Annotated in this window: 45 protein-coding genes and 3 rRNA genes (2 of these 48 cut by a window edge); 14 read left to right on the forward strand and 34 right to left on the reverse strand. The window is 69.4% G+C overall.

The features are described 5' to 3' along the window. From HDA30_RS04955 to HDA30_RS04965, 3 genes are all read right to left on the reverse strand, one after another. Nucleotides 1-682: the 5' portion of a ParA family protein gene (locus tag HDA30_RS04955; RefSeq protein ID WP_158496198.1), read on the reverse strand. 179 nt of this gene lie to the left of the window's left edge; only the first 682 of its 861 coding nucleotides appear in the window; its start codon is at nt 680-682; its stop codon lies off the left edge, out of view. Between the two features lie 194 nt (nt 683-876). Beyond that, entirely contained in the window at nt 877-1,527 is a 651-nt protein-coding gene (locus HDA30_RS04960; protein ID WP_184241257.1) for a hypothetical protein, read from the reverse strand. 319 nt (nt 1,528-1,846) lie between these two features. Next, nucleotides 1,847-3,820 carry an AMP-binding protein gene (locus HDA30_RS04965; protein ID WP_158496095.1) on the reverse strand — a complete coding sequence of 658 codons (1,974 nt, stop codon included), beginning with the start codon at nt 3,818-3,820 and terminating at the stop codon, nt 1,847-1,849. A 120-nt stretch (nt 3,821-3,940) separates the two neighbouring features. Here HDA30_RS04965 and HDA30_RS04970 point away from each other — a divergent pair, with 120 nt between their 5' ends. Genes HDA30_RS04970 through HDA30_RS04985 form a run of 4 tightly spaced genes read left to right on the forward strand, consistent with a single transcriptional unit; the run spans nt 3,941 to nt 8,281 of the window. Further along, on the forward strand, nt 3,941-4,630 hold the full coding sequence (locus HDA30_RS04970; RefSeq protein WP_158496096.1) for a GntR family transcriptional regulator: 690 nt from the start codon (nt 3,941-3,943) through the stop codon (nt 4,628-4,630). Beyond that, on the forward strand, nt 4,627-6,153 hold the full coding sequence (locus HDA30_RS04975; protein ID WP_184241258.1) for an MmgE/PrpD family protein: 1,527 nt from the start codon (nt 4,627-4,629) through the stop codon (nt 6,151-6,153). Before HDA30_RS04970 ends, HDA30_RS04975 begins: the two co-directional genes overlap by 4 nt. Further along, nucleotides 6,153-7,091: a methylisocitrate lyase gene (gene prpB / locus HDA30_RS04980; RefSeq protein ID WP_184241259.1), complete on the forward strand. Its 939-nt coding sequence runs from the start codon at nt 6,153-6,155 to the stop codon at nt 7,089-7,091. The genes HDA30_RS04975 and prpB overlap by 1 nt, the downstream gene beginning before the upstream one ends. A 44-nt stretch (nt 7,092-7,135) precedes the next feature. After that, entirely contained in the window at nt 7,136-8,281 is a 1,146-nt protein-coding gene (locus HDA30_RS04985; RefSeq protein WP_184241260.1) for a bifunctional 2-methylcitrate synthase/citrate synthase, read from the forward strand. 583 nt (nt 8,282-8,864) lie between these two features. On the opposite strand, the gene xerD is transcribed toward HDA30_RS04985, so the two are convergent. The 14 genes from xerD to HDA30_RS05055 form a co-directional block, all read right to left on the reverse strand. Next, complete coding sequence (xerD, locus tag HDA30_RS04990; RefSeq protein ID WP_184241261.1) at nt 8,865-9,905, reverse strand: site-specific tyrosine recombinase XerD; 1,041 nt, start codon at nt 9,903-9,905, stop codon at nt 8,865-8,867. Next, the gene (locus HDA30_RS04995) at nt 9,892-10,629 is read right to left on the reverse strand and encodes an NUDIX domain-containing protein (protein ID WP_158496101.1); all 738 of its coding nucleotides are present in this window, start codon (nt 10,627-10,629) and stop codon (nt 9,892-9,894) included. Before HDA30_RS04995 ends, xerD begins: the two co-directional genes overlap by 14 nt. After that, a complete protein-coding gene (recN, locus tag HDA30_RS05000; protein WP_184241262.1) occupies nt 10,626-12,434 on the reverse strand; it encodes a DNA repair protein RecN in 1,809 nt (602 codons plus the stop codon). Before recN ends, HDA30_RS04995 begins: the two co-directional genes overlap by 4 nt. Beyond that, on the reverse strand, nt 12,431-13,534 hold the full coding sequence (locus tag HDA30_RS05005; protein ID WP_158496103.1) for an NAD kinase: 1,104 nt from the start codon (nt 13,532-13,534) through the stop codon (nt 12,431-12,433). Before HDA30_RS05005 ends, recN begins: the two co-directional genes overlap by 4 nt. A 153-nt stretch (nt 13,535-13,687) precedes the next feature. Then, the gene (locus tag HDA30_RS05010) at nt 13,688-14,527 is read right to left on the reverse strand and encodes a TlyA family RNA methyltransferase (RefSeq protein WP_343059364.1); all 840 of its coding nucleotides are present in this window, start codon (nt 14,525-14,527) and stop codon (nt 13,688-13,690) included. A 41-nt stretch (nt 14,528-14,568) separates the two neighbouring features. Further along, on the reverse strand, nt 14,569-15,366 hold the full coding sequence (locus tag HDA30_RS05015; protein ID WP_184241263.1) for an HAD-IIA family hydrolase: 798 nt from the start codon (nt 15,364-15,366) through the stop codon (nt 14,569-14,571). After that, nucleotides 15,353-16,102 carry a hypothetical protein gene (locus tag HDA30_RS05020; RefSeq protein WP_184241264.1) on the reverse strand — a complete coding sequence of 250 codons (750 nt, stop codon included), beginning with the start codon at nt 16,100-16,102 and terminating at the stop codon, nt 15,353-15,355. The genes HDA30_RS05015 and HDA30_RS05020 overlap by 14 nt, the downstream gene beginning before the upstream one ends. Before the next feature lie 391 nt (nt 16,103-16,493). Beyond that, a 5S ribosomal RNA gene (gene rrf / locus HDA30_RS05025) occupies nt 16,494-16,610 on the reverse strand. Nucleotides 16,611-16,788: 178 nt separating this feature from the next. Next, nucleotides 16,789-19,877, reverse strand: a 23S ribosomal RNA gene (locus HDA30_RS05030). A gap of 436 nt (nt 19,878-20,313) precedes the next feature. Continuing rightward, nucleotides 20,314-21,837, reverse strand: a 16S ribosomal RNA gene (locus HDA30_RS05035). The 16S, 23S and 5S rRNA genes sit together here, the layout of an rRNA operon. A gap of 668 nt (nt 21,838-22,505) precedes the next feature. Continuing rightward, the gene (gene tyrS / locus HDA30_RS05040; RefSeq protein WP_288818539.1) at nt 22,506-23,864 is read right to left on the reverse strand and encodes a tyrosine--tRNA ligase; all 1,359 of its coding nucleotides are present in this window, start codon (nt 23,862-23,864) and stop codon (nt 22,506-22,508) included. Between the two features lie 61 nt (nt 23,865-23,925). Further along, nucleotides 23,926-26,232 carry a HelD family protein gene (locus HDA30_RS05045; protein ID WP_184241266.1) on the reverse strand — a complete coding sequence of 769 codons (2,307 nt, stop codon included), beginning with the start codon at nt 26,230-26,232 and terminating at the stop codon, nt 23,926-23,928. Between the two features lie 112 nt (nt 26,233-26,344). Continuing rightward, the gene (argH, locus tag HDA30_RS05050; protein WP_158496863.1) at nt 26,345-27,814 is read right to left on the reverse strand and encodes an argininosuccinate lyase; all 1,470 of its coding nucleotides are present in this window, start codon (nt 27,812-27,814) and stop codon (nt 26,345-26,347) included. Nucleotides 27,815-27,855: 41 nt separating this feature from the next. Further along, on the reverse strand, nt 27,856-29,097 hold the full coding sequence (locus HDA30_RS05055; RefSeq protein ID WP_158496787.1) for an argininosuccinate synthase: 1,242 nt from the start codon (nt 29,095-29,097) through the stop codon (nt 27,856-27,858). A gap of 650 nt (nt 29,098-29,747) precedes the next feature. Here HDA30_RS05055 and rpf point away from each other — a divergent pair. Beyond that, nucleotides 29,748-30,476: a resuscitation-promoting factor Rpf gene (rpf, locus tag HDA30_RS05060; RefSeq protein WP_184241267.1), complete on the forward strand. Its 729-nt coding sequence runs from the start codon at nt 29,748-29,750 to the stop codon at nt 30,474-30,476. Between the two features lie 343 nt (nt 30,477-30,819). Further along, nucleotides 30,820-31,383 carry a hypothetical protein gene (locus tag HDA30_RS05065; protein WP_184241268.1) on the forward strand — a complete coding sequence of 188 codons (564 nt, stop codon included), beginning with the start codon at nt 30,820-30,822 and terminating at the stop codon, nt 31,381-31,383. Between the two features lie 28 nt (nt 31,384-31,411). On the opposite strand, the gene argR is transcribed toward HDA30_RS05065, so the two are convergent. From argR to argC, 6 genes are read right to left on the reverse strand one after another with little or no spacing between them, the layout of a single operon-like run. After that, the gene (gene argR / locus HDA30_RS05070) at nt 31,412-31,900 is read right to left on the reverse strand and encodes an arginine repressor (RefSeq protein ID WP_158496784.1); all 489 of its coding nucleotides are present in this window, start codon (nt 31,898-31,900) and stop codon (nt 31,412-31,414) included. 5 nt (nt 31,901-31,905) lie between these two features. Further along, nucleotides 31,906-32,868, reverse strand: a complete 963-nt coding sequence (gene argF, locus HDA30_RS05075; protein ID WP_158496783.1) for an ornithine carbamoyltransferase — start codon at nt 32,866-32,868, stop codon at nt 31,906-31,908. After that, nucleotides 32,865-34,136: an acetylornithine transaminase gene (locus HDA30_RS05080; protein WP_184241269.1), complete on the reverse strand. Its 1,272-nt coding sequence runs from the start codon at nt 34,134-34,136 to the stop codon at nt 32,865-32,867. Before HDA30_RS05080 ends, argF begins: the two co-directional genes overlap by 4 nt. Further along, nucleotides 34,133-35,095, reverse strand: a complete 963-nt coding sequence (gene argB, locus HDA30_RS05085; protein ID WP_184241270.1) for an acetylglutamate kinase — start codon at nt 35,093-35,095, stop codon at nt 34,133-34,135. The genes HDA30_RS05080 and argB overlap by 4 nt, the downstream gene beginning before the upstream one ends. 29 nt (nt 35,096-35,124) lie before the next feature. Then, nucleotides 35,125-36,285, reverse strand: coding sequence for a bifunctional glutamate N-acetyltransferase/amino-acid acetyltransferase ArgJ (gene argJ, locus HDA30_RS05090; protein ID WP_184241271.1), 1,161 nt, complete (start codon nt 36,283-36,285; stop codon nt 35,125-35,127). Then, nucleotides 36,282-37,322, reverse strand: coding sequence for an N-acetyl-gamma-glutamyl-phosphate reductase (gene argC, locus HDA30_RS05095; protein WP_184241272.1), 1,041 nt, complete (start codon nt 37,320-37,322; stop codon nt 36,282-36,284). The genes argJ and argC overlap by 4 nt, the downstream gene beginning before the upstream one ends. Nucleotides 37,323-37,437: 115 nt before the next feature. Here argC and HDA30_RS05100 point away from each other — a divergent pair, with 115 nt between their 5' ends. From HDA30_RS05100 to HDA30_RS05110, 3 genes are all read left to right on the forward strand, one after another. Further along, nucleotides 37,438-38,457 (forward strand): quinone oxidoreductase family protein, encoded by a 1,020-nt coding sequence (locus HDA30_RS05100; RefSeq protein WP_184241273.1) that lies wholly within the window; start codon nt 37,438-37,440, stop codon nt 38,455-38,457. Nucleotides 38,458-38,746: 289 nt separating this feature from the next. Next, entirely contained in the window at nt 38,747-42,733 is a 3,987-nt protein-coding gene (locus HDA30_RS05105; RefSeq protein ID WP_343059301.1) for a Pls/PosA family non-ribosomal peptide synthetase, read from the forward strand. Beyond that, complete coding sequence (locus HDA30_RS05110) at nt 42,730-44,070, forward strand: M1 family metallopeptidase (RefSeq protein ID WP_158496776.1); 1,341 nt, start codon at nt 42,730-42,732, stop codon at nt 44,068-44,070. Before HDA30_RS05105 ends, HDA30_RS05110 begins: the two co-directional genes overlap by 4 nt. 4 nt (nt 44,071-44,074) lie before the next feature. On the opposite strand, the gene HDA30_RS05115 is transcribed toward HDA30_RS05110, so the two are convergent. From HDA30_RS05115 to HDA30_RS05130, 4 genes are read right to left on the reverse strand one after another with little or no spacing between them, the layout of a single operon-like run. After that, nucleotides 44,075-44,464, reverse strand: coding sequence for an SdpI family protein (locus HDA30_RS05115; RefSeq protein ID WP_184241275.1), 390 nt, complete (start codon nt 44,462-44,464; stop codon nt 44,075-44,077). 11 nt (nt 44,465-44,475) lie between these two features. After that, a complete protein-coding gene (locus tag HDA30_RS05120; RefSeq protein WP_184241276.1) occupies nt 44,476-45,285 on the reverse strand; it encodes a 4'-phosphopantetheinyl transferase family protein in 810 nt (269 codons plus the stop codon). Nucleotides 45,286-45,313: 28 nt separating this feature from the next. Continuing rightward, nucleotides 45,314-47,896 carry a phenylalanine--tRNA ligase subunit beta gene (pheT, locus tag HDA30_RS05125; protein ID WP_158496773.1) on the reverse strand — a complete coding sequence of 861 codons (2,583 nt, stop codon included), beginning with the start codon at nt 47,894-47,896 and terminating at the stop codon, nt 45,314-45,316. Nucleotides 47,897-47,900: 4 nt separating this feature from the next. After that, a complete protein-coding gene (locus HDA30_RS05130; protein WP_158496772.1) occupies nt 47,901-48,977 on the reverse strand; it encodes a phenylalanine--tRNA ligase subunit alpha in 1,077 nt (358 codons plus the stop codon). A gap of 97 nt (nt 48,978-49,074) precedes the next feature. Between HDA30_RS05130 and HDA30_RS05135 the strand changes: the two genes are divergently transcribed. Next, on the forward strand, nt 49,075-49,476 hold the full coding sequence (locus HDA30_RS05135; RefSeq protein ID WP_158496771.1) for a CHY zinc finger protein: 402 nt from the start codon (nt 49,075-49,077) through the stop codon (nt 49,474-49,476). A 49-nt stretch (nt 49,477-49,525) separates the two neighbouring features. On the opposite strand, the gene HDA30_RS05140 is transcribed toward HDA30_RS05135, so the two are convergent. Next, nucleotides 49,526-50,242 (reverse strand): pyroglutamyl-peptidase I, encoded by a 717-nt coding sequence (locus HDA30_RS05140; RefSeq protein WP_246418705.1) that lies wholly within the window; start codon nt 50,240-50,242, stop codon nt 49,526-49,528. A 128-nt stretch (nt 50,243-50,370) separates the two neighbouring features. On the opposite strand from HDA30_RS05140, the gene HDA30_RS05145 reads away from it, so the two are divergent. Continuing rightward, nucleotides 50,371-51,519 (forward strand): Rv2578c family radical SAM protein, encoded by a 1,149-nt coding sequence (locus tag HDA30_RS05145; protein ID WP_158496770.1) that lies wholly within the window; start codon nt 50,371-50,373, stop codon nt 51,517-51,519. Between the two features lie 46 nt (nt 51,520-51,565). Here the strand turns inward: HDA30_RS05145 and HDA30_RS05150 are convergent, their stop codons facing one another. Next, entirely contained in the window at nt 51,566-52,084 is a 519-nt protein-coding gene (locus HDA30_RS05150) for a (deoxy)nucleoside triphosphate pyrophosphohydrolase (RefSeq protein ID WP_158496769.1), read from the reverse strand. Nucleotides 52,085-52,144: 60 nt separating this feature from the next. On the opposite strand from HDA30_RS05150, the gene HDA30_RS05155 reads away from it, so the two are divergent. Both HDA30_RS05155 and HDA30_RS05160 read left to right on the forward strand, forming a co-directional pair. Beyond that, entirely contained in the window at nt 52,145-53,407 is a 1,263-nt protein-coding gene (locus tag HDA30_RS05155) for an MFS transporter (RefSeq protein ID WP_262337794.1), read from the forward strand. A 96-nt stretch (nt 53,408-53,503) separates the two neighbouring features. Beyond that, a complete protein-coding gene (locus HDA30_RS05160; RefSeq protein WP_145493459.1) occupies nt 53,504-53,773 on the forward strand; it encodes a GlsB/YeaQ/YmgE family stress response membrane protein in 270 nt (89 codons plus the stop codon). Between the two features lie 118 nt (nt 53,774-53,891). On the opposite strand, the gene HDA30_RS05165 is transcribed toward HDA30_RS05160, so the two are convergent. The 4 genes from HDA30_RS05165 to infC all read right to left on the reverse strand — a co-directional run bounded on the left by HDA30_RS05165 (nt 53,892) and on the right by infC (nt 56,566). After that, the gene (locus HDA30_RS05165) at nt 53,892-54,821 is read right to left on the reverse strand and encodes a TrmH family RNA methyltransferase (protein ID WP_425488386.1); all 930 of its coding nucleotides are present in this window, start codon (nt 54,819-54,821) and stop codon (nt 53,892-53,894) included. Between the two features lie 14 nt (nt 54,822-54,835). Further along, entirely contained in the window at nt 54,836-55,222 is a 387-nt protein-coding gene (gene rplT / locus HDA30_RS05170; protein WP_158496768.1) for a 50S ribosomal protein L20, read from the reverse strand. A 100-nt stretch (nt 55,223-55,322) separates the two neighbouring features. Then, nucleotides 55,323-55,517, reverse strand: a complete 195-nt coding sequence (gene rpmI / locus HDA30_RS05175; RefSeq protein ID WP_158496767.1) for a 50S ribosomal protein L35 — start codon at nt 55,515-55,517, stop codon at nt 55,323-55,325. A gap of 137 nt (nt 55,518-55,654) precedes the next feature. Then, the gene (gene infC / locus HDA30_RS05180) at nt 55,655-56,566 is read right to left on the reverse strand and encodes a translation initiation factor IF-3 (protein WP_158496766.1); all 912 of its coding nucleotides are present in this window, start codon (nt 56,564-56,566) and stop codon (nt 55,655-55,657) included. A 320-nt stretch (nt 56,567-56,886) separates the two neighbouring features. On the opposite strand from infC, the gene HDA30_RS05185 reads away from it, so the two are divergent. Then, nucleotides 56,887-57,258, forward strand: coding sequence for a DUF1844 domain-containing protein (locus HDA30_RS05185; protein WP_184241277.1), 372 nt, complete (start codon nt 56,887-56,889; stop codon nt 57,256-57,258). Nucleotides 57,259-57,272: 14 nt separating this feature from the next. Here HDA30_RS05185 and HDA30_RS05190 read toward each other — a convergent pair whose 3' ends face one another. Further along, nucleotides 57,273-57,671, reverse strand: the 3' portion of a protein-coding gene (locus HDA30_RS05190; RefSeq protein WP_184241278.1) for a hypothetical protein. It continues 36 nt past the right edge of the window; 399 of the gene's 435 nt are visible here — the last part of the coding sequence; its start codon lies beyond the right edge, outside the window; it ends in the stop codon at nt 57,273-57,275.

Raw genomic sequence — 57,671 nt, forward strand, 5'->3', positions numbered from 1 at the left:
CGACGACCTCCTTGGAGTGCAGGGTGCGCTGGTCGAACATCGTGGCGAGCACGCCGTCGATCTCCAGCTCCGGGTTGAGCCGGTCCTGGACCTTCTCGATGGTCTCGACCAGCAGGGCGACGGCCCGCAGGGCGAAGAACTCGGCGGTCAGCGGAATGATCACGCCGTGCGAGGCCGTCAGCGCGTTGACGGTGAGCAGGCCGAGCGAGGGCTGGCAGTCGATCAGCACGACGTCGTAGTCGTCACGCACCTGCCGCAGGGCGCGTTCCAACACCTGCTCGCGGGCGACCTCATTGACGAGCTGCACCTCGGCGGCCGAGAGGTCGATGTTCGCCGGCAGCAAGTCCATGTTCTCAACGTTCGTCGGCAGGATCGCGTCGCGGGCGGTCGTCTTGCGTTCCATGAGCACGTTGTAGACCGTGACGTCGAGTTCGTGCGGGCTCGTGCCCAGCCCCGCGGACAGCGCACCCTGCGGGTCGAAGTCCACCATCAGCACGCGGCGGCCGTATCCGGCGAGCGCGGCGCCGAGGTTGATCGTGGAGGTGGTCTTCCCGACCCCGCCCTTCTGGTTCACCATCGAGATGATCCGGGCGGGGCCGTGGCCGTCCAGCGGCGGTGGCTCAGGGAAGTCGTGCTTGGGCCGGCCCGTGGGCCCCAGCACCGGCTCGCCCTTGATGGTCATCACGGGGATGGGCTCGTACGAGGTCACGGTGTGCCGGCTCCTCTGTTGGTTCGGGAAAGGGTCGCTCTCGGCCCCGGGACGCCGGGGCATGTCGGATCTACCCTAGACCCTCCGCCGGTCCCGTCACGGCGGACCGGGCCGCTCCCGGCGAGGTGCCGCCGGGCTCGGGCCCGTCCACGCCGGATCGCGCCGGTTCAGGACGTGTAGAAGCCGGTGTCCTTCACGAGGTCGCCCTCGGTCGTCGGAACCGTCAGGACATAGCGGCCGAGGCGACCGTAGGCGTCCAGGAACGCCTGGGTGATCTGATACGAGTCGGCGAAGCAGTCCGAGTAGAAGCTCATCGCCGCGCCGGCAGCCGACATGTCGAGGGTGATGCCCCCCTGGCCGTCGGAGAGCATGAACATGCGGGCTTCCTCGAGGGACAGCGTCGTCTGGTACTCGTACATTCGATAGGCCGCGAAGGTGCCGGAGAACGGCTGCACCGGCGGGGTTGAGGTGCGCACCGGCACGCTCCACGCGCCCGAGTCGTTCCGTCCCGGGTACCAGTCGCGGATGTTGTCGTCCCATTCCGGGTGCTCCGGCCGCCAGAAGGTGAGGGTGATCGGGCCCGTGAGCTGCTCCGCGGTCAGGTTGGTGACGCTGATCCACGACTCGCGCGTGCAGGACCCCTGGTCCGAGGTGATCACATCGTCCGTGCCGTACATCTGAAATCGCGTGCGCCACGGGTAGTCGCTCGTGGGAGCACCGCAGGCGCCCTGGGTTCCGCGCATGTCGGGGACAGAGCAGGTCGACGTGTAGGGGTCGGCGACGCCACGCCCGGAGAACCAGAGCTGAGAGGAGAGCACGGGCGGTTCGGTCGGGGTCGGGACGGAACCGGCGAGAGCAGGGGCGGCCGCGGCCGCGGCAACCGCAGGGGCGGCCCAAGCGACGCCGGCGGCGACTCGACGGCGACTGATGGTGCGATGAACGGTGGACTCGCTGACGTGCATGGGAGGGACGGCCTTCCTTGTCGAGGTTCGCGACACATCCGAGGGATGCGGTCGCGACGGCGGCCCGGATACCTGGAACACTCGTATCGAAACACTATGCACACAGTATTCGCTCAGGCAATTGAAAAATCATGAGCCACTATGAGTCACAGTCAGAAAACAGTATAAACACGGATCATGATTCTGCGCCGACGCTTCCATGGCGCACGCTCGCCCCGATCCGCGCCCTCAGCGACTCGAGCGCGGCGGCATCCTCGATCGTCGAGGGCACCGTCACCTCGTCGCCGTCGGCCATCTGACGCATGGTTTTGCGCAGGATCTTGCCGGAGCGGGTCTTCGGCAGCGCCTCGACGATGACGACGTCCTTGAAGTCCGCCACCGGGCCGACGGTCTTCCGCACGATCAGCCGCAGCTCGTCGAGCAGGGCCGACTCGTCCTCACCTCCCACGGCGGGTGCGGCCTGGTCGGACGTGAGCACGACGTAGCCGGCGGGACGCTGGCCCTTCATCTCGTCAGAGACTCCGATCACCGCACACTCCGCCACACGGGGATGCGCGGCCAGGGCGGCCTCGAGCGTGCCGGTGGACAGACGATGCCCGGAGACGTTGATGACGTCGTCCGTGCGCCCGAGCACGAACACGTAGCCGTCCTCGTCGATCAGGCCGGAGTCGCCCGTGGCGTAGTGGCCCTCGAACGCCGAGAGGTAGGAGTCGATGTAGCGCTGGTCGTCGCCCCACAGCGTCGTCAGGGCCCCCGGGGGCAGCGGGAGCCGGACGGCGATGTTGCCCTCCTCCCCCGCGGGCACGGGCTCACCCGTGCCGTCGAGCACGACGACCTCGTAACCGGGCGACGGCACGCAGCTGGATCCCGTCTTCACCGGCAGTGGCTCAAGGCCCACGGGGTTGGCCGCGATGGCCCAGCCGGTCTCGGTCTGCCACCAGTGGTCGATGACGTCCATGCCGAGGAGGGATTCGGCCCACTTCTGCGTCTCGGGCTCGAGGCGCTCGCCAGCGGCGTAGAAGTGCTTCAAGCACGAGAGGTCATGGCCCCGCATGAGCTCGCCGTCCGGGTCGGCCTTGCGGATCGCGCGCAGCGCGGTCGGCGCCGTGAAGAACGAGCGCACCCCGTGTTCGGCGACGAGCCGCCAGAACGCTCCCGCATCGGGGGTTCCGACGGGCTTGCCCTCGTAGAGGACGGTCGTGGCGCCGGCCAGCAGGGGCCCGTAGACGATGTACGAGTGCCCGACCACCCAGCCGACGTCGGAGGCCGTGCACATGACCTGCCCCGGGCCGACGTCGTAGATGTTCTCCATGGTCCACGTCAACGCGACGGCGTGGCCTCCGTTGTCCCGCACGACTCCCTTGGGCCTGCCCGTCGTGCCGGAGGTATAGAGCACGTACAGCGGATCGGTCGCGGACACGTCCACGCACCCGGCCGGCTCAGCGGCCTCGACGGTCTCGGCCCAGTCGACCCAGTCCGCGCTGCCGCGATCGGCCACGTCGGCCAGCGCACTCTCGAACCCCTCGCGGTGGTGCACGAACACGGTGCGCACCGGGTGCTCGGCCGTCTCGAGGGCCTCGGCGACGGCAGGCAGGTACTCCACGCGACGCTTGGGCTCGATCCCACCGCTGGCGGTGAGGACGACGTCGGGTGTGGCGTCGTCGATGCGGGCGGCCAGCTCCTTCGGGGCGAAGCCGCCGAAGACGACCGAGTGGACGGCGCCGAGCCGGGCGCACGCGAGCATCGCGATCGGCGCCTGCGGGATCATCGGCAGGTAGATCAGCACCCGGTCGCCCTTGCCCACACCGGCACCCGCGAGGGCCCCGGCGAGCGCGGCGACCTCGGCAGTGAGCTCGTCATAGGTGTAGCCCGTGACGGTCCCGGTGACGGCGGAGTCGTGAATCAGGGCGAGCCGATCGCCGCGGCCGGCCACCACATGGCGGTCGAGGCAGTTGTGCGCCGTGTTCAGCACTCCGTCGGGGAACCAACGGTACAGCGGCGCATCGGAGTCGTCGACGGCCCGGGTCGGTGCGACGGACCAGTCGACGGCCCGGGCGGCGTCGAGCCAGAAGCGGTCTCGGTCCTGGAGGGAGGCGCGGTGGGCCTCGACGTAGGAGGTGGAGGCGTCGGTGCGGGATGTCGTGTCCATGACCCTAAAATAGTGTTCCAGCTCACCAACAGCAAGGGATATGTATACATTCGATGCTCCAATGAGCCGAAGACTCCTTGGGGGCGGCACCCCTCGCCGACCTGTGTATACACTGGTGGCATGCGTGCAAGTGATCGGGCCTACACGAGCCTCAAAGCCGAGATCCTCGACTGGACTCTGCTCCCGGGCACCGTCCTGGGCGAGGTGGAGCAGGCCGAGCGCCTCGGCACCTCCCGCACGCCCGTGCGCGAGGCCCTCTCTCGGCTGGTCGCCGACGGCCTGGCCGAGCAGAACGCCGGCCGCGGCGTCGTGGTCGCGGACCTCTCCCTCGAGCAGGCCGACCAGCTGTTCGACCTGCGCATCGCCCTCGAGTCGCTGCTCGCCCGCCGCGCCGCCGAGCGGGCTACGGCCGAGGACGCCAGTCGGCTCGGCGACCTGGCGACGCGCTTCGCCGAGGCCGCGACCCCGCTGGGCGAGGGCGCTGACCCGCACGAGTACTACGAGCTGACCTCGACGCTGGACGCGAGCCTCGACGCGGCGGCGGACAACCCGTACCTCGTCTCGACACTGCGCACCCTGCGCCTGCACCTGGCGCGACTTCGGCGCCTCGCCGCGAACGACCGACGCCGGCTGGCGGCCTCGGCCCTCGAGCACGCCGACATCGCGCAGGCCGTGGCCGACGGGGCGGCCGAGCTGGCCGAGGCCACGACGCGCGTCCACCTGCACCACGCGTTCCACCATCTGACCCGGCACACCACCGACGCCGGCGGCGCCGCGCTGCTGAGCCCGACCGAAGGAGAGTCCGCATGAAGAACCACCACGTCCGCGTCCACCGCTCGGAGGAGAACCTCGAGCGCAAGGACCAGCTCGCCTGGAAGCTCGCCGAGGTCGCCGTCGACGAGGTCGAGGTGCTGCCCGAGGTCGAGGAGATGATCATCAACCGGATCATCGACAACGCCGCCGTCGCCGTCGCCTCCCTCACGCGCGAGCCCATCGTGGCCGCCCGCGCCCAGGCCCTGAGCCACCCGGTCTCTCGCCACGGCTCCGGCGCCACCGTGTTCGGCATCGCCGAGAAGGTCTCCCCCGAATGGGCGGCCTGGGCCAACGGCGTGGCGGTGCGCGAGCTGGACTACCACGACACCTTCCTGGCCGCCGAGTACTCCCACCCCGGCGACAACATCCCGCCGATCCTCGCGGTCGCCCAGCACGCAGGCCGCTCCGGCCGGGACCTGATCCGCGGCATCGCCACCGGCTACGAGGTGCAGGTCGACCTCGTGAAGTCGATCTGCCTGCACAAACACAAGATCGACCACGTCGCCCACATCGGCCCGTCCGCGTCCGCGGGCATCGGCACCCTGCTCGGCCTGGATACCGAGACCGTGTTCCAGGCCATCGGTCAGGGTCTGCACACCACGACGGCGACCCGCCAGTCCCGCAAGGGCGAGATCTCCACGTGGAAGGCTCACGCCCCCGCGTTCGCCGGGAAGATGGCGGTCGAGGCCGCCGACCGCGCGATGCGCGGCCAGACCTCCCCCGTGCCGATCTACGAGGGCGAGGACGGCGTGATCGCTTGGATGCTCGACGGCAAGGACGCCCGCTACGAGGTGCCGCTGCCCGAGAAGGGCGAGGCCAAGCGCGGCATCCTGGACACCTACACGAAGGAGCACTCCGCCGAGTACCAGGCTCAGGCCTGGATCGACCTGGCCCGCAAGCTCCACACCGAGCACCCCGAGACCACGGACCCGGCCAACGTGGAGAAGGTCCTCATCAAGACCTCCCACCACACCCACTACGTGATCGGCTCCGGCGCGAACGACCCGCAGAAGTATGACCCCACGGCCTCCCGCGAGACCCTCGACCACTCGATCCCGTACATCTTCACCGTCGCCCTGCAGGACGGCACCTGGCACCACGTGGACTCCTACGCCCCCGAGCGGGCCGGCCGCGAGGACACCGTTGCCCTGTGGCACAAGGTGACCACCGTGGAGGACCCGGAGTGGACCCGCCGATACCACTCCAACGACCTCACCCAGAAGGCCTTCGGCGGCGCCGTCGAGATCACCCTGACGGACGGCACCGTGATCACCGACGAGATCGCCGTGGCCGACGCCCACCCGCTCGGGGCGCGCCCGTTCGCCCGCGAGCAGTACATCGCCAAGTTCCGCACGCTCGCCGAGGGCATCGTGACCCCGCAGGAGCAGGACCGTTTCCTGGACGCCGTCCAGCGCCTGGCAGAGCTCGGCCCAGGCGAGCTGGACCAGCTCAACGTGGTCGCCGACCAGTCCGTCCTCTCCCCGGCCGACCTCGAGAACGCACCGAAGGGACTGTTCTGATGCTGTACTCGACGCTCACCCCCGAACAGAAGCGCGCGAACCTGCGCGAGCTGCTGCAGCCCGGCGCGGCGGTGCCGTTCCCCGGAGCGTTCACCCCGCTCAGCGCGAAGATCATCCAGGACAAGGGATTCTCCGGCGTCTACATCTCAGGCGGCGTCCTGGCCAATGAGCTCGGCCTGCCCGACGTCGGGCTGACCACCCTGACGGAAGTCGCCCAGCGCGGCGGACAGATCGCCCGACTGACGGACCTGCCATGCCTGCTCGACGCGGACACAGGATTCGGTGAACCCATGAACGTGGCCCGCACGGTGCAGGAACTCGAGAACGCCGGACTGGCCGGCTGCCACATCGAGGACCAGTTCAATCCGAAACGCTGCGGCCACCTCGACGGCAAGAACATGGTGGACCTTGAGACCGCCGTCAAGCGCATCCGGGCCGCTGTCGACGCCCGCCGGGACCGGAACTTCCTGATCATGGCCCGCACCGACCTGCGTGCCGTCGAGGGCCTGGACGCGGCGATCGCCCGCATGAAGGCGCTCGTCGAGGCCGGCGCGGACGCGATCTTCCCCGAGGCCCTCAAGGACCTCGGCGAGTTCGAGACCGTCTGCCGCGAACTGAAGCCACTCGGGGTACCGGTGCTGGCGAATATGACCGAGTTCGGCAAGTCCGAGCTGTTCACGCGCGAGCAGCTGGCTGCCGCCGGGATCGCCATGGTCATATACCCGGTCACGCTGCAGCGCGCCGCCATGGGCGCCATCGAGCGCGTCCTCGACACGATCGATGCCGAAGGCAGCCAGCAGAGCCAGGTCGAGCACATGCAGACCCGCGCGCGTCTCTACGAGGTCGTGGACTACGAGGGCTACAACCGCTTCGACACCGGCATCTTCAACTTCGACGTGCCGACCGAGGACGTCGCATCCAATCACGCCAACCTGTGACGGTCCGCGCCGTCGCACTCCCCCGCCCATAGAGGAGGCACATCATGTCCGACACCGAGATGAAGAAGGGCCTGGCCGGCGTCGTCGTGGACACCACGGCGATCTCCAAGGTCAATCCTGAGACCAACTCCCTGCTCTACCGCGGCTACCCGGTCCAGGACCTCGCGGCGTCCCAGCCGTTCGAGGCCGTCGCCTGGCTACTGTGGACCGGCGAGCTGCCCACGAACGCCGAACTGGCCGAGTTCCAGCGGTTCGAGCGCTCCCACCGAGCCCTGGACGCGAAGGTGCGCCAGGCGATCGACCTGCTGCCGACGGACTGTCATCCCATGGACGTGGGCCGTACCGCCGTCTCCGTGCTCGGTGCGAACCACCCGCAGGCGGAGGACTCCTCCCCCGAGGCCGAGCTCGAGAAGGCGAAGGCCCTGTTCGCGGCGTTCCCCGCGGTCGTCGCGTACGACCAGCGCCGCCGCCGCGGCCAGGAGCCGGTCGAGCCGCGCGACGACCTGGACTACGCGGCGAACTTCCTGTGGATGACGTTCGGCGAGGAACAGCCGGAGGCGGTCGTCGACGCGTTCCGCGTGTCGATGGTGCTGTACGCCGAGCACTCGTTCAATGCATCCACGTTCACGGCGCGCGTGATCACCTCGACCCTGTCGGACCTGCACTCGGCCGTCACCGGTGCCATCGGCGCCCTGAAGGGTCCGCTGCACGGCGGCGCGAACGAGGCCGTCATGCACACCTTCGAAGAGATCGGCATCCGCGAGGACGAGTCCCGCGAGGACGCCGCCGCCCGGGCGAAAGCCTGGATGGAGGACGCCCTGGCCCAGAAGAAGAAGGTCATGGGCTTCGGCCACCGCGTGTACAAGAACGGCGACTCGCGGGTGCCGACCATGAAGGCCGCGCTGGACCGGATGATCGAGCACTACGGCCGCCAGGAGATGCTCGGCCTCTACGACGGCCTCGAGGCCGCGATGGAGGAGGCGAAGCAGATCAAGCCGAACCTCGACTACCCGGCGGGCCCGACCTACCACCTGATGGGCTTCGACACCGAGATGTTCACGCCTCTGTTCATCGCCTCACGCATCACCGGCTGGACGGCGCACATCATGGAGCAGCGCGCGTCCAACGCGCTGATCCGACCGCTCTCGGCCTACGACGGTCCGGACCAGCGGGAGCTGCCCGGCGCCTGACGCCGCTCCACGACCGCGGACCACGACGCCGTCCCGCCCGCCCCGGACTCGGAGCAGGCGGGGCGGCGTCGATGTCAGAAGACGCTACCGGGCGCCCCGTTCACGGGCGCACGCGTCTCGCGACCCGCAAACTGAGCACGGTGCACGGAACGGAAAAAGTCGCGCCGAGGACTCCTGACACCACCGTCTCGGCTCTCCACGGGTCGGCCGAGCCCTTTGCCCGGTGTAGGACCGTCCACGCGGCCACCGCCAGCGGCACGGCACTGGCCAGTCCGGGGTTCCACCGGCCAGTCCGCACGGCACGCCCGACATGCCCCAGCGAGTTCATGAGTAGCGCACCTCCCCCCACGGCGCTGCCGTGATTCACCGCTCGTACGGTTCCGTACGCCGCTCCCGTCAGGAGCGCCATGGCGGCCGCCAGCCTGTCACTACGCAGGTGGCCCCGATCGAGGCCGACCCGTTACAGCGCTGCCTCATCGATGAGGGGCAGCCTGCGGGAGGTGATCAGCTCCTCGAGGTTGTGCAACACGAAGATCGTCATCATCGAGTCCCGAGCGGTAGTCATCATGCCGTGCCTCGTCCTTCACCGCGCCCGCGGGTGCGCCGCGGCATAGACCTCGCGTAGCGAGTCGACGGTCACCAGGGTGTACACCTGCGTGGTCGTCACCGAGGCGTGGCCGAGCAGCTCCTGCACGATGCGCACGTCGGCGCCGCCGGCCAGCAGGTGCGTGGCGAAGCTGTGCCGCAGCGTGTGCGGCGAGACCTCGGCCTCCACGCCGGCCCGCTCAGCGGCCTTCTTCAGCACCGCCCACGCCGACTGCCGGGAGAGCCGGCCGCCGCGCTGATTCACGAACAGGGCCGGGGAGGACTGCCGTGCCCCGCCCATGATCGTCGGACGGCCGCGCACCAGCCACGCCTCGAGTGCGGCCGAGGCATAGGAGCCCACGGGGACGACGCGCTCCTTCGACCCCTTGCCGAACAGGCGGACGACCGACTGCGCCGGACGGTCGCCCCGTCCGTCGTCCCGGCCGCCGCCCGGGACCTCGCCGAGACCGGCCACGTCGTCGACGTCGAGTCCAACCGCCTCCGAAATGCGTGCGCCGGTGCCGTAGAGGAACTCCAGCAGGGCGCGGTCGCGCAGTCCCGCCGGCGAGTCGTCACCGCTCGCCCCGAGGATCGCGGCCACCTCGTCGACGGCGAGCGCCTTCGGCAGACGTAACCCGGGCGAGGGCGGAGCGACGTCCTGAGCCGGGTCGTGCTCGGTCACGCCTTCCAGCGCGAGGAACCGGTGCAGCCCCCGCACCGCCACGAGCACCCGCGCCGCCGACCGCGCCGCCAGGGGCGCACCCCCGTCGCCGCCGGTCGAGATGGCCTGCAGGAATCCGCTGACGTGTCCGGGCTCGACGTCGTCGTACCGGTCGAGGCGGTGCACGTGGAGCCAGCGCAGGTAGCGAGACAGGTCCCGCCGGTAGGCAGAAAGCGTGTTCGCGGCCCGGCCCTTCTCGACCGTCAGGTGCTGCAGGTAGCGGCGCACCCCGGCCGTGAGCGCGTCGCCGGGTGCGTTCTCGGTCTGCGTCGCCTCACCCCGGGCGTCGCCGACCGCGGCGGCGTCAGCGGCCGTCATTGCCGGTGCGGTGCGGCACGAACGGAGCGTCCGCCGGGCGCAGTCGGCTCCACTTCTTCGCGCGGTGCGCGTGCAGGGCGAGAACGGCGGCGACGGTCGAGGGGTTGTGGACCCGCCCGTCGAGCACCGCGTCGATCAGCTCCTCGACGCCGACCCAGGCCAGGGGCATCGCCGCTTCTTCGTCGGTCCGGGTGAACCGCTCTGCTTCCGGCACGTCGCTGACCTGCCGCGCGAGGAAGACCCGAATCGCCTCGCTCGAGCCGCCCGGGGTGGTGAAGAAGTCCACCAGGGTGTGCCACTGTCCGGCGCGCAGGTCCGCCTCCTCCCAGAGCTCGCGCTGGGCGACCTCGCACAAGGACTCTCCGTCGACATCCCGCAGACCAGCGGGGATCTCCCACAGCTCCATGCCGACCGGATGCCGGTACTGGCGCACGAGAGCGACCTGTTCCTGCGGCCCAGCTGTGGTGAGGCGGGTGCGCAACGCCATGACGGCCACCGCGCCAGGGTGCTCGATGATCTCACGGGTCAGCGGCTCGGTCTTCTTGTCGGCGGGGTCGAGCCGGAAGCTCTCGCGCATCACATCCCAGACGTGTCCCTCGAACACGGTCTTGGACTTTCGAGCCGGTCGCGGGGCCAGCACATCGCGCAGCGGGGCGCGGCCGCGGCGGCGGTTCTGTGCCTCAGCGTCCTCGGGGCGATCGGTCGGGACGGGTTTCTTGGTCATCGCGCCTCTCCTGCGGTGGTGGGCCTGCGGGACGTCTCGATCAGTTCGGCAGCGTGTTCTCGGGCGGCGGCCGAGTCGGCATGCCCGGCGAGCATGCGGGCCAGCTCTTCGACGCGCTCGTCGTCGTCGAGGGCGCGCACGTCGGAGGTGGTCACCCCCGCATCCGGGTCCGAGTTCTTCTCGACGCGCACATGGCGGTCGGCGAACGCGGCGACCTGCGGCAGGTGCGTCACGCAGACCACCTGCACGTGCTCGGCCAGACGGGCCAGCCGCGCGCCGATCCGCACCGCCGCCTCGCCGCCGACGCCCGCATCGACCTCGTCGAACACGAACGTCGGCACCGGGTCGGTCGCCGCGAGCACCACCTCGAGGGCCAGCATGACGCGGGAGAGCTCACCGCCAGAGGCGCCCCGACCCAGCTCACGCGGCTCGACACCGGCGTGCGGACGCAGCAAAAGCGCGACCTCGTCGACACCGTGCTGGCCGAACCTCTCGTCGGCGTCCGACTCACCAGAACCGCGGTCCGCGTCGGCGCTGCGCACCTGAACGTGAAATGACGCGTCGGGCATGAACAGGGCATGCAGCTCCTCGGTGACGGCGTCCTCGAGCCGACGGGCGGCCTCGGAACGCAGCTCGGAGAGCGCGGCGGCGTGCTCGGCCAACTCGCGGCGCAGGTCCGCGAGCTCGGCGGTCAGCTCGTCGACGCGGCCGGTGTCTCCCTGCAGCTCCTCGAGCCGGGGACGCTGCCGTTCGGCCCAGGCGAGCACGTCGGACAGCTCCGGACCGTAGAGCCGTTGCAGCCGGGTCAGCTCGGCCAGACGCGACTGGGCCGCGTCCAGGTCTCCCTCAGCGTCGGCCTCGAGATCGCCGACGAGCCGCGCGAGGTCCCCCGCGATGTCGCCGAGCACGACCGCCGCCTCGGCAAGGCGTCCGGCGGCGGCCTCGAACTCGGAGTCCTGCCCGGGCGCGGCGAGCAGATCCTGTCGGGCCGCTTCGACCAGGGCCACGGCTCCGAGCGCGTCGTCCGCGGCCTCGGCGTCAGCGCCGGCCAGCCGGCCGTGCGCGCCCCCGGCCGCGGCCCGCAGCTGTTCGACGTCTTCGAGCCGGCGAATCCGCTCCCGCAGCGCCTCGTCCTCGCCCTCGACCGGCTCCGCCTCGTCGATCTCCTCGAGCGAGCGCTGCAGAGCGTCGGCCTCCCGGGCCCGCTCTTGCAGATGCTCGGTCAGCTCTTGGTGCTCGGCGCGGGCCGCAGAGAACCGCCGGTGCACGTCCCGGTACGTCGCCAGGCGGTCGGCAAGCTCGGCCCCGCCGAACGCATCGAGTGCCCGACGCTGCGCCTCCGCCGAGCGCAGACGCAGCTGATCGGTCTGCCCGTGCACGGCCACGAGGCAGGCGCCGATCTCGGAGAGCACGCCGACCGGAATCGCGCGGCCGCCGGCCGTGGCACGCGAACGAGTGCCACCCTCGGGGGTGGCCGTGACGGTGCGGGTGAGCACGAGTTCGGCCTCCGCCGCCTCGGCGCTCTGCGGCCCGTCGGCCTCGTCGATGACGGCGCCGGCCTCCTGGGCGATCGCGCAGGCCCGGCCTCGGCGACCCACTCGCACCCCGGCGTCGACGATCGCGCGGGAGGCGCCGCGACGCACGGCGCCGGAGTCTGCGCGCTGACCCAGCAGCAGGCCCAGCGCCGTGACGACCATCGTCTTGCCCGCACCGGTCTCGCCGGTCACAACCGTCAGACCTCGGTCCAGTTCGACCGTCGCGCCGCCGATCACACCGAGGTCACTGATGCTCAGGTACTCGATCATGACTGGTCCTTCCCCTCCTGCTCGGCCGCCTCGTCGCTTCGCGCCGGGCGGATGTCGATCGGCGCCGTGGACGGGGGCACGATCACGGGGCGTGGCCCGGCGTGACGTGGTTCGACGGTCTCGACCGCGGCGCGTGCGGCGGCGGCCTCCGCCTTCTCCTCCCCCGTCACCGGTCCGCGCCACCCCTGGGTGGGTAGCTGAAACTTACGAACGAGCCGCTCGGCGAACGCCGTGTGCGTCAGTCGCGCCAGCCTCACCGGCTCGGCGGAGCGCCGGACCTCAACCCGGGCCTCGGGCGGCAGCTCCACCGTGCGTCGCCCATCGCACCAGAGCACGCCGGTCTCGTTAGTGCGCGTGAGCACGTCGAGGGCAAGCGTCGAGTGGGGGCCGACCACCAGTGGTCGAGAGAAGAGGGTGTGCGCGCTGATCGGCACCAGCAGCAGGGCTTCGACGCCCGGCCACACGACCGGTCCGCCCGCCGAGAACGCGTAGGCGGTGGAACCGGTCGGCGTGGCCATCACGACCCCGTCGCAGCCGTAGCTGGACAGTGCCGTGTCGTCGACGGAGACGACCACCTCGAGCATGCGCTCCCGGTTCGACTTCTCGACGGACGCCTCGTTCAGAGCCCACGTCCGGGCGACGACGGCCCCGTCCACGCGCACGATCACGTCGAGGGCCATGCGCTCGTCGACCCGGTAGCTGCCCGCCACAATGCCCTCAACGGTGCGCTGCAGATCCGTGCGCTCTGACTCGGCGAGGAAGCCGACGTGCCCGAGATTGACCGCCACGAGCGGCACGCGAGACCCGCGCACGAGCTCGGCGGCCCGCAGCACCGACCCGTCCCCGCCGAGTACGAGCCCGAGACTGAGCTGGGTGAGTTCGCAGTCGACGCCGAGCGTCTGCGGAGCGAAGTCGACGGGGTCACCGGCCCGGTGCCGGATCGCCTCGATGTCCTCGGCCAGCATGACCGGCACCAGCCCGGCGTCGGCGAGCATCGCGGCGGCCTGTAGCGCCGCGGTGATCGCGTCCTGCCGGCCCGTGTGCGTGAGCACGAGGACCCGCCTGGCGGTCATGGCCTGACCGGGAGTGGTCTCGGGCATGGGGTCCTTCCCTCGTGGCGGTGTGAAGAACGTGCGGTACGGGCGGGACCGCACCGGGCGCCCCGGACGTGGGTCCGGAACGTGAGTCCGAACGTGTCCCGACGCGTCCGTTCAGCATAACGACCGCCCCGCAGACGCTACGCCTCAGGCGGCTCAGGACCAGTCGATCCTCTGCCCGTCCAGCCAGAGCCGCGGGTCGCCGGCACTGGCTGAACCCGACGGGGGCGACGTGAGCTGCAGATGCAGGAAGAATTCGACGTTGCCGTCCTGGCCGGGCAGCCCCGACCGCGCTGCCGCGACCGGCCGGAGCCCGGCCCGCGCGGCCGCTTCCAACACGCCGACGACGGCGTCGCGCCGGTGGCCGGCGTCAGTGACGACGCCGGTGCGCGGCAGCCGCGCGCGGCCGACCTCGAACTGGGGTTTCACCATCAGCAGCACGTGTGCGCCGTGGACCGCGACCCGGGCCAGAGCGTCGACCACCAAGCGCAGCGAAATGAAGGACAGGTCCGAGACGATCAAATCCACCGACCCGTCGATGTCCTCGAGGTCGATCGTCCTGACGTTCAGACCTTCGCGGACGAGGACTCGGTCGTCGTCACGCAGCGCCGGGTGCAACTGTCCGTGACCGACATCCACGGCCGCCACACGTGCCGCGCCGCGTTCCAACAGGACTTGAGTGAACCCTCCGGTGCAGGCGCCGGCGTCGAGGGCGCGTCGGCCGGCGACGGGCACGTCACCGAAGGCATCGAGAGCGCTCAGGAGCTTGTGTGCCGCACGGGAGACGTAGCGCGGGCCCGCATCGGCCACCGCGAGCTCGTCCCGCGAGCTCACGGGCGTCGACGGTTTGGCCACGGCGTGGCCGTTCAGCAGCACCCCGCCGGATCGAATCATGGCTACGGCCTCCGAACGCGACCGCGCCAGCCCGCGGGCCGCCAGCGCGCGATCCGCGCGGATCGTGGTGGCGACGACCGCAGCCGAGCCGAGGTTCGGCACAGCGTCCTTCTGGCCCGGGGCGGACGGGTCCCCCGGCACGCTCACGCCCGGCTCAGCGCCTCGGCCAGCGCGGTCAGGTCCGGGACCACGTGATCGGGGCGGTCTGCGTCATCTGCAGCACGGGCACGTGCCCGGTCATCGACCCCGGTCAGCACCAGCGCAGTTGTGAACCCCGCCGCGTTGCCGCCGCGGACATCCGTGTCCAGGCGGTCGCCGACCACGAGGGGACGGTGCATGCCACAAGCCTCGGCTGCCGTCCGGAACAGCAGCGGCTCGGGCTTGCCGGCGGCCCGCGGCACAGCACCTGTGGCCGCGGTGACCGCCGCGACGAGCGAGCCGTTGCCCGGGGCCGTGCCTTCGGCTCGGGGAATCGACCGGTCAAGGTTCGTCGCCACCCAGACGGCACCGCGCGCAATCGCATAGGAGGCCTCAGCCAGGTGCCGCCACCCCGTGTCCAGGTCGAAGCCCTGGATCACCGCGGCCGGACGCTCGTCGGCGGTGTTCACCGGGCGGTAGCCCGCCGCCGCGACGAGATCACGCAGGTAACCGGAACCCACGACGAGGACGGCATCGCCCGGCCGCACGGCCTCGTCCAGCAGATCGACGGCTGCGGGGGCCGAGCCGAACACGTCTTCGGCCTCGGCCCGGACCCCGAGCGCGCGCAGGTGCTCGGTCACGGCCTGCGGGGGCCGGGACGCGTTGTTGGTGACGAACGCGACCGGCACACCGTGCGCGCGCAACCGCCCGAGCCCCTCCACCGCGCCCGGAACGGCCTCGGCGCCCGAGTACACGACGCCATCGAGGTCGCAGAGCACACCGTCAATGTCAGGCAGGCGCATCCGAGTCCTCGCTCGAGGCCGCGGCGTCGTCCTGCTGCTCCTGCTCGGCTGCGCGAGCGGCGCGGCGTTCGGTGCGTTCTTCCTCCGAGGGGCCGGTGTCGACGTCGAGGATGTCCGGGTCCGCGAAACCCCCGAGGCCCAGCGCCTTCTCGGCCACGCGCACATAGCGACGCCAGGCGGCCGCGGCCTGCTTCTCGCCCGAAGCCGCAAGCACGTCTGCGTAGCGCTGGAAGAGCCGCGGGGAGAACGGATAGCCGCGGCGTCGGTCCAGTTCAGGGATCTCCAGGGCGGTGCGCGCGGCCTGCAGATCGCCGCGCTCCTCGTGGATGCCCGAGACCACCATCGCCAGTTCGGCGCGTGCCTCGCGTTCCAGTTCGTCCGGGGAGACGTCGGCGGCCAGCTGCAGAGCCTTCTGGACACGTCCCAGCGCACGCTCGCAGTCAACCTGCGCGGCCAGGTGCGTGGTGTCCCCCGTCATCCGTCGATAGGTGCGGAACTCACGCAGAGCCTCGGCGTACTCCCCTGCCGCGTACGCCGTCAGAGCGACGGCTTCGCGCACACAGGCCAGTCGGCCTCCCTTGCGGCTGGCGGCCAGCGCATGCTGGAACGACACGGCAGGGTCCTCGTACATGAGTCTGCCGGCCATCACGAGGTGCTTGGCCACCCACCCGGCGTGCCGTTCATCCAGACCTTGGACCTGGCGCAGGGTCGCACGGTCCAGTTCCTTGCCGGTCACGTCCTTGTCGATGTCCGGGGACCGGTCCTGATTCGGCCGGTTGGAGGCGCGCAGGTCGCCCGGGCTGTGTGGTCGCGGAGCCGAACGGTCCTGGGCAGCAGGCCGCGGCGAGGTGCCCCGTCGCTGCCCCTGACCGGAGCGCCCAGCACCGTCACCGCGCGCCGGCTTGCGACGTGCGTTCGCGTCGCGTCCATGATCCTCACGACGGCGCCCTGCTGAACCGTCACGACGACGTCCGTGGCCTCCTGGCATGCCTCGTCCTTCCCTGATTGCCGACAGATGTGAACTGCATTGAGTCTAGTCCCGTGTGAGCTCCGCTCGGGGTGCGAGAAAACATGACAAAAAGGGAGGCCCCCTACCAACAGGCAGGGGGCCTCAACCACAAAAGAATGTCCGGCGGCGACCTACTCTCCCACAACCTCCCGGTTGCAGTACCATCGGCGCTGTGGGCCTTAGCTTCCGGGTTCGGAATGGAACCGGGCGTTTCCCCCACGCTATGACCGCCGTAACCCTACACACCACACACCCCACACACTACGGGGCGCAGGCGAAACCTAAAGGATCACAACACATGAACCATATTCACAAAACAGTCAACCAAGCATAACACACTCAGCCAACCACAGTTGCAATCAGACAACCGCACAGTGGACGCGAACACCCCACCACACAACAGTGTGACAAGTGTTTGTAAGTCATCGGCCTATTAGTACTGGTCAGCTCCACACGTCTTCAGTCCGTGCTTCCACATCCAGCCTATCAACCCAGTGTTCTAGCTGGGGGCCTCACACCCTCAAAGGGGCAAGGAAATCTCATCTCGAAGCCGGCTTCCCACTTAGATGCTTTCAGCGGTTATCCATCCCGAACGTAGCTAATCAGCCATGCACCTGGCGGTACAACTGACATACCAGAGGTTCGTCCGTCCCGGTCCTCTCGTACTAAGGACAGACCTTCTCAAATTTCCAACGCGCGCAGAGGATAGGGACCGAACTGTCTCACGACGTTCTGAACCCAGCTCGCGTACCGCTTTAATGGGCGAACAGCCCAACCCTTGGGACCTACTCCAGCCCCAGGATGCGACGAGCCGACATCGAGGTGCCAAACCATGCCGTCGATATGGACTCTTGGGCAAGATCAGCCTGTTATCCCCGAGGTACCTTTTATCCGTTGAGCGACGACCGTTCCACAACGAGTCGCCGGATCACTAGTCCCGACTTTCGTCCCTGCTCGAGCTGCCACTCTCACAGTCAAGCTCCCTTGTGCACTTGCACTCGACACCTGATTGCCAACCAGGCTGAGGGAACCTTTGGGCGCCTCCGTTACATTTTGGGAGGCAACCGCCCCAGTTAAACTACCCATCAGGCACTGTCCCTGACCCGGATCACGGGCCGAAGTTAGATATCCAGAGTGACCAGAGTGGTATTTCAACGATGACTCCACGAACACTGGCGTGCCCGCTTCACAGTCTCCCACCTATCCTACACAAGCCACACCGAACACCAATACCAAACTATAGTAAAGGTCACGGGGTCTTTCCGTCCTTCTGCGCGTAACGAGCATCTTTACTCGTAATGCAATTTCGCCGAGTTCATGGTTGAGACAGCGGGGAAGTCGTTACTCCATTCGTGCAGGTCGGAACTTACCCGACAAGGAATTTCGCTACCTTAGGATGGTTATAGTTACCACCGCCGTTTACTGGGGCTTAAGTTCTCCGCTTCGCCGAAGCTAACGGGTCCCCTTAACCTTCCAGCACCGGGCAGGAGTCAGTCCGTATACATCGTCTTACGACTTCGCACGGACCTGTGTTTTTGATAAACAGTCGCTTCCCCCTGGTCTCTGCGGCCCATATCCCCTCACACCAGCAAGTAGTGCTCAAGGTCAGGGCCCCCCTTCTCCCGAAGTTACGGGGGCATTTTGCCGAGTTCCTTAACCATGATTCTCTCGATCGCCTTAGTATTCTCTACCTGACTACCTGTGTCGGTTTCGGGTACGGGCGGTTCAAACCTCACGCCGATGCTTTTCTCGGCAGCATAGGATCACCGGATCACCCCACACGGGGCGCCCATCAGGTCTCAAGCACAAACACGACGGATTTACCAATCGTGAGCCCTACACCCTTAGACCAGGACGATTCCACTGCCTGGCCCGGCTACCTTCCTGCGTCACACCTGTTAATGCGCTTGCCTCCCCAGTTCAGGTCCCGCGCTCCACACCCCACCCCAGGTCAAAGACCCGGGTGAAGGATGCTTTGGGCGGTTAGTATCACCAGTTCAACATGGGCGGTTCTTCACCGGTACGGGAATATCAACCCGTTGTCCATCGACTACGCCTGTCGGCCTCGCCTTAGGTCCCGACTCACCCAGGGAAGATTAGCTTGACCCTGGAACCCTTAGTCATCCGGCGGACGGGTTTCTCACCCGTCTTTCGCTACTCATGCCTGCATTCTCACTCGTCCACAATCCACCAGAAGTTACCCGCTGGCTTCACCTCATGAACGACGCTCCCCTACCCATCCAGAAAACTGAATGCCACGGTTTCGGCGGTGTACTTGAGCCCCGCTACATTGTCGGCGCGGAATCACTTGACCAGTGAGCTATTACGCACTCTTTCAAGGGTGGCTGCTTCTAAGCCAACCTCCTGGTTGTCTCAGCAACTCCACATCCTTTCCCACTTAGCACACGCTTAGGGGCCTTAACCGGTGGTCTGGGCTGTTTCCCTCTCGACTATGAAGCTTATCCCCCACAGTCTCACTGCCACGCTCTCACTTCCCGGCATTCGGAGTTTGGCTGAAGTCAGTAACCTTGTAGGGCCCATCGTCCATCCAGTAGCTCTACCTCCGGGAAGAAACACGTGACGCTGCACCTAAATGCATTTCGGGGAGAACCAGCTATCACGGAGTTTGATTGGCCTTTCACCCCTACCCACAGCTCATCCCCTCCATTTTCAACTGAAGTGGGTTCGGTCCTCCACGCGCTCTTACACGCGCTTCAACCTGGCCATGGGTAGATCACTCCGCTTCGGGTCTAGGACACGCGACTCAATCGCCCTATTCAGACTCGCTTTCGCTACGGCTTCCCCACACGGGTTAACCTCGCCACGTATCACTAACTCGCAGGCTCATTCTTCAAAAGGCACGCCGTCACCCCAAAAGGGCTCCGACGGTTTGTAGGCACACGGTTTCAGGTACTATTTCACTCCCCTCCCGGGGTACTTTTCACCATTCCCTCACGGTACTGATCCGCTATCGGTCAACAGGTAGTATTCAGGCTTACCAGGTGGTCCTGGCAGATTCACACGGGATTCCTCGGGCCCCGTGCTACTCGGGCAACCACATAACAGCGGCGGAACACATTACAACTACGGGACTGTCACCCTCTACGGTCCGGCATCCACACCGGTTCGTCTATATGCCCGCACCTCACTGCGACAGGCCGGCAGACCTGCCCAACATGGGCCCACAACACCGCACATGCAACCCCTGCCGGGTATCACACACATACGGTTTAGCCCCATCCGCTTTCGCTCGCCACTACTCACGGAATCACTTTTGTTTTCTCTTCCTGCAGGTACTGAGATGTTTCACTTCCCTGCGTTCCCTCCACCCGGTCTATGTGTTCAACCGGGGGTCACGCAACACGTTGCGCGGGGTTTCCCCATTCGGAAATCCTGGTATCAACGTCCGGTTATCGACTCCACCAGGCTTATCGCAGATTCCCACGTCCTTCATCGGCTCCTGTTGCCAAGGCATCCACCATGCGCCCTTAGAAACTTCCAAACACTCAGAAGCTCCAAAAATGAGCAATTAGATATCATTCTCGGCATCACCACACCTCACACAACACACCCAGGGGGCCATGCCATGCTCAAACAGTGCAGCAACAAAAAATAAGATGCTCGCGTCCACTATACAGTTCTCAAACAACAACCCACACAGCACTCCACACACCACCAACAGCAGCATGCTTCACACCAGTGAAAAACAGAAACAACAGTCACCAACCAACCCGAAAGCCAGCCAGTACCTGCTGTCCCAAAACCCAATAGCGTGCCAATCACCCAACCAACAACCACGCACGACTTTCCAACAACCCACACAGGGCTGCGTACTCACCGCACACGGCCATCAGCCAGACACAATTCTTTGATGTTCCACCCATGAGCAACCAGCCACCACACACTCGGTGATGCCGCTGGCACTAAATGCTCCTTAGAAAGGAGGTGATCCAGCCGCACCTTCCGGTACGGCTACCTTGTTACGACTTAGTCCCAATCGCCAGTCCCACCTTCGACGGCTCCCCCCACAAGGGTTAGGCCACCGGCTTCGGGTGTTACCGACTTTCGTGACTTGACGGGCGGTGTGTACAAGGCCCGGGAACGTATTCACCGTAGCGTTGCTGATCTACGATTACTAGCGACTCCAACTTCATGGGGTCGAGTTGCAGACCCCAATCCGAACTGAGACCGGCTTTTAGGGATTAGCTCCACCTCACAGTATCGCAACCCATTGTACCGGCCATTGTAGCATGCGTGAAGCCCAAGACATAAGGGGCATGATGATTTGACGTCGTCCCCACCTTCCTCCGAGTTGACCCCGGCAGTCTCCCATGAGTCCCCACCCGAAGTGCTGGCAACATGGAACGAGGGTTGCGCTCGTTGCGGGACTTAACCCAACATCTCACGACACGAGCTGACGACAACCATGCACCACCTGTGAACCCGCCCCAAAGGGGAAACCGTATCTCTACGGCGAACGAGAACATGTCAAGCCTTGGTAAGGTTCTTCGCGTTGCATCGAATTAATCCGCATGCTCCGCCGCTTGTGCGGGCCCCCGTCAATTCCTTTGAGTTTTAGCCTTGCGGCCGTACTCCCCAGGCGGGGCACTTAATGCGTTAGCTACGGCGCGGAAAACGTGGAATGTTCCCCACACCTAGTGCCCAACGTTTACGGCATGGACTACCAGGGTATCTAATCCTGTTCGCTCCCCATGCTTTCGCTCCTCAGCGTCAGTTACAGCCCAGAGACCTGCCTTCGCCATCGGTGTTCCTCCTGATATCTGCGCATTCCACCGCTACACCAGGAATTCCAGTCTCCCCTACTGCACTCTAGTCTGCCCGTACCCACCGCAGATCCGGGGTTAAGCCCCGGACTTTCACGACAGACGCGACAAACCGCCTACGAGCTCTTTACGCCCAATAATTCCGGATAACGCTCGCACCCTACGTATTACCGCGGCTGCTGGCACGTAGTTAGCCGGTGCTTCTTCTGCAGGTACCGTCACTTTCGCTTCTTCCCTACTGAAAGAGGTTTACAACCCGAAGGCCGTCATCCCTCACGCGGCGTCGCTGCATCAGGCTTCCGCCCATTGTGCAATATTCCCCACTGCTGCCTCCCGTAGGAGTCTGGGCCGTGTCTCAGTCCCAGTGTGGCCGGTCACCCTCTCAGGCCGGCTACCCGTCGTCGCCTTGGTGAGCCATTACCTCACCAACAAGCTGATAGGCCGCGAGTCCATCCAAGACCGATAAATCTTTCAAACCACCACCATGCGGTGATGACTCATATCCGGTATTAGACCCAGTTTCCCGGGCTTATCCCAGAGTCAAGGGTAGGTTACTCACGTGTTACTCACCCGTTCGCCACTAATCCACCAGAGCAAGCTCCGGCTTCATCGTTCGACTTGCATGTGTTAAGCACGCCGCCAGCGTTCATCCTGAGCCAGGATCAAACTCTCCGTAAAAAAAATACAGAAACAACATCACAGACAGCCGGAAAAACCATCCACAATGTCAATTCAATCACTGGCATGCCATCATCAACCCACACGGGGGTGTGGGGACAACGGCAACCAATATGTTTCAAACAATTGGCATCAAAAAACTTGGCACACTATTGAGTTCTCAAACAACAGGCGCTTCCGAACCTCAGCTCACCGCAACCGCGGCACATCGCTCCGGAGCAACTTCTCCATCCTAGACCAACCGATCCGACAATGTCAACCTCGTTTCCGAGACCGTCACGAACCGTTCATCAAGCGGAGAGCCTCAACTCTACCACACGACAACCGGCTGTCAAAACCGACCGACCTATTCAAGAAACCCATCCGACACCAACCACCACAGCGGCCAACCATCGAATGCATGCCCGGTGAGCACAACCACAAGAAACAGCAACTACCGGCTTGAATCCGCGGAAACCGTGTTATTCACCGCGCCTCACGATCACTCGTTCAGCGCCTCAGCACGAGAAAGAACTCTACACACACTCCACCCCAAACGCAAAATTGACCACCCCTGGATGCGCACGACCCCCATCGTCCGCGTATTCCTGCGGACAACGGGGGTCGCGCACTCGAGAGGTCAGCGCCCAGAGTCCACGCGCTGTTCGGTGATGTGCGTCACCGGGGCGTCAGGCGCGCAGATCAGCTGCAGCCATGTTCTTCTTACCGCGACGTACGAGCAGATACCTGCCGGCTAGTGCGTCGAGCGTCGAATACCGCTGTTCCGGATCGGCGATGCGCACGTTGTTCACCAACGCCCCGCCCTCCTTGATGGTCCGTCGCGCCTCCGAGTTGGACGCCGCCAGCCCGGTCGACACCAGCAATCCCACCGCGGAGACCGTTCCGGCCTCGTCGCGGTCCCACTTCGTGGCATCCGCCTGCGGCAGCTCGGCCAAGATAGTCGCCAGTGTGTCGGCCTCCACCTCAGCGAGGTCTGCCCCACCGAAGACCGCCCGGGATGCGTCGATGACCTGTTGAGTGGTCTCTGCTCCGTGTGCCAGCGCCGTGACCTCCCACGCCAGCCGCTTCTGCGCCTCGCGGCGGAAGGGCTCCGCGGCGACCTTCTCCGCGTACTCCTCGATCTGCGCCTTGGTGAGGAACGTGAAGACCTTGAGCCGGTCAATGACGTCGGCATCGGCGGTGTTGAGCCAGAACTGGTAGAAGGCGTACGGCGAGCACATCTCGGCGTTCAGCCAGATCGCGTTGCCCTCCGACTTGCCGAACTTGGTGCCGTCGGCGTTGGTGATCAGCGGGGTGCCCATGGCGTGCACGTGCTGGCCCTCCACCTTGCGCACCAGCTCCGTGCCGGAGGTGAGATTCCCCCACTGGTCCGACCCGCCGGTTTGCAGCGTGATTCCGTGCCGGCGGTACAGCTCCAGGTAGTCATTGCCCTGCAGCACCTGGTAGGAGAACTCCGTGTAGGAGATGCCCTCCTCCGAGTTCAGCCTCGAGGCGACGATCTCCTTCTTCACCATCGTGCCGACGCGGAAGTTCTTGCCGATCTCACGCAGGAAGTCCAGGGCGCTCAACTGCGCGGTCCAGTCCAGGTTGTTCACCATGGTCGCCGCGTTGTCGCCCTCGAAGGAGAGGTACGGGCGGATCTGCTCGCGCAGCGACTGAACCCACTGGTCGACGACCTCACGGGTGTTGAGCACGCGCTCCGAGCTCTGCCGCGGATCGCCGATCAAGCCCGTCGCCCCACCCACCAGCGCGACGGGTCGGTGCCCGGCCAGCTGGAGCCGACGCATGAGCAGAAGCTGCACCAGATGTCCCAGATGCAGGGAGGCCGCCGTCGGGTCGAAGCCGCAGTAGTAGGTGATGGGCTCCCCGGCGAGGGCCTCCTCGAGCGCCTTCTCATCGGTCGAGACGTGCACGAGTCCGCGCCACTGCAGCTCCTGCCAGACGTTCTCGAAGCTCGGGTCGTTCGACTGGGCGCTCAGACGCTCGGTCGGACGCTGGTCGGCGGGGGTCGACGAATTCTCTGACACGAGTGTCAACGTACCAACCCCTGCTGTCCTCATCCTGATGCGACCGGCCGTGTCGTCGCCGTCAGTGGCGCCTTTCCGGTCCCCATGTGAGCCCGGCGGGCAGATCGTCCGGTGCCGCGGTGCTCACGACGCGCAACGCCTGGGTGCAGCGGGTCATGGACACATAGAGGTCCCCGACAACCCCGTGGGACTGCGCGACGATGAGTTCCGGCGCGACGAGCACCACGGTGTCGAACTCGAGGCCCTTCGTCTGGCGGGCCGTGGCCACGACGATGTCCACTCCCGGCCCGGGTGTGGTGTCGACCAGACGGCCGTGGCGGGCCCGCAGGCTCTCCACCGTGTCGGCGAGCAACGACGGCGGCACGATCACGGCGGCGAGGCCCTGCGGGGCGATCGTCCGCACGTCGTCGAGCTGCTGAGCGACCACATCCTGGAGGCGTTCGCCGGGACGGCAGACCAGACGCGGCTCGTGCTCGCCCTCGCGTACTGCCTCCGGCTGTCGCACCTGCAGGCCGGCTTCCCGGGCCACCTGCGCGGCCCAGCGCATGATGCGCGCCGGCGTCCGGTAGTTCACCGTCAGGGACTCCTGACGCCACTGGTCCGCGAACACGGGGTCCAGGGATTCGGCCCACGACCGGCTCGCCCCCAGTGTCGAGGCCTGAGCGATGTCACCGACGATCGTGAACGACTTCAGCGGGCAGCGCCGTGCGAGCAGACGCCACTGCATCGGCGAGAGCTCCTGCGCTTCGTCGACCACGACATGGCCGTAGGTCCAGGTACGGTCCTGCCCGGCCTGTTCGGCGGTGCTGTGCCGGGTCTGGGTCGGCTCGTTCGCCGCGGCCAGGGTCTGGGCGTCGACCACGCCGTCCACGCCCATATCCGCAAGGGTCTGGTGCACGTTCTCCAGCGTGGCGCGGGCGTTCTCGAGATTCCGCTCGTGCTGGGTCTGGCTCGTCGCACCACGCCCGGACTCCGGCATGGGGCCCAGCAGCTCCGCGGCCTCATCCAGCAGCGGCACGTCGGACTCCGTCCAGGCCGCCCCCGGCTCGCGCAGCAGCAGACGAACCTGCTCGTCGTTCAGCCACGGCGCGGCGGCGCGCAGTGTGGACTCCTTCGTGAGCAGGTCCTCGACCAACCGCTGCGGCGTCATCGGCATCCAGCACAGGTTCAGCGCGATGCGCACGTCGCGAGCTGAGCGCACGTCCTCGAGCAGGTAGTCGCGGTTGACGCTGCTGCCGGCGGACTTCTCCAACCGCTCCTTGAGCTGTTCGGCGAGTTCGCGCACAAGGATCTTGACGAACGTGGCCCGCGCCTTGTTGTGCTTCTTGCCGGTCGCGCGCGCCTTGTCGCGAGCCTTGCGCACTTTGCCGGGTTTGAGCTTGAGCGTCGTGCCGTCCACCACCAGTTTCCGGGGCGCCGGGATCAGACGCTGCCTCTGGGCGACCGCGTTCGCGATGATCTCGGCCCAGTCCAGCCGTCCCTTGATCTCGGCGACCCGAGGATCGCTCTCCTCCTGGCCCTGCACCCCGGGGAACAGGCCGCCGAGCGAGCGCATGACCACCCCGGTCTCGCCGAGCGAGGGCAGCACGCGCTCGATGTAACGCATGAAGCCGTCGGAGGGTCCGACGATCAAGACGCCGGACTTCGCCAATCGCTCACGGTGCGTGTACAGCAGGTATGCCGCCCGATGCAGCGCGACGGCCGTCTTCCCGGTGCCGGGACCACCCTGGATGACGACCGCCCCGGGCAGCCGCCCACGGATCAGCGCGTCCTGCTCTGCCTGGATCGTGGCGACGATGTCCCGCATGTGACCGGTGCGCCGAGCCGTGACCGCGGCGAGCAGAGCACCCTGCGACTCACCGGAAGCCTCCCCTGCGGCGAGCATCTGCGGATCGAGGATCTCGTCCTCGAGGTCCCGCACCTCTCTGCCGCGCAACATCAGATGCCGACGACGCCGCACCCCCTGCCGCTGCAACGCGGTGGCCTGATAGAACGCTCCGGCCTCGGCAGCACGCCAGTCCACGAGCAACCGGCCGCGCTCCTCATCCGTCAGGCCGATGCGACCGATGTATCGCTGCCCGTCCTCGGGTGACCCCTGGGGGTCCGCGTGCGCCGGGTCCAGATCCAAGCGCCCGAACACCAACCGGTCGTCCACCGCGTACAGCTGTGCCAGGCGGTCCTCATAGAGGGTGGCGAACGCGTCACGCTCCGAGTGGTTCTGCACGGATCCCTGCAGTCCGGTGCGGCGCACCCGCGCCAGCTGTTCCTCTTTCTCGCGTCGCAACGCATCCAGCCGGGCGTATCGCACCGCCACGCGACCACGTTCGAGCGTGAGCTCGTCCTGTCGGGTGGTGACCTGTTCGGGCATGTGCTGACCTCATCGACGGACTCGGCAGGGCCGCGTTCGAAACCGGCCCACGGGCAAAGATGACCACCCATCGTATAACCAGTCAGTTGAACGCGACGTGGCCGATGAGTGACTACTGGCCGGCGACGACCGACCCGGTGCTCGCGGCGAACTCGCGCAGGCGCGTGAGCTGCCGGTGCAGCTCTTCGGTTTGAGCGGCGACCGCCGTCGGCGCGGTGCCGCCCTGACTGTCCCGGGAGGCGAGCGAGCCTGCCGTGGTGAGCACCTCTCGCACCTGCGGGGTGAGATGCTCCGAGACGCTCGCGTACTCCTCGTCCGTGAGATCCCAGAGCTCGACCCCGCGCGATTCCGCGGCCTTGACCGCTTCGCCCGCCAGCTCGTGGGCCACGCGGAACGGGACGCCCTGTCGCACGAGCCACTCGGCCACGTCGGTGGCCAGGGCGAATCCCTGCGGGGCGAGCTCGGCCATGCGCTCGGTGTCGAACGTGAGCGTGCCGACCATGCCCGCCACCGCCGGCAGGAGCAGCTCCAGCGTGTCGACCGCGTCGAAGACCGGCTCCTTGTCCTCCTGCAGGTCCCGGTTGTACGCCAATGGCAGACCCTTGAGCGTGCTCAGCAGCCCGGTGACGTCGCCGATGAGCCGACCGGACTTGCCCCGGGCCAATTCGGCGATGTCGGGGTTCTTCTTCTGCGGCATGATCGAGGAGCCGGTCGAGAAGGAATCATGCAGCCGCACGAAGCCGGCCTCCTTCGTGGCCCAGAAGATGATCTCTTCGCTGAGCCGGGACAGGTCCACGCCGATCATCGCCGCGACCCACGCGAACTCGGCGTACACATCGCGGGCCGCCGTGCCGTCGATCGAGTTCCAGCACGCCGACTCCAGGCCCAGGTCGGCCGCGACGCGGTTCGGGTCGAGCCCGAGCGAGGTGCCCGCCAGGGCCCCGGATCCATAGGGAGAGACCGATGCGCGCGCGTCCCAGTCCACGAGACGCTGCAGATCCCGCACCAGGGGCCACGCGTGGGCGAGCAGGTGGTGCGACAGCAGCACCGGCTGTGCGTGCTGCAGATGGGTGCGCCCGGGCATCGGCGCGTCGGGGTGTGCTGCGGCCTGTTCGAGCAGAGCCTCGACGACCGAGAGCACACCCGACGCGACGCTGCGAGCGTGATCACGCAGATACATCCGCCCCATGGTCGCGATCTGGTCGTTGCGCGAGCGCCCCGCCCGCAGCTTGCCGCCCAGCTCGTCCCCCGCTCGCTCGAGCAGACCGCGCTCGAGAGCGCCGTGCACGTCCTCGTCAGAGTCCGCCGCGACGAACGCTCCCGAACGCACATCGGCCTCGAGACGGTCGAGGGCGTGCAGCATCGCCTCGTGCTCCTGCGTGGTGAGCAACCCCGCGTCGCGCAGCACGCCGGCGTGGGCCCGCGAGCCTGCGATGTCGTACGGGGCCAGTCTCCAGTCGACGTCGGTCGATTTGCTCAGCGCGGCCAGCGCGGGGGCCGGCCCCGAGGCGAAGCGTCCGCCCCACAGCGACCCCTCGTTCGTGCCGTGACGCCCCGGCGTCTGGTCGGTCCGCTCGTCCATGGCCGTCTCCTCCTGATCGTGACTCATGCTCCTGGCCCGGTTCAGTCATTCGACAGGGGCGCGACGTCGGCCAGGTCGACCTGCCCGTCGAGCCGCTGAGCCCGCTCAGAGGCCGTCTTGGCAGACAGACCGACGATGTCGATGAAGCCGCGCGCGGACGACTGGTCGAAGGCGTCTCCCTCGTCGTAGGTGGCCAGATTGAAGTCGTACAGCCCGGTCTCCGAACGCCGCCCCTGGACGGTCGCGCGGCCACCGTGCAGCTCCAGCCGGATCTCGCCGTTGACGTGTTCCTGGGTCGCGTCGATGAACGTGTCCAGGTTCTGCTTCAGCGGCGAGAACCACTGGCCGTCGTACACGAGCTCGGTCCAGCGGTCAGAGACCATGCGCTTGAAGCGGGCCTGCTCACGCTCCAGGGTCACATTCTCCAGCTCCTTGTGGGCGGCGATGAGGGCCATCGCCCCCGGCGCCTCGTAGATCTCGCGGGACTTGATGCCCACCAGACGGTCCTCGACGAGGTCGATCCGGCCGACGCCGTGCGCCCCGGCCCGGCGGTTGAGCTCCTCGATGACCTCGAGCGGTGTCAACTGCCGTCCGTCGAGCTTGGTGGGCACACCCTTCTCGAAGGTGATCGTCACCACGTCCGGCGCGGGCGGGAACGCGGGGTCGTCGGTATAGTCGTACACATCCTTCGTCGGGCCATTCCAGATGTCCTCGAGGAAGCCGGTCTCCACCGCGCGCCCCCACACATTCTGGTCGATCGAGAAGGGATTCTTCTTGGTGGTGACGATCGGCAGCTCGTTGCGCTCGGCGTAGTCGATGGCCTTGTCCCGCGTGAGCGCGAGGTCACGGACGGGGGCGATGCACTTCAGGTCCGGCCCCAGCGTCTGGATGGACACTTCGAAGCGCACCTGATCGTTGCCCTTGCCGGTGCAGCCGTGCGCGACCGTCGACGCGCCGAACTGACGCGCGGCCGCAACGAGGTGCCGCGAGATCACCGGACGGGAGATCGCCGAGACGAGCGGGTATGCGTCCATATACAGGGCATTGGCCTTGAGCGTGGGCATGCAATACGTCTCGGCGAACTCATCACGCGCGTCGGCCACATAGGCCTCGACCGCGCCGCAGTCGAGCGCGCGCTGTCGAATCGTCTCGAGCGACTCGCCGCCCTGACCGACGTCGACGGCCACCGCGACGACCTCGGCGCCGGTGGCCTCCGCGATCCAGCCGATGGCGACGGAGGTGTCGAGTCCGCCCGAATAGGCGAGGACGATGCGTTCCTTCATGTCTGCTGCTCCTTCGTGTTCCGCAGTGCCGGCGTCGTTCCGGCCCTGCCCTGCCTCGATCGCCGCCGCGCGCGACGGCCTGCGTGGACGATCCGGGAACGACCCTACGCCGCGTCGAATAGTTATGCAATCTAGTGAATATTGGATACGCCCCGCCTCGGACGGCCGGTGAACCGCTGGGCGCAGCTCCACGGCCAGAGGGTGGCATGCACGGCAAATGTTACGCGCAGATCAAGACGCAACGTGATGCGGATCAAGAGGACACCCTGCTCCAATTCACCCGATCTAGAAAGACAGATCGACCTAGAACCTGACCACTTACCGCAGATCGTCTCAACCGGCCCTGGATCGACCTCGACTTTCCCCAGGCACGACCCATCGACTTGACGGAGCCGGGGGCAAGGGCGTTGACTCTTCCGTAGTCGATCCGTGATGCAACCGTTACCGAACTCCACCCCGGAGGGACGAGCGGCACGGATCTCCCCACCACCATGGACACCCGCTGCGGGCCGTCCCACCCCATGGTGGATACCAGACCCTACCCAGGGCGGACGGCCCCTCGAACGTCATGGACGGTACGGCCAGGCATCGACCTGCGCACGACCGGACACGGCAGAGAGAAGCGGAGCCCGGGACATCACACTGAGATCATGAGCTTCTTCTCCTCGAACTTCACCGCTACTCGTCGCACCTCCGCCACCGCTATCGCGGGCATGACCATCGCCGGCGCCGCCGCTGTCGGCCTCTCCGCCCCGGCCCAGGCCGCGAGCGTGGAGACCTGGGACCGCCTCGCCCAGTGCGAGTCCGGCGGTAACTGGTCCATCAACACCGGCAACGGCTTCTACGGCGGCGTGCAGTTCCACCCCGTGACCTGGAAGGCCATGGGCGGCTCGACCGAGTACGCGCACCAGGCTTCCAAGGCCGAGCAGATCCAGGTCGCCGAGAAGGTCCTCGCCGTTCAGGGCTGGGGCGCGTGGCCGGGCTGCCAGGCCAAGCTGGGTCTGGGTGCGGCTGACGCCCAGGGCTCCGCTCAGGTCGAGGTCGACCGCACCGCCGCCACCGAGAAGGCCGCTGCCGACAAGGCCGCCGCCGAGCGTGCCGAGGCCCAGCGCCAGGCCGCCGCCGAGCGTGCCGAGGCCCAGCGCCAGGCCGCCGCCGAGAAGCAGGTGCAGCGCCAGGCCGCTCCTGCCCCGCAGGCCGAGACCGCCTCGGCTGCTGAGCAGACCGTCACCGTCAAGGCCGGCGACAGCCTGTTCACCCTCGCCGCCGAGCACAACGTGGAGGGTGGCTGGGAGGCCCTGTACGAGGCCAACAAGGACACCATCGACGACGCCGCCCTGATCTACCTCGGCCAGGAGCTCGTCCTGCCCCAGGCCTGATTACGGCTGACCGCGTGAGCACGCGGCGAATCGACGGCCAGGGTCCCCACATCCGTGGGGGCCCTGGCCGTTTCCGCGAGCGCCTCTGCGCTAGCCGGTCTAAGATCTGAACGATCGCGCCCGCCGCCGACGAGAGTAGACGAGAAGAGGTTCCGACATGTCCTGCTCCACGATGCGACCGTCGCGGTCGCCCGGGGCGCCTCGCCGTCACCGCATCCGTCGCGCCTGCTGGTGCGTGCTGGCTCTCACCGGAGCCACGGCGCTCAGCGCATGCACATCCGAGCCTCCCCCACTCCACGAAGTCTGGCCCGATGTCAGCCACAAGGTGGAGCACGCGGAGTCGGTGAAGATCACGGCAGAGGTGTCGCAGGACGGCCAACAGACGGCGCTCGAGCTCGCCGGGGCTCTGGATGATTCGAACTACTCCGGGCTCGTGGCCGAGGACAAGGCCCACGTCGAGGTCCGGTCCGTCGACGGCACCACGTATCTGCGCGCCAACGAGACCTTCCGACACTCACGCGGCGGGGAGACGTTCCAAGACGTCGACACCGAGCGGTGGATTCCCATGGCCTCGGAGCAGGACTCCGGGTTCGCGATGTCAACGTTCTACGAGAGCTTCACCGCGGCCTTGCCCAGCGACGACGCGTTCGCGGACAAGCAGGTCGAGGCGACGACCGTTCGCATCGACGGACAACGCGTATACAAGTACTCGGACGTCGACACCTCTCAGGGCGAGGTGGCCTTGTTCATCGACGAGGACGACACACTCGTGCGACTCGAAGTCGACCGCGACGACGACGCCCCGCGCTCCCAGCTCGAAGGAACCATCGACTTCACCGAGTGGAATGCCGTCGACGACGTCGAGGCACCCTCGGGCGACGCCGTCTACCGACGCTCGGAGCGCTGACCCTCGGCACGGCCGCCCTGCTCCCGCCTCAGCCGGCCAGCCCCAGCAGCGAGGCCGCGACGTTCGGGGCGTCCTTCACGCTGCGCGTGATCAGCAGGATGGTGTCGTCACCGGCGATCGTCCCCAGCACATTCTCCACCCGGGCCTGATCGATGACGGAGGCCATGTACTGCGCGGCCCCCGGAGGCGTGCGCAAGACGACGAGGTTCTCCGTCGGCTCGGCCGAGATCAGCAGCTCCCGGCTCATGGTGGTCAGCCGGGCGGCCTGGGCCTGTGCGGAGTGGGTCGCAAAGGCGGAGTCCTCCCCCTCGCTCGGCACCGCGTACACCATGCCTGTGCCGCCGCGCACGCGGACGGCGCCGAGATCCACGAGATCGCGGGAGAGGGTCCCCTGCGTGACGGACAGGCCCTTCGCGGCCAGCACCTCCGACAACGCGGCCTGGGACCGGATCTGCTGGGTCTGCAGCACGTCACGGATCGCCGCCTGTCGGGCGGTCTTCGTCGTCGGGGTGGCCATGTGCCTCATTTCTCCTCTTCGGTGCTCTGTCCGGAACGTCGCAGCAGCCAGGTCAGCAGCGCCTTCTGCGCGTGCAGGCGGTTCTCGGCCTCGTCCCACACGGCCGAGGCCGGACCGTCGATCACCTCGGCGGTCACCTCGAAGCCGCGGTAGGCGGGCAGGCAGTGCAGGAACACGGCGTCGGCGGCCGCGTATGCCATCAGCCGGGAATCGACACGATAGTCCGTGAACTGGGCTGCGCGCGCATCGCCCTCGTCCTCCTGGCCCATCGACACCCACGTGTCCGTGGCCACAACATCGGCGCCCCGGGCGGCCTCGACCGGATCAGTCGTGACCTGCACGGATCCTCCCGTCTGCTCCGCCCTGGCCTGAGCGGCGGCGACGACCTGTTCCTCGGGCAGATGCGATGCCGGGGCGGCGACGCGCACGTGCATGCCGGCCGTGGTTCCCGCCAGCAGGTAGGAGTGGGCCATGTTGTTCGCCCCGTCGCCCAGGTAGGCGAGCGTGAGCCCGGCGGTGCGGCCCCGACGTTCCCGGACCGTCAGCAGGTCGGCCAACAGCTGGCAGGGGTGAACCTCATCAGAGAGGGCGTTCACGACCGGCACACCGGCGTGCTCGGCCATCGTCTCGAGCCCGGACTGAGCGTAGGTGCGCCACACGATCACCGAGGCCATGCGTCCGAGCACGCGCGCCGTGTCCGCGATCGATTCCTTATGGCCGATCTGCGACTCGCCGGGATTGATGATGAGCGGGTGGCCGCCCAGTTCGGCGATGCCGGCGGAAAAGGAGACGCGGGTGCGCGTCGACGTCTTGTCGAAGATCACGACGCCGGTGCGCGGACCGGCCAGGGGCCGTGCGGCGAATCGGTCCTGCTTCATCTGCAGAGCCAGTTCAAGCACCTCGGCCTGCTCGCTGGGGCTCAGGTCCGTGTCCGTGAGGAAGTGGCGGACGGGGCGCTGTCGGCTCATCGGGTGTCTCCTTCGGGTCGGCCGCCGGCCCGGTCGGCCACGGCGGGAAGCATCTGCAGGAAGTCTGTCAGCTGCTCGTCCTCCACGACGAGCGGCGGCGCCAGGCGCAGGGTCGCCGGGCCCGTCGCGTTGATGATGAAACCGGCGTCGAGGGCCGCCGCCACGACCGCCGGCGCCGATGCCGACGTCAGATCGAGCCCGACGAGCGCTCCGGCGCTGCGCACCGCGTCGACGCCGTCGAGTCGAGCGGCGACGTCGCCCACCAGCGCGCCGATGCCGCGGGCCCTGGCCAGCAGCGCCTCCTCCTCGATCGTCTCGAGCACCGCCAGGCCCGCGGCACAGGCCAGCGGGTTGCCGCCGAAGGTCGTGCCGTGCTGGCCGGGTGCGAACAGCGCGGACGCGTGCTCACCGAAGGTGGCCAGCGCGCCGATCGGCACTCCTCCGCCCAGGCCCTTGGCCACGGTCATCGCGTCCGGCCGGACTGCGTCTGAGCCCGTGACGTCGGGGTTCTGCCACCCGAACCAGGTGCCGGTGCGGCCGATGCCCGTCTGGACCTCGTCCAGGATCATGAGCGCCCCGTGACGGTCGCACAGCTCGCGCACCCCCGCCAGGTAGCCGGGCGGGTGAGGCCGGACACCGGCCTCCCCCTGCACGGGCTCGAGCACGACGGCGGCAACGTCGTCGCCCATCGCCGCCTCGAGCGCCGCGAGGTCCGCCCGCGGCACGTGCTGGACGCCGCCGGGAAGCGGCTCGAACGGCTCCCGATAGGCCGGCTTCGCGGTGAGGGCCAATGCCCCCATCGTCCGGCCGTGGAACCCGTCGGTGAGGGCCAGCACACGGCCTCGTGGTCGTCCGTCGGAGCCCGGGTGACACGTGCCGTGACGCCGGGCCAGTTTGAGGGCCGCCTCATTCGCCTCGGTGCCCGAGTTCGCGAAGAACACGGCCGAACCGCTCGGCGCGTCCGCGATCGCGAGCAGTCGTTCGGCCAGTTCCACCTGCGCAGAGGTAGTGAAGAAATTGGAGACGTGGGTCAGCCGTCCGGCCTGGCGACGGATCGCCTCGGTCAGGCGTGGATGCGCGTGTCCGAGCACCGTGACGGCGATCCCGGCCAGCAGGTCGGTGTACTCCCGCCCGTCGACGTCCCAGACGCGGGCTCCGCGCCCGTGGCTCAGCGCGGCCTGAGGGCGGCCGAACACGCCGTTGAGGCTGTGTTCATACCGCTCCAGCAGGACGGCGCTCGCCCCGGGACCTGTGTGCGGCGTCCTCATGCTCTCCCCCGATCCCCGGCGCCGGTCTGCGCGGGCACAACCTGGGTGCCGACGCCGGCGGTGGTGAAGACCTCAAGCAACATCGAGTGGGCACGGCGGCCGTCGACCACGTGGGCACGGTGCACTCCGGACTCGACGGCGTCCAGGCACGCGGTCATCTTCGGGATCATCCCGGCACCCAGCTCCGGCAGCAGCCCCCGCAGCCGGGCCGTGTCGATCGAGCTGATGACCGAGTCCCGCTCCGGCCACCGAGCGTAGAGTCCCTCCACATCCGTCAGCAGCACGAGTTTGGTGGCGCCCAGTGCCGTGGCCAGCGCCCCCGCCGCCGTGTCGGCGTTGACGTTGAGCACCTGGCCGGTCGGCTCGCCCGCCGCGTCGACCTCCGGTGCCACCGAGGAGACGACCGGGATCCGGCCGGCGTCGATGACGTCGCGGATCGCCTCCGGGTTCACGGAGGTGACCTCGCCGACGAGGCCGAGGTCCACCTGCTCGCCATCGACGACCGTGCCGGTGCGTCGCGCGGAGAACAGGCCAGCGTCCTCACCCGAGGAGCCGACCGCGTAGGGGCCGTGGGAGTTGATCAGCCCCACCAGCTGCCTGCCCACCTGGCCGGTGAGCACCATCCGGATCACGTCCATGGCCTCGTCCGTGGTGACGCGCAGTCCGCCGCGGAACTGCGACTCGATCCCGAGACGGTCCAGCATGGCGCCGATCTGCGGCCCGCCGCCGTGCACGACGACCGGGTGCACGCCGACGTGGTGGAGGAACACGACGTCCTCGGCGAAGGCACGCCGCAGCTCATCAGAGACCATGGCGTTGCCGCCGTACTTGATGACCATCGTGGTGCCGGCGAACTGCTGGATCCACGGCAGCGCCTCGATCAGCACCTGGGCCTTGTCCGCGGCCCGGTGCAGCCGTTGCTGCGCCGACGCATCCGGCGGCGTGTGCGCGTTCGTCATCTCTCCTCGCTCCCCTGCGACCGGCTCGCTCACGTCGAGTAGGCCGAATTCTCGTGGACGTAGTCGTGCGTCAGATCGTTGGTCCAGATCGTCGCCTCGGCGTCCCCGGCGTGCAGGTCGATCACGACCTGCACCTGCCGTCCCGTCAGGTCGACGCCGTCTCGCGGCTCACCGACCCCGCCGGCCCGGCACACTCGCACCCCGTTGAACCACACGTCGAGTGCATCGGCGTCGAAGGCGGCGACGGATTCAGGCACCGTGCCGACCGCCGAGATGACCCGCCCCCAGTTCGGGTCCTGCCCGAACACCGCGGTCTTGAACAGATTCGAGCGGGTCACGGCCCGCGCGACGGCCTCGGCGGCCGGCTCAGTCGCGGCGCCCACCACGCGGACGGCGATCTCATGACGGGCCCCCTCGGCGTCGGCGATCAGCTGCCGGGCCAGGTCTGCGCAGACCTCGCGGAGTCGGTGCGTGAACTCGTCCGGCTCCGGCGTGTGATCCGCCGCACCGGAGGCGAGCAGCAGGACCGTGTCGTTGGTGGACATGCAGCCGTCGGAGTCGGTCCGGTCGAAGGTGGTGCGCACCGCCTCGCGCAGACACGCCTGCAGCACGTCGGCCGGCAGGTCCGCATCGGTGGTGAGCACACACAGCATCGTCGCCAGCCCGGGGGCGAGCATGCCGGCTCCCTTGGCCATGCCGCCCAGCACATAGCCCTCGGCTCGGGACACCGCCTGCTTGGGCACCGTGTCGGTGGTCATGATCGCGCGCGCCGCGTCGTCGCCTCCCTCCTCGGCCAGTCCGTCGACGGCGGCGTCGATGCCGGTCAGCAGGCGAGGCATGTCCAGCCGTTCGCCGATCAGCCCGGTGGAACAGACGGCGACGTCCTGCGAGTCCAGGCCCAGCCGCGATGCAACATGCTCGGCGCTCGCCCGGGCATCGGCCTGCCCCTGCGCGCCCGTGGCCGCGTTGGCTCCACCGGAATTGAGCACGACCGCCCGGGCCGCCCCGTCCGAGAGCACCCGACGCGACCAGCGCACCGGAGCGGCGGCGACTCGATTCGATGTGAACACCGCTGCGGCCGCGCTGCGCGGCCCGTCATTGACGACGAGGGCGACGTCCGAGGCCCCCGAATCCTTCAGTCCGGCGGTCGCCCCGGCCGCTCGGAAGCCCTGTGCTGCGCTCACGCTCATGGTGCGAGTCCTTCCTGTTCCAGCCCGGTCGTCTCCTCGAGACCGAGCGCGATGTTCATCGACTGCACCGCCGCGCCGGCGGTGCCCTTCGTGAGGTTGTCGATCGCGCAGCAGGCGACGACCCGGCCCGCCCGCTCGTCGACGGCGACCTGGACCTGCACGTGATTGGAACCGATGACCGCTCCCGTGCTCGGCCAGCGGCCCTCGGGCAGCAGGTGCACGAACGGTTCCTCGCCGTAGGCGGCCTCCCACGCCGCCCGGACGGACGTCGCGTCGGTGCCGGGAGTCAGACGGGCGGTCGCCGTCGCGAGGATGCCGCGGGGCATCGGCGCGAGCGTCGGCGTGAAGCTGACCTGGACGTGACGTCCGGCGGCCCAGCCCAGCCCCTGTTCGATCTCCGGGATGTGCCGGTGCGAGCCGCCGACGCCATAGGGACTCATGGCGCCCATCGTCTCCGCCCCGAGCAGATGCGCCTTCGCCGCCCGACCGGCGCCGGAGACCCCGGACGCGGCCACGATGACGACATCCTCCGGCTCGAGCAGGCCTGCCGAGTACCCCGGCACCAGCGCCAGCAGGCTCGCCGTTGGGTAGCAGCCGGGAACGGCGACGCGCCGGGCGTCGGACAGGCCGACGCGGCGGCCGGGCAGTTCGGGCAGCCCGTAGGGCCAGACTCCGGCGTGCTCGGTTCCGTAGAAGTCCGTCCAGGCGCGGGCGGACTCGAGTCGGTGGTCCGCGCCGATGTCCAGCACGAGGACGTCGGGATCCGAGGTCGCCAGGGCCTGAGCCACCGGCGCGCTGGCCCCGTGCGGCAGGGCCAGGACCACCACGTCGTGTCCGCTGAGGACCTCGGGCGTGGTCGGATGCAGCGGCATCGACGCCAGGGAGTGCAGGTGGGGCTGGACCTGGTCGAGGCGCTGCCCGGCCTGGGAGTGCGCGGTGACCGTCTTCACGTGAACATCGGGGTGGGAGGCGAGCAGGCGCAGCACCTCGCCGCCGGCGTACCCGCTGGCTCCTGCCACGGCTGCTGAGTAGGACATGGGCGCCAGTGTAGACGAATATGCTTCGCTGTGCATATTTATGCCCTAGCGTCCGGCCCGACTCTCCGCGCCCAGACCCCTGACGTCGTCGGCGGCGCCGCCTAGCGTGGACGCCATGGCCTCTCCCGACCCACGCCCGCCGCGCACCGTCGACACCCTCCCCCGCACCCACCACGCCGTCGTGGTCGACCGCCCCGGCGGACCGGAGCAACTGCGCTGGCAAGACCACCCCCTGCCGACGCTCGGCGACCGCGACGTGCTCGTGCGCACCCACGCCGCCGGACTGAATTTCCTCGAGACCTACCAGCGCTCGGGCGTCTACCCGATGCAGACGCCCTTCATCCCGGGCTCCGAAGGCTCCGGTGTGGTGGTCGCCCTCGGCGCCGATGTCAGCACCGTTCAGCTTGGCGACCGTGTGGCCACCGCAGGTGGCCGCGGCACCTATGCCGAGCACTTCCTCGTGCATGAGGACCAGGTGCTGCCCGTGCCGGAGGAGCTGGACCTGCTGCATGCCGCCGCCGTGCCGCTGCAGGGTATGACCGCCCACTACCTATGCCGGTCCACGACGCAGGTGCACGAGGGGCAGACGGTGGTCGTCACCGCCGGAGCCGGAGGCGTCGGGCTGTTGCTGACCCAGATGTGCGCCCATCTCGGTGCGAGAGTCATCACAACCGCCTCGACGGAGCAGAAGCGCCGGCGCTCCCTCGCAGCCGGCGCGAGCGCGAGCGTGGACTACCCGGACCTGCTCGCCGCCGTGCTCGAGCAGACCGACGGCGTCGGAGCAGACGTGGTGTTCGACGGGGTCGGCAAGGCCACGTTCGAGGACTCGCTCGCCGCTCTGCGCACCCGCGGACTTCTCGTGCTCTTCGGCGGCGCGTCGGGCCAGGTTCCCCCGTTTGACCTGCAACGACTCAACTCCGGCGGCGGCCTGTACGTGACCCGCCCGTCCTTGACCCACTACACGCGGGATCGCGAGGAAGTGCGCGGCCGCGCCGACGAGATCTTCACGGGACTCAAGGACGGCTGGCTCCGCCTGACCGTCGGCGAGACCTTCGAGCTGCCCGACGCCGCGTCGGCCCACCGAGCACTCGAAGGACGGGGCACCACGGGGAAGGTCCTACTCGTTCTTCGGTGACGGTGCTGACAGGTCAGGGGCGATCTGGCCGGAACGGGTCTACACTGTGGCGAATGGCCGGGTCCAACCCGGCGGCGAGGCGAGCGCTCCCACCCGGACGTCCCGTGGACGTCGAGGCCCGCGTCCGCCGAGGCGGCACGCAGCAGACGGCCGGCCCCTCGACCAGTCCACCAGACACTCTTCTTCGACGGAGGACACCGTGACGTCGCACGTCCCCACACCTTCCGCGTCGCCGAGTCCGGCGCCCGATACGCCCACCGGCCCGGCGCCGCAGGATCCAGGAACCGGGGTGCACGCCCCGCAGCTGCCCGGCGGCCTGCGCGCGCCCGAGCCGCGAACGCTCTGGGATGTGCTGACCGCGACCGCGACGGAGCACCCCGACGCTGCAGCCCTGGACGACGGCGTCGAACAGCTCACCTACGCCGAGCTGCTCGAGCGCATCGACGAGGTGTCCGAGTACCTGAACGCCCACGGCATGGGTCCGGGCGACAAGATCGGCGTGCGCATCCCCTCGGGCACCGTGGGCCTGTACGTGTCGATCCTCGCGGTCATCGCCGTCGGTGCCGCCTATGTCCCCGTGGACGCGGATGACCCGGAGGAGCGGGCCCGCCTCGTGTTCGGCGAAGCGAAGGTCGCCGGTGTGATGACTGCGCCGGACGAGCTGGCGGTAGCCGGCGCCCCTGACGTGCCCCACCCAGCGCCCCGCGACCCCGAGCTCGACGACGACGCGTGGATCATCTTCACCTCCGGCTCCACCGGCACCCCGAAGGGCGTCGCCGTGAGCCACCGCTCCGCCGCGGCGTTCGTCGACGCCGAGGCGCGGATGTTCCTGGCCGACGACCCGCTCGGCCCCGGTGACCGCGTGCTCGCCGGCCTGTCGGTCGCTTTCGACGCCTCCTGCGAGGAGATGTGGCTGGCGTGGCGTCACGGAGCGTGCCTCGTACCGGCCCCGCGCTCCCTCGTGCGCTCCGGCATGGACCTGGGCCCGTGGCTGGCCGACCGGCGCATCACCGCCGTCTCCACCGTCCCCACGCTCGCGGCGATGTGGCCGACCGAGGCGATGGACAACGTGCGGCTGCTGATCTTCGGCGGTGAGGCGTGCCCGCCCGAGCTGGCTGCCCGCCTGGCCGAGGACGGCCGCGAGGTCTGGAACACCTACGGCCCGACCGAGGCGACCGTCGTGGCCTGCGCCGCTCCCCTGACCGGCGAGGGCCCCGTGCGGATCGGCCTGCCCCTCGACGGCTGGGACCTCGCGGTGGTCGACCAGCAGACGGGCGTCCCGGTCGCGGAGGGCGAGACGGGCGAGCTGATCATCGGCGGCGTCGGTCTGGCCCGCTACCTCGACCCGGCCAAAGACGCCGAGAAGTACGCGCCCATGCCGACCCTCGGCTGGGAGCGGGCCTACCGCTCCGGGGACCTGGTGGTGTTCGAGCCCGAGGGTCTGCTGTTCGTCGGGCGTGCCGACGACCAGGTCAAGCTCGGCGGCCGTCGCATCGAGCTCGGCGAGGTCGACGCGGCGCTGCAGGCCCTGCCCGGCGTCAACGGCGGTGCGGCGGCGGTCCAGTCCACCCCCGCGGGCCACCAGATCCTCGTGGGCTACCTCGTACCGGCCGAGGCCGGCGCACAGCTTGACCTGACCGAGGCCCGCGCCCTGCTCGCGGACGAACTGCCCGCGGCGCTCGTGCCCCGTCTGGCCGTCGTCGACGCGCTGCCGACCAAGACCTCCGGCAAGGTCGACCGCAACGCCCTGCCCTGGCCGCTGCCCGGCGAACAGGACGACTCCAGCGATGACGTGCACATCGACGCCAGCACTGCCGACGGCTGGATCCAGCAGCAGTGGGCCGACGTGCTCGGCGCCGCTCCCCGCGGTCCGAAGACCGACTTCTTCGCCGTCGGCGGCGGGTCCTTGGCCGCTGCCCAGCTGGTGGGCCGCCTGCGCGAGCGCTACCCGACCGTCACGGTGCAGGACATCTACGCGCACCCGAAGGTCGGCGGTCTCGTCGAGGCGCTGGCCGGCGAGGACATGGCCCATCAGGAGCCCGTCGCCGAGCGCTCCGTCGTGCGCACCGCACGCGCGGCCCAGTGGCTGCAGACGCTCGTCGGCATCCCGGTGTTCGTGCTGCCCGCGCTGCGCATGGCCGTGTGGACCGCGCTCGTGCTCAACGTGCTGGCCCTGACCGGTCTGGCACCCGGTGTCCCGACGCTGAACTGGTGGGTGCTCGCCGCCGCGTGGCTCGTGTTCGTCACCGCCCCGGGGCGCATGGCGCTCACCGCGATCGCCGCCCGGCTGCTCACCCGCGGCATCACGCCCGGCACCTACCGCCGGGGCGGGGCGACGCATCTGCGGCTCTGGCTGGCCCAGCACGTGTGCGACGTCGTGGACCCGTACTCACTGGCCGGCGCCGTGTGGGTTCCGACCTTCGCCCGGGCGCTCGGGGCGAAGATCGGCAAGGACGTGGACATGCACTCCATCCCGCCCATCACCGGCCTGCTCTCGGTGGGCGACGGCGCCTCGATCGAGCCGGAGGTCGATCTGAGCGGCTACTGGGTCGACGGCGATGAGGTCCACATCGGCAGCGTCCGCATCGGCGCGGGCGCCGTGATCGGCGCCCGCTCGACCATGATGCCCGGCGCCCGGGTGGGCGACGGGGCGCGCGTCGAGGCCGGCTCCACCGTTGAGGGCAAGCTGCGCGCCGGACAGCGCCACAGCGGCTCCCCCGCCGTCCGGGTCGGCAAGGTCAAGCCCTCCGGGCCGAACGTCTCCCCGCCGGCGGCCACCGGCTGGCGCATCTTCTCCTCGATCGCCTCGGCCCTGCTGGCCGGGCTGCCGCTGGTCTCCGCCGCGGCCGCCCTCGGCGTCGGCCTGCTCACCCTGGGTCTGTGGCCGGCGCATATCGTCTCCGGCACCGCCGCGGCGGCCGTGCTCGACGTCGGAATCAAGCTGCTGGCGGCCTCGCCGCTGATCGCGCTGACCTGGTTCGTCGTGCAGATGCTGCTGGTGCTCGTTACCGTCCGGCTGCTGTCGATCGGCATCGTCGAGGGCCACCATCCGGGCCGGTCGCGGGTGGGCTGGCAAATCTGGGCCACCGAGCGCATCCTCGACACCGCACGCGACCAGCTCTTCCCGATCTACGCCTCCCGGTTCACCCCGACATGGCTGCGTCTGCTCGGCGCGCGCATCGGCAATGACGTCGAAGCCTCGACCGTCGTGCTCATCCCCAAGCTGACCCGCGTGGGCGATGGTGCCTTCCTGGCCGACGACACGATGGTCTCCTCATACGAGCTGCAGGACGGCTGGATGCATGTCGCCCAGGCCAAGGTCGGCAAGCGCTCCTTCGTGGGCAACTCGGGCATGGTCCCGGCCGGCCGCACGCTGCGCCGCGACTCCCTCGTCGCGGTCCTCTCCACGACGCCGGCGAAGACGAAGTCCGGCACGTCCTGGATGGGCTCGCCGCCCGTGCGGCTGCGCCGTGCGGAGGTCGCCGCGGATGCATCGCTCACGTACGATCCGCCCGCCCGACTGAAGCGGCTACGCACCGCGTGGGAGACGCTGCGCGCGGTCCCGGTGTGGTTCAACACCGCCCTGCACCTCGCCGTGGCCCTGTGCTTCGCGTGGCTGGCCGCCACGGTGGGCTGGTGGCTCGTGGCCGTCATGGGCGGCCTCGTGCTGATGGCCGCCGGCGCCGTCGCCGCGGCCGCCACCGTGCTCGCCAAGAAGGTGTTCGTCGGGCGGATCCGCCCCGGCGAGCATCCGCTGTGGTCCTCGTTCATCTGGCGCAACGAGGTGGCGGACACCTTCACCGAGTACCTGGCCGCTCCGTGGTTCGCCCGTGCCGCCGCCGGCACCCCGGCCATGACGTGGTTCCTGCGTGCGATGGGTGCGAAGATCGGCCACGGCGCCTGGATCGAGTCGTACTGGCTCCCCGAGGCAGACCTCGTCACCCTCGGCGACGGAGCGACCGTCAACCGCGGCTGCGTCGTGCAGACGCATCTGTTCCACGACCGGGTGATGTCCTTGGACGCCGTGGCCCTCGGCGACGGCGCAACCCTCGGCCCGAACTCCGTCGTCCTGCCCGCCGCGCACCTGGGCGCCGGGACCACGGTGGGCGCCGGCTCGCTCGTGATGCGCGGCGAAGCCCTGCCGCCAGCGACCTGGTGGATCGGCAATCCCGTCGCGCCCTGGGCCAAGCCCGACGCCGGCAAGCTCGGCAAGCCCGTGCGTCGCACCGGCTCCGGCTCCCACCGTCTTCCGACCCGCAACCGAAAGAGCTCATGACTTCCGACCCGTACCTGCCCTCCGTCGGCACCGACACCTTCGACGCCGACCATCTCGAGCTGCACCTGGACGTCCGGCTCGCAGCCAACCGCGTCTCCGGCACGGCCGTCTGGCACGGGCGGCTGCTCAAGGACACCTCCCGCCTCGAATTCGATCTGCACCGCCTGAGCGTGTCCCAGGTGCGCGTCGAGATCGACGGGGACCAGGTGTCGCGTGCCCGCGCCACCGCCCCCCGCCGGACGCCGCACCGCGTGCTCGTCGAGCTCGGCGAGGTCCACCCCGCCGGCGCGCAGGTGCGCGTGGCCCTGCACTACGCGGGCACCCCGAAGCCGCGCCGCAGCCCGTGGGGCACGATCGGGTGGGAAGAGCTGACCGACGGCGTGCTCGTGGCCGGTCAGCCGCACGGGGCCTCGACCTGGTTCCCCTGCGTCGAGTCGCCCCGCGTGCGCACGACCGCCGAGATCACCCTGACGTGCGATGCCGGCTACCTGCCGGTGGCCAACGGCGTCGGCCGGCAGGTCTCGCAGACCGGATCGCGCGTCACGTGGAGCTGGCACCTCGACCGGCCCGTCCCCGCGTATCTGCTGACCGCGCAGATCGGCCGCTACCGGATCGTCGACCTGCCCGGGCAAGGCTCCGGGCCGCCGATCATGCTGGCCGTCACGCCGGAGCACCAGCAGCGCGCCCTGACGGCCCTGGGCAGCCAACACCGCATGATGGAGCTGTTCGAACGCCACTACGGGCCCTACCCTTTCGAGAAGTACACGGCGGTGGTGGCGGCCGAGCCCCTCGAGATCCCGCTCGAGTGCGCCGCTCTGAGCCTGTTCGGCACGAACCACCTCGACGAGAGCTGGGAGTCGGAGCGGCTGATCGCCCACGAGATGTCCCACCAGTGGTTCGGCAACGCCGTCACGCTGGGCGTGTGGTCGGACCTGTGGCTGCACGAGGGCTTCGCGTGCTTCTCCGAGTGGCTGTGGTCGGAGAGCTCCGGCGGACCGTCCCTGACACAGTGCGCGCGCATGGCCTGGGACGGGCTGGCGGAGAAGGACGAGGACATCGTGCTGACCGCTCCCGGGGCGGCGGACATGTTCGACGACCGGGTGTACAAGCGTGGGGCACTGACCCTCGTGGCTCTGCGCGAGCTGCTGGGGACCGACGTGTTCGCTCGCGTGCTGCGCACGTGGATCGAGAACAACCGCTTCGGCACCGTCGACTCGGCGATGTTCCGGGCGCACGTGCAGAGCTGGGCTCCGGCGGCCGGCGTCTCGGTCGCCGCCGTGGACCGGCTGCTCACCGACTGGACCGAGCGCGAGGAGCTGCCGGCCTTCCCGGGCTGAGCGGTCAGTCGAGCCCGCCGCTCCGGCGGCGGTGGTGCTCGCGGGCGGCCACATGGCCGCGGCGCGCCGCGACCACCGCGCCCAGTCCGAACAGCCCGATCGCGACGAGGTGGCCGACGGTGACTGCCGAGTCCGAAGGCCCGCCGAACAGCAGCCAGCCGACCATCGCGAACTCCAGGACGAAGGCCGACAAGCAGGCCGCCCGAAGCCACGGCCATGCCGCCTCGTGGGCGGCGTTCCACGTTCCGGCGTCGCGCATCGTCTCGGAAGTGCGAATGCCGATCGCCGGGTTCGGCCCGCGCCGGGCCATCGCCGACGGCCGGGACACGACGAGGGTGACGAGCGCCGCGAGGGCGCCGATCACCGCGGCGACGACGAACACGACGTTGTCCATGGCGACAGAGTTTATTCGGGCCGTCGGAATCGAGGCCGCCGGGATCGGCCTGGGGGCGTGAGCGGCCGCAGCGCGAGCGCCCCGACCCACCCGTCGGGCAGCACGTCCGGACCCAGCGCCACCAGCCGGACGTCCGAGGACGCGGCGTCGACGGCCGACGGATCGGCCAGAAAGCCCGTGCCCGCAGCCTTGACCAGCGCCTCCTTGGCGCACCACAGCCGGGCCCGGGCCGTCACCGGGTCCTGGCCCGCCGCGGCCCCGCGCTCGAGACCCGCTCGTTCCGCCGCGCTGAAGGCCACCGCGTCGATGTCGGCCGCCCCGTCGGGACCGGGCGTGAACGCGCGCCGAACCCGCCGGGCCCGCACGTGTTCAACGTCGACGCCCACGGCCCAATCCTCAGCGCGCGCGTCGAGCCAGGCCAGCACGGTGCCCGGCCGGGAGCCACCGACGTGCGCGAAGCTGATCGGCGGAAGCGTCTCCGCACGCACGCCGGGTGCCGTCAGCCTCGGTGCGCCGTGGCCGTCACGTCCGCACGTTGGGCAGCGCTGCACGATGCCCAGCCCGGGGGCCTCCAGCACGGGGGTCCCGCCGACGCCCGTCGACCGCACCGGCTCCCGTCGTCCACCAAGCGTCGCCTCGAGCCTGGAGAGCAGAGCGGCGCGTCGGTCGTCACGGTCACCGTGGGGACCGGACGCGCCCTGCCCGGCTGCTGTCGAGACACCGGCGGCGCAGACCCACACGTGCCACACGGGCGTGTGCCGCGCGGCGCGATGCCGCGCGAACCCGTGCCGCTCAGGCTCGGAGGTCTGCGCCCTCGTCATGCCGGCCCCAGCGGAGCTGAAACCCGGTTCAGCGCCGCACGGCGCCGTGCCGCTCGACCGCCAGAGCCGTCGCGGCCTCGCGGGCCTCGGAGGCCTCTTCGGCAGTCAGCGTCCGGTCCGCCGCGCGGAAGCGCAGGCTGAACGCGAGGGACTTCTTGCCCTCGCCGACGCCAGCGCCCACGTACTCGTCGAACAGAGCGATCGACTCCAGCAGCTCGCCGGCGCCCTCGGCCAGCGTGTCCCGGACGTCACCGGCCACCACGTCGGAGTCCACGACGAGGGCGACGTCCTGGCTCGTCACCGGATAGGTCGAGACGCGTCCGGCGCGCACCACGGCCGGAGCGGCCGCGCTGACGGCCTCGAGGTCCAGCTCCCACACGCTCGTGCGCTCGGGCAGGTCTTCGGCCTCGAGCCACTGCGGGTGCAGCTCACCGGCGACGCCGACGACACGCTCCCCGCCGTCCTCGCCGCGCAGCACCAGGTCGGCCACCCGGCCGGGGTGGAACGCATGGTGCTCACCCTTGCGGACGCGCAGCTCGACACCGAGCACGTCGGCGACGTCCAAGGCACCGGAGACGGCGTCCTGCCAGTCGGTCTGACGCGGCTGGTGGTGGGGTCCGGGGGCCGAGTCATGCCCGGCGTAAAGGCCGGCCACGTGCCACGGCTGCGCCGGGACGCCGCCGTTCAGGTCCGCGAGCGTCGCCTCGTCCGGGTGCACGGCGCGCGGCGGGATCTGAGCGCTGCCCAGCTTCTCGCCCGGCAGGAACACGACACCGGCCTCGACGAGGGCCAGGTCACGGAAGCCGCGGCCCAGGTTGCGGCGGGCGGTCTCCACCAGGCCCGGCAGCAGCGAACGCCGCAGGAACCGGAACTGGGAGGAGATCGGGTTGGCCAGCGACACCATCGGCAGCGCCTCGCCCTCATCGTCGGTGCGGGCGGCGAACCGGGCGTTCTGCTCGGCCGAGACGAACGGGTAGGACAGCACCTCGGTGTGCCCGGCGTCGGCGAGCGCCTGCACCACGCGACGCCGCTGCGCCTGGGCCCGGGTGAGGCCGCGTCCGGCCGGGGCCGTGGGGACCACCGACGGGATCTGGTCGTAACCGCGCAGACGGGCGACCTCCTCCACCAGGTCCTCGGGGATGCGCAGGTCCGGACGCCAGCTCGGAACGGTCACGCGCAGTACCGGGGCCTCGCCCTCATCGACCGGGCCGAGAGCGACCTGCGCGCCGAGGCGCTCGAGCGACTCGACCACCTGGTCGGTCGTGTACTCGACGCCGACGCGCTGACTCGGACGGTCGGCAGCCATCTCGACGACGACCGGCTCGGGCACCTGGCCCTCGTCGGTCACACCGGGCTCAGCCGTGCCGCCGGCCAGTTCGACGAGCAGGCGCACGGCCCGCTCGGCGGCCACGTCCGCGACGGCCGGGTCCACGCCGCGCTCGTTGCGCTTGGACGCCTCCGACGGCAGCCGGTGACGGCGGCGCGTGCGCGCGATCGACACCGGGTCGAAGGTCGCGGACTCCACGACGATGCGGGTGGTCTCGGCCGTCACCTCGGTCGCGGCGCCGCCCATGACGCCGGCCAGGCCGATCGCGCCCGACTCGTCGGCGATCACGAGGTCCTCGGGGTGCAGTTCGCGTTCCTTGCCGTCGAGGGTGGTGAGCCGCTCCCCCGCTCGAGCGCGGCGGACGGTGATGCCGCCGCTGAGCTTGTCGGCGTCATAGAAGTGCAGCGGCTGCCCGAGCTCCCACATCACGTAGTTCGACACGTCGACCGGCAGGCTCACCGCCCGCACGCCGGCCAGGCGCAGGCGCGCGGCCATCCATGTCGGCGTCGGCGCGGACGCGTCGATGCCCGAGACCGTACGGGCCACGAACCGAGTGACCCCGGGCTCGCCGTAGATCGGCGCGTCGTCGGCGAACTCGACGGGCACGCCGGCCCCGTCCGCCTGCGCAGGCTCGACTCCTGCGGCCGGGTCCGTGAAGGGCACCCCGGTCGCGTGCGAATACTCTCGGGCCACGCCGCGCATGGAGAACACGTAGCCGCGATCCGGCGTCACGTTGATTTCCGCGGCCTCACCGTGCAGCTGCAGCACGTCGCGCGCATCGGAGCCGAGCTCGGGGTCCAGGCCGAGCCGGGAGAGCACCAGGATCCCGTCGCTGCCGTCGTCGCCGAGGCCCAGCTCGGTCGTCGAGGCGATCATCCCGGCCGAGACATGGCCGTAGGTCTTGCGCGGCGCGATGCGGAAGTCGCCCGGCAGCACGGCGCCGGGCAGGGTCACCACCACCTTGTCCCCGACCTCGAAGTTGTGGGCGCCGCACACGATGCCCTGCACGCCGTCGGGTTCGATGCCCTCACCGGTCAGGGGCTGCTCGGCCCCCTCGGGCACGACGCGCACCGAGCACCAGTTGATCGTCTTGCCGTTCTTCTGCGGCTCGGGCTCCTTCGAGAGCACCTGGCCGACCACGATGGGGCCGGTCAGCTCCTCGGCGGGACGGTGGACGTCCTCTTCTTCGAGTCCGACGCGGACCAGGTCCGCCATGACCTGCTCGGCGCGGTGGTCTGCGGGGACGGGCACGAGCTCACGCAGCCAGTCAAGGGGAATGCGCATGGGATCAGACCTCCATTCCGAAGTGCTGGGAGAAGCGGACGTCGCCCTCGATCATGTCGTGCATGTCCGGGACCTCGTTGCGGAACATGAGCGTGCGCTCGACCCCCATGCCGAACGCGAACCCGGAGTACTCGTCCGGGTCGAGACCGGCCGCGCGCAGCACGTTGGGGTGGACCATGCCGCAGCCGCCCCACTCGATCCACTGCGGGCCACCCTTGGCCTCGGGGTGCCAGATGTCCATCTCGGCGCTCGGTTCGGTGAACGGGAAGAAGTTCGGCCGCAGGCGGATCTGCGCCGCGTCGCCGAACATCTGCCGGGCGAAGTACTCGAGGGTGCCGCGCAAGTGCGCCATCGTCAGGCCCTGGTCCACGGCCAGCCCCTCGAACTGGTGGAAGACCGGGGTGTGGGTCGCATCGAGCTCATCGGTGCGGAAGGTACGTCCCGGGCACAGCACGTAGGTGGGCGCGCCGCGCTCGAGCAGAGAGCGCATCTGCACCGGGGAGGTGTGGGTGCGCAACAGCAGGTGCGCGTCGGCGGGCTCAACGAAGAAGGTGTCCTGCATCTCGCGGGCCGGGTGGTCCGGGGCGAAGTTCAGCGCGTCGAAGTTGAACCATTCCGACTCGAGCTCGGGCCCCTCCGCGATCTCCCAGCCCATGCCCACGAAGATGTCGCTCACGCGGTCCATCGTCAGGCTCAGAGGGTGGCGGGCTCCCACGCGGCGACGACGGACGAACGTCGTCACGTCGACGGTCTCCTCGTCGAGGATCTGCTGCGCCCGACGGGCCTCGAGCACCTCCGTGCGCGCGGCCAGGGCCTTGTTCACGCGGCCGCGGGCGGCGCCCATCGTCTTGCCGGCGGCGGCCTTCTGCTCCTTGGGCAGGGCACCGATCGCCTTGTTCGCCAGGGTCAACGGGGCCTTGTCCCCGGTGTGGGCCAGACGAGCGGCCTTGAGCTCGTCGAGGTCCTCGGCCTGCTCGACGGCGGCGAGCGCGGCCTCGACGGCGGCCTGGACGGCCTGCTCGTCGCTCGGCGAGATCTCGCCGCCCGACGCGGGCGCCCCGTTCTCTGTGCTGTGCGTCATTGCGGTGGAGCACATCCTTACGTGTGACGTGGTGGTATGACGTGCGCGGTCGTCGGCAAGTCTAATGTCCGGGCGGACGTGACTACCCTGATCTGCCATGGATGCCACGGACGCGCCCGACGCGGGCGACACCGACGTGACCGGCGGTCGGTCAGACCAGCCACAGGTGCACGGTTTGACGGTCGACTCACAGACGCGGTGTGTCCACTACCACGGGCCGACCGACGTCGTCGCTATGCGCCTGGCCTGCTGCGCGGGGTTCTGGCCGTGCCACGCCTGCCACGACGAGCAGGCCGACCATCCGATCCGGGTCGTGCCCCGAGAGGACGTCGGACTGCCTCGCGTGCTGTGCGGGGTGTGCCGACACGTGATGACCGTCGAGCAGTACCGCGGCGCGTCCCGGTGCCCGCGCTGCGCCGCTGAGTTCAACCGGCGCTGCGCGGCGCACGCCCACCTGTACTTCGAGACGGAGCCGGCGCCTGCGTCCGGCCAGGTCTAAGCCGAGAATCTCGGTTCCGAGCCGACGGACGGCCTGTCGCCGACCCGGCTCAGTGCAATGCACCGCCAGGGCGGTCGAGGTCCGCGGCCGGGTCGAGCGCGGCCTCGGCCACCAGCACGAGGGCGTGCGCGAGCTGCGCGGCCGGCAGCGAGGCGCAGTCCTGCGGCGCATGCGCCTCGTCCCACGGCACGTGCACGAAGCCGGCCCGGACCGCGGCGTCGGCGAGATCGAGCAGTTCATACAGCACGTTGTTGCACACGAAGCTGCCCGCGCTGAGCGAGAGGCGGGCCGGCACATCCGCCGCGTCTAGGCTCTGCAGCGCACGCTTGACGGGCAGGGTCGAGAACAGCGCGGGCGGCCCGTCCGCCCGCACCGGCTCGTCGACCGGCTGGGCCCCGTCGTTATCCGGGATTCGGGCGTCGCGCAGGTTGATGCCGACGCGCTCAAGCCGCACCTCCTGCGCGCCCCCGGCCAGGCCGCAGGCGACGACGACCCGCGGGCGGTGCTCCCGCAGGGCCGCCGCGAGGCGCGCACGGGTGCGAGCGAACACGCAGGGCAGCTCGAGCGCGAGCGCCGAGACGCCCCCGGCTCGCAGCTGGCGCGCGGCCGCCTCGGCCGCCGCGGCCGACGGGTTCGTGGCCGCGCCCCCGAAGGACTCGAAGCCGGTGAGCAGGACGTCAACGCCTCCGCTCACGGGCATCGCACACGCATCGTCCCGCAGCGCCGGGGACGCCGCGCCATGATTCTGATCACCGGTTGAGTGCATGGCCGCAGGGTAACCGAGCCGGCACCGCCGGCACGCCAACCGCCGCGGGCGGGGTCGGCCTGACGTGGACCTCGCGATGCCCGAGCATGGCATTGCCGCGCAATTCGAACATATGTTCTACTCCTGTCATGCGATGGCAGGCACAGACCCATGGGGCGCACGGCAGAGACGACGGCAACGACGCCGGTGCGCCCGCGTTGCCCGGGCTGCGTCATGCGGGGCTGAGCGAGGCGGGACGACGCGACGCCGAACGCCGCCGAACGGCCCGTACCCCGCAGTTCGCGGGGATGACCTTTCACGAGGTGCAGGCCCGCAGCGTGCTCAATCGCGTCCCCGAGGCCTCGGCAATGCCGTTCCGGTGGACCGTCAACCCGTATCGGGGCTGCACGCACGCGTGCCGCTACTGCTACGCGCGCAGCACTCACGAGTACCTGGACCTCGACGCCGGTGCGGACTTCGACCAACAGATCGTCGTGAAGACCAACGCGCCCGATGTGCTGCGTGCAGAACTGTCCCGCCCCACGTGGACACGCGAGAGTGTCGCACTGGGGACCAACACGGACCCCTACCAGCGCGCCGAAGGCCGCTACCGGCTCATGCCGGGCATCATCGCGGCGCTGGCGGACACGGGCACCCCGTTCTCGATCCTGACCAAGGGGACCCTGCTGGCCAGAGACGTGCCGGAGCTCGCCACCGCCGCCCGGTCGGTGCCGGTCGGCGTCGGCGTGTCACTGGCCACGCTGGACAGCCGACTGGCCGCCACGGTCGAACCCGGCACCCCGGCGCCGGCCGCCCGCCTCGCGCTGATCGAACGGCTGCGGACGGCGGGGGCGGACGTGCACGTCATGGCGATGCCTCTGCTGCCCTGGCTCAGCGACTCCGATGCCCAGCTCGACGCGCTGATGCGGGCGGTCCGTGCGGCGGGGGCGAGCTCCGTGCTCGCGGGCGCGCTGCACCTTCGACCCGGCGCACGCCAGTGGTATATGCAGTGGCTGCGGCACGAACACCCCCACCTCGTGGACGGCTACGAGCGGCTCTACGCACGCTCGAGCTACGCGCCCGCCTCGTACCGCTCGTCCCTGACCCGTCGGGCGCGCGCAGCCGCTGCGGCGCACGGCTTGCGCTGGGGCGGTGCACACCGCATCCGCTCCGACGACGCTCCCCCGCACGGGACGAGGGGTTCACACGCCGACGTCGCGACCACCCGAGCCGAACACCGACGCAGCGGGAGCTCGACATCGGCCTCAGCGCCTGCCCGCCAGGCGGCGCTGTTCTGAGTCTGCACCTCGTTCTGGGCCCCCACCTCGCCGACACCGGCTCGGCTCAGCCGCCAGGCAGCAGGTCCTGTGTTCCACTCTGGAGCAGGTCGAGCAGCGCGTCGACGATCGGCCGGTCCGCCGGGATCCAGTCGAGCGCGTGCAGAGCCGCCCGCTCCAACGGACACCACTCGAGCCGATCATGGTCCTGCAGCGGCGACGGCGCCGCCGAACCATCGGCCAGCACCGCCAGGAACACGTGCAGACGGCGCCCGTTGGCCAGCGGCCATCCCTCGCCTTCCGGGGCGGGCACCTCAGCGCCCAGGCGCACACGCACGCCGAGCTCCTCGGCCAGTTCACGGTGCAGCGCCGAGGCCGCGCCCTCCCCCGGCTCGACCTTGCCGCCCGGGAACTCCCACAGCCCTGCCAGAGCGGCCGGAGCCGAGCGGCGGCCGACCAGCATCCGGGCCGGTGCGGCCGCATCGTCCAGCACAGCCGCCCCCACGACGGCCCGCCGCTGTGCCCTCCGCTCTCCGACTGACCGGGCACCCTGCTCACCGGTCACGCCATGCGTCCTGTCGTCCATGCCCTCAACCCTACGAAATCCGGCATCCGGCAGCGCCCTCGCCGTCCCTAGACTTGGCGGGTGAGCGACCACAGCACCCACGGCCCCCTGACGGGCCCGATCAAGATCAGCACCGCCGACTCCCCTGACACAGTGGGGTCCGGTTCGCCGACGACCCGGCCCGAGCGGGGGCTGGGGCTGTTTCCGGCCATCGTGGCGCTCGCCCTGGGCAGCTTCGCGATCGGCACCACCGAGTTCACCATCATGGGACTGTTGCCGGAGGCGGTCGCCGACCTGGGCGTCGGCCTCGACGCCGGAAGCCACCTCATCTCGGTCTACGCGCTCGGAGTGGTCGTCGGCGCCCCGCTGCTCGCGGCCGGCCTGGCCCGGGTCGACCGTCGCCGCTCGTCCATCCTGCTGATGGTCCTGTTCCTGCTCGGCCACGTCGGCAGTCTCCTCGCCCCGGACATGTCCTCGATGATGCTCGCCCGCTTCATCTCGGGTCTGCCGCACGGCGCATTCTTCTCCACCGCGGCCCTGGCCGCGGCGCACCTGGCCGGGCCTGCGCGGCGCGGCCAGGCCATCGGCTGGGTCATGGCCGGCCTGTCGGCGGCGAATCTGCTCGGCGTTCCGGCGGCCACCGCCCTCGGGCAGACCGCCGGCTGGCGGTGGATGTTCGTCGTCGTGGCCGTCTGCGCGGCCGCGTGCATCGCGGCGACGGTCATGCTCGTCCCCGACGCGCCCGCGCCCGAGGGCACGTCGATCCGCCGCGAGATGGCCGGGCTGACATCACTGCGGCTATGGCGCACCGCGCTCGTCGGCATCGTGGGATTCGCCGGCATGTTCGCGCTCTACACGTACATCACTCCGCTGATGACCCGCGTCGCCGGACTCGATCCGCGCTGGATCCCCCTCGTGCTCGCGCTGTACGGCATGGGCATGGTCGTCGGCACCCTCGTGGGGGGCGCGCTCACCGACCGCGACCCGGTGATGACGCTGCGGCTGTCGTTCGTGGTCACCGCCATCTGCCTGACCCTCGTGTATCTGCTCTCGCCCTGGTGGCAGGCCGTCCTGCTGCCGCTGGTGCTGGTCGCCGTGGCCGGCTCCGGCATCGCCCCTGCCCTGCAGGTCCTGCTGGTGGACGCCGCACCGCGGTCGCCGCAGCTGGCGGGCTCGCTCAACCACTCGGCGCTGAACATGGCGAACGCACTGGGCGCCTGGGTCAGCGGCGCCGCGCTGACTGCCGGCCTGTCCGTGGCCGCCCCGTCGCTGCTCGGCGCGGGCATCGCCGTGGTGGGAATCACACTGTCGTTCGCCCTGATTCGGCGCCCCGCACGCCGCTGACCTGGACATCCTCGGTCGCGTGGCCTTGCTCCGGCCACGACGGGCGTGGTTAGAGTATGCGAGTAAATATTTCGCAAACTCGAAAGGCTTTTCATCATGGGCATCATCGGTTGGCTCGTTCTCGGACTCATCGCAGGCGCGATCGCACGCCTGATCCTTCCCGGCCACCAGGGCTCCGGCTGGCTCGGCGCCCTGATCACCGGCATCCTCGGCGCCATCCTCGGCGGCTGGATCGCCTCGCTGCTGGGCGTCGGTGCCATGGACGAGTTCTTCAGCCTGGGCACCTGGATCTTCGCGATCCTCGGCGGCGTGATCGTGGCCTTCATCTGGCAGGCCATCACCGGCCGCAAGGGCGCGCGCCACTGACGTCTGACTCACGCGCCCCGGCGCGTGGACCTCAACGACGACGGGCCGCCCCGAGCATCACGCTCGGGGCGGCCCGTTGTCATCTCCGGGGGCTGTTCCGTCGCCGTCCTGCGTCCCGTCAGCGACGCCGTGCCATGGCGGAGGCGTACAGGCACACCGTCGCGGCCGTGCCCACATTCAGCGACTCGGCCGCGCCGTACAGCGGCACGGAGGCGGAGGCGTCGGCCAGGCCACGCTCGTGCTCGGACAGTCCCTGAGCTTCATTGCCGAACAGCCACGCGGTCGGCGCCGCCAACTCGGCGTCTGTCACCTCGACGAGCGTTCGCTCCGCGGCCCCGTCCGCGGCCCAGACCTGCACGCCCTGTTCGCGCAACCACTGGCAGGTCGCGCTCACATCGGCGCCGGTCACCAGCGGCAGATGGAACAGCGACCCGGCCGTCGAGCGCACGAGCTTCGGGTTGAACACGTCGACGGAGCCCGCCGTCAGCACGATGCCCTCCGCCCCGGCCGCGTCGGCCGCGCGCAGAATCGTCCCGGCGTTGCCCGGGTCCTGCACCCGGCACAGCACGGGCAGCAGTGTCGGCGTCGCCGGCAATGCCCCCAGCCCGGTCTGCTGCGGCAGGCCGACGACGGCCACGATGTCCTGTCCGGTGACCGCGTCGCACATCGACGTCAGAACCTCGTCCGACGCGGTGCGCACGAAGGGACGGTCCGGGCCGTCGAGCGAGGCGGTCTCATCGACCAGGGCCTGCAGGTCGGGGTCACGCCGCGCGAGCCGTGCGGACACGTAGAGCTCGCGCACCACCCGGCCGGTCGGCCACTGAGCTCGCGCGATCGCCGGCCCGCGTCCGAGGTGGGCCAGCAGTGCTTCTCGGCATCCCTGAGGCCCCTCGACCAGGAAGGCGCCGGCCCGCAGACGCGCCGAACGCCCCGCCAGGCGAGCGACCGCCCGCACGCGCTCGGCGCGGGGATTGATCAGCTCGGCCCGGTCGGGGCGTTCTTCGGCGTGCGTGCGGTGCGAGGCTCGAGGACTCTCTGAGCTCTTCACAGACGCACCGTGGCTCAGCGCGAGGCCACCGGGGCGTTCACGTCGGCCGGCAGCGCCTTGCGTGCGGTGTCCACCAGCGCGGTGAAGGCCGCGGCGTCCGAGACGGCGATCTCGGCCAGCATGCGGCGGTCCACCTCGACGCCGGCCAGCTTCAGGCCCTGCATGAAGCGGTTGTAGGTCATGCCGTTGGCGCGGGCGGCCGCGTTGATGCGGGTGATCCACAGGCGACGGAAGTCGCCCTTGCGCTTGTGACGGTGCTGGTAGTTGTACACGAACGAATGGAGCAGCTGCTCCTTCGCCTTGCGGTACAGGCGCGAACGCTGACCGCGGTAGCCGGACGCGCGGTCCAGCATGGTACGACGCTTCTTATGGGCGTTGACCGCCCGCTTCACACGTGCCACGTGTGTGCTCCTAACTGTGTTGTCCTCGACGGCGACGAGGGTCGCGGCGTCCGAGGAGCGTGACGAGGGGGTTCCGGTGCACGAGCACCGAAGAGGGATCTCAGATGCCGAGCATCCGCTTGATGGTCTTCACGTTGCCCTTGGCGACGAGCTTGTCCGAGGCCAGACGGCGGGTCAGGCGCGAGGACTTGTGCTCGAGGTAGTGGCGACGGTTTGCCTGCTGACGCATCAGCTTGCCGGAACCGGTCACGCGAAAGCGCTTCTTGGCGCCGCTGTGGGTCTTCATCTTCGGCATGGCGGCCGTTCTCCTTCTTCATCGCCGCGAGCCCGTCTCCGAAGAGGCGGACTCGCGGAACTGGTCTCACCGTCCTGATGGACGGATAGGGGTTGTTGCCTGCGCCACCGCGCACCGGGCGCGGGACGCGACACGTATCAGGCCTTGCGAGGCCCGGGCTTGGGGGCGCCTGCCGGCTTGGGCGCGGCAGGCTTGGGCGCCGACGACGGCTTCGGCGTGGACGCGGCGGTCGGCTTCGGCGCAGGCTTCTGCTCCTTGGGTGCGGACTTCTCCGGCGCCGGCGTCTCCGCGGGCTTCTGCGACGAGGCCGGGCGCTGGCCGGCCCCCTGCGTCGCCTCCGCCTCACGGGACTCGGCCATCCGCTTGAGCTGCTCAGGGAAGGCGTCACCGACCGAGTTTGTCACCGGCGCGGAGTTCTGAGCGGCCTTCTCGGCGGCCTTGGCCTTCGCCTCACGGGCCGCCTGATCGCGCCGAGACCCACCACCGGAGCGCTCACGCTTCGGTGCTTCGTTCTTGCGCGCCTCAGAGCGTGCCTCGGCCTTGGTCTTCAGCGGACCGATGACCATGACCATGTTGCGCCCGTCCTGCCGGGGAGCCGATTCGACGGCGCCCAGCTCGGCGACGTCGTCGGCGAACTTCTCGAGCAGGCGGATGCCGAGCTCGGGACGCTGCTGTTCACGCCCGCGGAACTGGATGATGGCCTTGACCTTGTCACCCTGACCGAGGAACTTCCGGGCGCGCCCCGTCTTCGTCTCGTAGTCGTGGCTGTCGATCTTCAGGCGGAAGCGCACCTCCTTGAGCGAGGTGTTGACCTGATTCTTGCGCGACTCGCGCGCCTTCACCGCGGCCTCGTATTTGTACTTGCCGAAATCCATCAGCTTCGCCACCGGAGGCTTGGCGGCGGGCGCCACCTCGACGAGGTCGAGGTCCGCCTCACCAGCCAGGCGCAGGGCGTCCTCGATCCGGACGATGCCGACCTGCTCGCCGTTGGGGCCAACCAGACGGACTTCCGGAACGCGGATGCGCTCGTTGATACGGGGATCGCTAATGGTGCTTCTCCTGTGTCGAGATCAAGGTGCTGTGCCGTGGTTGACGCGCCTCACGCCGCAGCCCCGTCTCGAGAGAGAAATCGAGGCCTCGGTGCCGTGCGCACGTCGAGGCCTCGTCACGGTCCCGTTCAGGACCCTTCGCTCCGAACCGCGGACGACGCGATCGCCGTCCTGTTCGTCACGGTGACCCGGCAACTCGGCCCGAGCAACGCGATGCGCACCGGACGTCCTGCTGACGCGGGTGGGAGGAGGCCTCCACTTGTTCCTCACCGGAGCGATGCGTGTGCACGTCCGGAAGGTCGTGTGGGAAGCTTACCACCATGACCGAAGAACACCAGCACCCGCAGGGTGAGCAGCCCGCCGTCGACCCCGAGGTCCGCGAGATCCACGAGGTCCCCGCCGTCGAGGTGATCACGACGACGGCGGTGCACCTGATGACCGCCGCGGCCGTGAAGGTCGGACTCGCCGACAGCCCCGACGCGAAGGAGCTGGTGGACCTCGATGAGGCACGCAAGCTGATCACCGCCCTCGCCGGACTCATCACCGCCGCCGCGCCCGAGATCTCCAGCTCCCACGCGGGCCCTCTGCGCGACGGGCTGCGCAGCCTGCAGCTGGCTTTCCGCGAAGCCTCGCCCTACCCGGACGCCCCGGGCAAGGGCCCCGGCGAGAAGCTGACCGGCCCCGTCAACTGACCCCCGCACCGGGATCATCCCCGGCGCAGGTGGCGCGAGACCCCGGCCGACATCACGCTGACAATCCCGGCGCCGGCGACGAGGAAGAGCCCGACGCCGAGCAGGACGTCGCCACCCGTCCACATCCAGGTCGACAGCAGCACGCAGAACAACAGGATTGCGGTGGCGGCGCCCCGGGTCCACGACCGCCCGCGGAAGAGTCCGGCGGCCGTCGCCCCGACCCACGCCGCCAGGGCGAGGTACAGCACCAGCAGGAACACCTGCGCCCCCACCGTCAGCTGGCCCGACCCGAGACGCAGCGCCGCGTCCACGGCGAGCCACGCCAGGGTCGCGGCCACGACCGACAGTGCGATGACGCCGATCCACACGGCCACCGGTCGGCCTCGACCGCGCTCAGCCCGACGGCGGCCCGG

Source organism: Micrococcus cohnii (assembly GCF_014205175.1).
Lineage (GTDB): Bacteria > Actinomycetota > Actinomycetes > Actinomycetales > Micrococcaceae > Micrococcus > Micrococcus cohnii.

Coding starts and splice junctions, on each gene's coding strand:
- HDA30_RS04965 (WP_158496095.1), bottom strand. CDS start 3,820: ATGGACACGACATCCCGCACCGACGCCTCCACCTCCTACGTCGAGGCC.
- HDA30_RS04970 (WP_158496096.1), top strand. CDS start 3,941: ATGCGTGCAAGTGATCGGGCCTACACGAGCCTCAAAGCCGAGATCCTC.
- HDA30_RS04975 (WP_184241258.1), top strand. CDS start 4,627: ATGAAGAACCACCACGTCCGCGTCCACCGCTCGGAGGAGAACCTCGAG.
- prpB (WP_184241259.1), top strand. CDS start 6,153: ATGCTGTACTCGACGCTCACCCCCGAACAGAAGCGCGCGAACCTGCGC.
- HDA30_RS04985 (WP_184241260.1), top strand. CDS start 7,136: ATGTCCGACACCGAGATGAAGAAGGGCCTGGCCGGCGTCGTCGTGGAC.
- xerD (WP_184241261.1), bottom strand. CDS start 9,905: ATGACGGCCGCTGACGCCGCCGCGGTCGGCGACGCCCGGGGTGAGGCG.
- HDA30_RS04995 (WP_158496101.1), bottom strand. CDS start 10,629: ATGACCAAGAAACCCGTCCCGACCGATCGCCCCGAGGACGCTGAGGCA.
- recN (WP_184241262.1), bottom strand. CDS start 12,434: ATGATCGAGTACCTGAGCATCAGTGACCTCGGTGTGATCGGCGGCGCG.
- HDA30_RS05005 (WP_158496103.1), bottom strand. CDS start 13,534: ATGCCCGAGACCACTCCCGGTCAGGCCATGACCGCCAGGCGGGTCCTC.
- HDA30_RS05015 (WP_184241263.1), bottom strand. CDS start 15,366: ATGCGCCTGCCTGACATTGACGGTGTGCTCTGCGACCTCGATGGCGTC.
- HDA30_RS05045 (WP_184241266.1), bottom strand. CDS start 26,232: ATGCCCGAACAGGTCACCACCCGACAGGACGAGCTCACGCTCGAACGT.
- argH (WP_158496863.1), bottom strand. CDS start 27,814: ATGGACGAGCGGACCGACCAGACGCCGGGGCGTCACGGCACGAACGAG.
- HDA30_RS05055 (WP_158496787.1), bottom strand. CDS start 29,097: ATGAAGGAACGCATCGTCCTCGCCTATTCGGGCGGACTCGACACCTCC.
- rpf (WP_184241267.1), top strand. CDS start 29,748: ATGAGCTTCTTCTCCTCGAACTTCACCGCTACTCGTCGCACCTCCGCC.
- argR (WP_158496784.1), bottom strand. CDS start 31,900: ATGGCCACCCCGACGACGAAGACCGCCCGACAGGCGGCGATCCGTGAC.
- argF (WP_158496783.1), bottom strand. CDS start 32,868: ATGAGCCGACAGCGCCCCGTCCGCCACTTCCTCACGGACACGGACCTG.
- HDA30_RS05080 (WP_184241269.1), bottom strand. CDS start 34,136: ATGAGGACGCCGCACACAGGTCCCGGGGCGAGCGCCGTCCTGCTGGAG.
- argB (WP_184241270.1), bottom strand. CDS start 35,095: ATGACGAACGCGCACACGCCGCCGGATGCGTCGGCGCAGCAACGGCTG.
- argJ (WP_184241271.1), bottom strand. CDS start 36,285: ATGAGCGTGAGCGCAGCACAGGGCTTCCGAGCGGCCGGGGCGACCGCC.
- argC (WP_184241272.1), bottom strand. CDS start 37,322: ATGTCCTACTCAGCAGCCGTGGCAGGAGCCAGCGGGTACGCCGGCGGC.
- HDA30_RS05100 (WP_184241273.1), top strand. CDS start 37,438: ATGGCCTCTCCCGACCCACGCCCGCCGCGCACCGTCGACACCCTCCCC.
- HDA30_RS05110 (WP_158496776.1), top strand. CDS start 42,730: ATGACTTCCGACCCGTACCTGCCCTCCGTCGGCACCGACACCTTCGAC.
- HDA30_RS05115 (WP_184241275.1), bottom strand. CDS start 44,464: ATGGACAACGTCGTGTTCGTCGTCGCCGCGGTGATCGGCGCCCTCGCG.
- HDA30_RS05120 (WP_184241276.1), bottom strand. CDS start 45,285: ATGACGAGGGCGCAGACCTCCGAGCCTGAGCGGCACGGGTTCGCGCGG.
- pheT (WP_158496773.1), bottom strand. CDS start 47,896: ATGCGCATTCCCCTTGACTGGCTGCGTGAGCTCGTGCCCGTCCCCGCA.
- HDA30_RS05130 (WP_158496772.1), bottom strand. CDS start 48,977: ATGACGCACAGCACAGAGAACGGGGCGCCCGCGTCGGGCGGCGAGATC.
- HDA30_RS05135 (WP_158496771.1), top strand. CDS start 49,075: ATGGATGCCACGGACGCGCCCGACGCGGGCGACACCGACGTGACCGGC.
- HDA30_RS05140 (WP_246418705.1), bottom strand. CDS start 50,242: ATGCACTCAACCGGTGATCAGAATCATGGCGCGGCGTCCCCGGCGCTG.
- HDA30_RS05145 (WP_158496770.1), top strand. CDS start 50,371: ATGCGATGGCAGGCACAGACCCATGGGGCGCACGGCAGAGACGACGGC.
- HDA30_RS05150 (WP_158496769.1), bottom strand. CDS start 52,084: ATGGACGACAGGACGCATGGCGTGACCGGTGAGCAGGGTGCCCGGTCA.
- HDA30_RS05160 (WP_145493459.1), top strand. CDS start 53,504: ATGGGCATCATCGGTTGGCTCGTTCTCGGACTCATCGCAGGCGCGATC.
- rpmI (WP_158496767.1), bottom strand. CDS start 55,517: ATGCCGAAGATGAAGACCCACAGCGGCGCCAAGAAGCGCTTTCGCGTG.
- HDA30_RS05185 (WP_184241277.1), top strand. CDS start 56,887: ATGACCGAAGAACACCAGCACCCGCAGGGTGAGCAGCCCGCCGTCGAC.